Source organism: Pseudomonas sp. F8002 (genome assembly GCF_013385495.1).
GTDB lineage: Bacteria > Pseudomonadota > Gammaproteobacteria > Pseudomonadales > Pseudomonadaceae > Aquipseudomonas.
On record NZ_JACAPW010000012.1, the window covers coordinates 1 to 57467 of the forward strand.

General features: G+C 61.6%; 49 protein-coding genes and 3 pseudogenes (1 of these 52 running past the window's edge). 21 read left to right on the forward strand and 31 right to left on the reverse strand.

From position 1 onward, the window contains the following. Nucleotides 1–112: 112 nt before the first annotated feature. From HX811_RS10540 to HX811_RS10550, 3 genes are read right to left on the reverse strand one after another with little or no spacing between them, the layout of a single operon-like run. A complete protein-coding gene (locus HX811_RS10540; RefSeq protein WP_087694475.1) occupies nucleotides 113–1210 on the reverse strand; it encodes a DUF1513 domain-containing protein in 1098 nt (365 codons plus the stop codon). Nucleotides 1211–1212: 2 nt separating this feature from the next. Continuing rightward, complete coding sequence (locus tag HX811_RS10545; RefSeq protein ID WP_102606236.1) at nucleotides 1213–2277, reverse strand: imelysin family protein; 1065 nt, start codon at nucleotides 2275–2277, stop codon at nucleotides 1213–1215. A gap of 31 nt (nucleotides 2278–2308) precedes the next feature. Beyond that, nucleotides 2309–3736: a di-heme oxidoredictase family protein gene (locus HX811_RS10550; protein ID WP_177045866.1), complete on the reverse strand. Its 1428-nt coding sequence runs from the start codon at nucleotides 3734–3736 to the stop codon at nucleotides 2309–2311. Between the two features lie 139 nt (nucleotides 3737–3875). On the opposite strand from HX811_RS10550, the gene HX811_RS10555 reads away from it, so the two are divergent. Next, on the forward strand, nucleotides 3876–4439 hold the full coding sequence (locus HX811_RS10555) for an NAD(P)H nitroreductase (RefSeq protein WP_003214103.1): 564 nt from the start codon (nucleotides 3876–3878) through the stop codon (nucleotides 4437–4439). A 149-nt stretch (nucleotides 4440–4588) separates the two neighbouring features. Here HX811_RS10555 and HX811_RS32195 read toward each other — a convergent pair whose 3' ends face one another. The 8 genes and pseudogenes from HX811_RS32195 to gap all read right to left on the reverse strand — a co-directional run bounded on the left by HX811_RS32195 (nucleotide 4589) and on the right by gap (nucleotide 13607). Beyond that, nucleotides 4589–5344: a methyl-accepting chemotaxis protein gene (locus HX811_RS32195; RefSeq protein WP_371132407.1), complete on the reverse strand. Its 756-nt coding sequence runs from the start codon at nucleotides 5342–5344 to the stop codon at nucleotides 4589–4591. Between the two features lie 102 nt (nucleotides 5345–5446). Continuing rightward, nucleotides 5447–6727: pseudogene (locus HX811_RS32200) on the reverse strand (HAMP domain-containing protein); the annotation flags it as partial. A gap of 123 nt (nucleotides 6728–6850) precedes the next feature. Beyond that, complete coding sequence (locus HX811_RS10565) at nucleotides 6851–7252, reverse strand: YbaN family protein (RefSeq protein ID WP_008435511.1); 402 nt, start codon at nucleotides 7250–7252, stop codon at nucleotides 6851–6853. A gap of 170 nt (nucleotides 7253–7422) precedes the next feature. Next, nucleotides 7423–8031: a biliverdin-producing heme oxygenase gene (locus HX811_RS10570; protein WP_003214109.1), complete on the reverse strand. Its 609-nt coding sequence runs from the start codon at nucleotides 8029–8031 to the stop codon at nucleotides 7423–7425. Nucleotides 8032–8162: 131 nt separating this feature from the next. Next, nucleotides 8163–10742 (reverse strand): TonB-dependent receptor, encoded by a 2580-nt coding sequence (locus HX811_RS10575; protein WP_177045870.1) that lies wholly within the window; start codon nucleotides 10740–10742, stop codon nucleotides 8163–8165. Between the two features lie 117 nt (nucleotides 10743–10859). Next, nucleotides 10860–11828 (reverse strand): FecR domain-containing protein, encoded by a 969-nt coding sequence (locus HX811_RS10580; protein WP_177045872.1) that lies wholly within the window; start codon nucleotides 11826–11828, stop codon nucleotides 10860–10862. Nucleotides 11829–11889: 61 nt separating this feature from the next. After that, nucleotides 11890–12408 (reverse strand): RNA polymerase sigma factor, encoded by a 519-nt coding sequence (locus HX811_RS10585; protein WP_003214115.1) that lies wholly within the window; start codon nucleotides 12406–12408, stop codon nucleotides 11890–11892. Nucleotides 12409–12605: 197 nt separating this feature from the next. Continuing rightward, the gene (gene gap, locus HX811_RS10590; protein ID WP_003214117.1) at nucleotides 12606–13607 is read right to left on the reverse strand and encodes a type I glyceraldehyde-3-phosphate dehydrogenase; all 1002 of its coding nucleotides are present in this window, start codon (nucleotides 13605–13607) and stop codon (nucleotides 12606–12608) included. 221 nt (nucleotides 13608–13828) lie between these two features. On the opposite strand from gap, the gene edd reads away from it, so the two are divergent. The 5 genes and pseudogenes from edd to HX811_RS32205 form a co-directional block, all read left to right on the forward strand. Then, nucleotides 13829–15655: a phosphogluconate dehydratase gene (edd, locus tag HX811_RS10595; protein ID WP_003214119.1), complete on the forward strand. Its 1827-nt coding sequence runs from the start codon at nucleotides 13829–13831 to the stop codon at nucleotides 15653–15655. Beyond that, on the forward strand, nucleotides 15652–16608 hold the full coding sequence (locus HX811_RS10600; protein WP_008435504.1) for a glucokinase: 957 nt from the start codon (nucleotides 15652–15654) through the stop codon (nucleotides 16606–16608). Before edd ends, HX811_RS10600 begins: the two co-directional genes overlap by 4 nt. A 154-nt stretch (nucleotides 16609–16762) precedes the next feature. Then, entirely contained in the window at nucleotides 16763–17494 is a 732-nt protein-coding gene (locus HX811_RS10605) for a response regulator (protein ID WP_003214124.1), read from the forward strand. Next, entirely contained in the window at nucleotides 17484–18953 is a 1470-nt protein-coding gene (locus tag HX811_RS10610) for an ATP-binding protein (protein ID WP_177045874.1), read from the forward strand. Before HX811_RS10605 ends, HX811_RS10610 begins: the two co-directional genes overlap by 11 nt. 21 nt (nucleotides 18954–18974) lie before the next feature. After that, nucleotides 18975–19076, forward strand: a pseudogene (locus HX811_RS32205) (N-acetyltransferase); the annotation flags it as partial. A 29-nt stretch (nucleotides 19077–19105) separates the two neighbouring features. Here the strand turns inward: HX811_RS32205 and HX811_RS10615 are convergent. Further along, on the reverse strand, nucleotides 19106–20035 hold the full coding sequence (locus HX811_RS10615; RefSeq protein ID WP_177045876.1) for an AraC family transcriptional regulator: 930 nt from the start codon (nucleotides 20033–20035) through the stop codon (nucleotides 19106–19108). 326 nt (nucleotides 20036–20361) lie between these two features. Between HX811_RS10615 and HX811_RS10620 the strand changes: the two genes are divergently transcribed. Together HX811_RS10620 and HX811_RS10625 are read left to right on the forward strand one after the other, a co-directional pair. Beyond that, on the forward strand, nucleotides 20362–20703 hold the full coding sequence (locus tag HX811_RS10620; protein ID WP_003214130.1) for an antibiotic biosynthesis monooxygenase family protein: 342 nt from the start codon (nucleotides 20362–20364) through the stop codon (nucleotides 20701–20703). 43 nt (nucleotides 20704–20746) lie between these two features. Beyond that, nucleotides 20747–20995, forward strand: a complete 249-nt coding sequence (locus HX811_RS10625; protein ID WP_003214132.1) for a hypothetical protein — start codon at nucleotides 20747–20749, stop codon at nucleotides 20993–20995. A 141-nt stretch (nucleotides 20996–21136) separates the two neighbouring features. Here the strand turns inward: HX811_RS10625 and HX811_RS10630 are convergent, their stop codons facing one another. From HX811_RS10630 to HX811_RS10650, 5 genes are all read right to left on the reverse strand, one after another. Next, nucleotides 21137–21769, reverse strand: a complete 633-nt coding sequence (locus HX811_RS10630) for a flavin reductase family protein (RefSeq protein ID WP_102605692.1) — start codon at nucleotides 21767–21769, stop codon at nucleotides 21137–21139. Between the two features lie 124 nt (nucleotides 21770–21893). Next, nucleotides 21894–23213 (reverse strand): MFS transporter, encoded by a 1320-nt coding sequence (locus HX811_RS10635; protein WP_177045878.1) that lies wholly within the window; start codon nucleotides 23211–23213, stop codon nucleotides 21894–21896. Nucleotides 23214–23502: 289 nt separating this feature from the next. Next, a complete protein-coding gene (locus HX811_RS10640) occupies nucleotides 23503–24828 on the reverse strand; it encodes a sigma-54 dependent transcriptional regulator (protein WP_177045880.1) in 1326 nt (441 codons plus the stop codon). Next, a complete protein-coding gene (locus HX811_RS10645; protein WP_177045881.1) occupies nucleotides 24822–26588 on the reverse strand; it encodes an ATP-binding protein in 1767 nt (588 codons plus the stop codon). The genes HX811_RS10640 and HX811_RS10645 overlap by 7 nt, the downstream gene beginning before the upstream one ends. A gap of 217 nt (nucleotides 26589–26805) precedes the next feature. Next, the gene (locus HX811_RS10650; RefSeq protein ID WP_003214142.1) at nucleotides 26806–28329 is read right to left on the reverse strand and encodes a fumarate hydratase; all 1524 of its coding nucleotides are present in this window, start codon (nucleotides 28327–28329) and stop codon (nucleotides 26806–26808) included. 216 nt (nucleotides 28330–28545) lie between these two features. On the opposite strand from HX811_RS10650, the gene HX811_RS10655 reads away from it, so the two are divergent. Together HX811_RS10655 and HX811_RS10660 are read left to right on the forward strand one after the other, a co-directional pair. After that, a complete protein-coding gene (locus HX811_RS10655) occupies nucleotides 28546–29478 on the forward strand; it encodes an iron-sulfur-binding ferredoxin reductase (protein WP_102369795.1) in 933 nt (310 codons plus the stop codon). A 30-nt stretch (nucleotides 29479–29508) separates the two neighbouring features. Further along, on the forward strand, nucleotides 29509–30258 hold the full coding sequence (locus HX811_RS10660; RefSeq protein ID WP_177045882.1) for an enoyl-CoA hydratase-related protein: 750 nt from the start codon (nucleotides 29509–29511) through the stop codon (nucleotides 30256–30258). 199 nt (nucleotides 30259–30457) lie between these two features. Here HX811_RS10660 and pyk read toward each other — a convergent pair whose 3' ends face one another. Further along, the gene (gene pyk / locus HX811_RS10665) at nucleotides 30458–31909 is read right to left on the reverse strand and encodes a pyruvate kinase (protein WP_003214149.1); all 1452 of its coding nucleotides are present in this window, start codon (nucleotides 31907–31909) and stop codon (nucleotides 30458–30460) included. Nucleotides 31910–32084: 175 nt separating this feature from the next. Between pyk and HX811_RS10670 the strand changes: the two genes are divergently transcribed. Next, complete coding sequence (locus HX811_RS10670; protein WP_003214151.1) at nucleotides 32085–32459, forward strand: tol-pal system YbgF family protein; 375 nt, start codon at nucleotides 32085–32087, stop codon at nucleotides 32457–32459. Between the two features lie 226 nt (nucleotides 32460–32685). Beyond that, the gene (locus HX811_RS10675) at nucleotides 32686–33045 is read left to right on the forward strand and encodes a PilZ domain-containing protein (protein ID WP_177045883.1); all 360 of its coding nucleotides are present in this window, start codon (nucleotides 32686–32688) and stop codon (nucleotides 33043–33045) included. Nucleotides 33046–33061: 16 nt separating this feature from the next. Here the strand turns inward: HX811_RS10675 and HX811_RS10680 are convergent, their stop codons facing one another. The 6 genes from HX811_RS10680 to HX811_RS10705 are packed head-to-tail and all read right to left on the reverse strand — an operon-like array spanning nucleotide 33062 to nucleotide 39717. After that, on the reverse strand, nucleotides 33062–34393 hold the full coding sequence (locus tag HX811_RS10680) for a DUF58 domain-containing protein (protein WP_177045884.1): 1332 nt from the start codon (nucleotides 34391–34393) through the stop codon (nucleotides 33062–33064). Nucleotides 34394–34400: 7 nt separating this feature from the next. Beyond that, nucleotides 34401–35381 (reverse strand): MoxR family ATPase, encoded by a 981-nt coding sequence (locus HX811_RS10685; protein ID WP_008432346.1) that lies wholly within the window; start codon nucleotides 35379–35381, stop codon nucleotides 34401–34403. Beyond that, a complete protein-coding gene (locus tag HX811_RS10690) occupies nucleotides 35378–36535 on the reverse strand; it encodes a DUF4350 domain-containing protein (RefSeq protein WP_102369791.1) in 1158 nt (385 codons plus the stop codon). The genes HX811_RS10685 and HX811_RS10690 overlap by 4 nt, the downstream gene beginning before the upstream one ends. After that, the gene (locus tag HX811_RS10695; protein WP_177045885.1) at nucleotides 36532–38061 is read right to left on the reverse strand and encodes a DUF4129 domain-containing protein; all 1530 of its coding nucleotides are present in this window, start codon (nucleotides 38059–38061) and stop codon (nucleotides 36532–36534) included. Before HX811_RS10695 ends, HX811_RS10690 begins: the two co-directional genes overlap by 4 nt. Beyond that, nucleotides 38048–39028, reverse strand: coding sequence for a stage II sporulation protein M (locus HX811_RS10700; RefSeq protein WP_003214164.1), 981 nt, complete (start codon nucleotides 39026–39028; stop codon nucleotides 38048–38050). The genes HX811_RS10695 and HX811_RS10700 overlap by 14 nt, the downstream gene beginning before the upstream one ends. Beyond that, a complete protein-coding gene (locus tag HX811_RS10705) occupies nucleotides 39025–39717 on the reverse strand; it encodes an RDD family protein (protein ID WP_003214165.1) in 693 nt (230 codons plus the stop codon). The genes HX811_RS10700 and HX811_RS10705 overlap by 4 nt, the downstream gene beginning before the upstream one ends. Before the next feature lie 189 nt (nucleotides 39718–39906). Here HX811_RS10705 and sbcB point away from each other — a divergent pair, with 189 nt between their 5' ends. Then, the gene (gene sbcB, locus HX811_RS10710; protein ID WP_177045886.1) at nucleotides 39907–41334 is read left to right on the forward strand and encodes an exodeoxyribonuclease I; all 1428 of its coding nucleotides are present in this window, start codon (nucleotides 39907–39909) and stop codon (nucleotides 41332–41334) included. 91 nt (nucleotides 41335–41425) lie between these two features. Here the strand turns inward: sbcB and mvaT are convergent, their stop codons facing one another. Beyond that, on the reverse strand, nucleotides 41426–41800 hold the full coding sequence (mvaT, locus tag HX811_RS10715) for a histone-like nucleoid-structuring protein MvaT (RefSeq protein WP_008432352.1): 375 nt from the start codon (nucleotides 41798–41800) through the stop codon (nucleotides 41426–41428). Nucleotides 41801–42149: 349 nt separating this feature from the next. On the opposite strand from mvaT, the gene purU reads away from it, so the two are divergent. Next, nucleotides 42150–42998, forward strand: coding sequence for a formyltetrahydrofolate deformylase (purU, locus tag HX811_RS10720; protein WP_003209762.1), 849 nt, complete (start codon nucleotides 42150–42152; stop codon nucleotides 42996–42998). 85 nt (nucleotides 42999–43083) lie between these two features. Next, nucleotides 43084–43284 (forward strand): hypothetical protein, encoded by a 201-nt coding sequence (locus HX811_RS10725; RefSeq protein WP_023659227.1) that lies wholly within the window; start codon nucleotides 43084–43086, stop codon nucleotides 43282–43284. Between the two features lie 10 nt (nucleotides 43285–43294). On the opposite strand, the gene HX811_RS32210 is transcribed toward HX811_RS10725, so the two are convergent. Both HX811_RS32210 and HX811_RS32215 read right to left on the reverse strand, forming a co-directional pair. Continuing rightward, nucleotides 43295–44059, reverse strand: a complete 765-nt coding sequence (locus HX811_RS32210) for a methyl-accepting chemotaxis protein (protein ID WP_371132408.1) — start codon at nucleotides 44057–44059, stop codon at nucleotides 43295–43297. A 93-nt stretch (nucleotides 44060–44152) separates the two neighbouring features. Then, a pseudogene (locus tag HX811_RS32215) lies at nucleotides 44153–45184 on the reverse strand (cache domain-containing protein); the annotation flags it as partial. 196 nt (nucleotides 45185–45380) lie between these two features. Between HX811_RS32215 and HX811_RS10735 the strand changes: the two are divergent. Continuing rightward, nucleotides 45381–46859 carry a helicase HerA-like domain-containing protein gene (locus HX811_RS10735; protein WP_177045902.1) on the forward strand — a complete coding sequence of 493 codons (1479 nt, stop codon included), beginning with the start codon at nucleotides 45381–45383 and terminating at the stop codon, nucleotides 46857–46859. 121 nt (nucleotides 46860–46980) lie between these two features. On the opposite strand, the gene HX811_RS10740 is transcribed toward HX811_RS10735, so the two are convergent. Next, nucleotides 46981–47436: a DUF721 domain-containing protein gene (locus tag HX811_RS10740; RefSeq protein ID WP_008432358.1), complete on the reverse strand. Its 456-nt coding sequence runs from the start codon at nucleotides 47434–47436 to the stop codon at nucleotides 46981–46983. Between the two features lie 305 nt (nucleotides 47437–47741). Here HX811_RS10740 and secA point away from each other — a divergent pair, with 305 nt between their 5' ends. From secA to HX811_RS10755, 3 genes are all read left to right on the forward strand, one after another. Next, entirely contained in the window at nucleotides 47742–50477 is a 2736-nt protein-coding gene (secA, locus tag HX811_RS10745) for a preprotein translocase subunit SecA (protein ID WP_003209775.1), read from the forward strand. Between the two features lie 122 nt (nucleotides 50478–50599). Beyond that, nucleotides 50600–51817 carry a bifunctional glutamate N-acetyltransferase/amino-acid acetyltransferase ArgJ gene (argJ, locus tag HX811_RS10750; RefSeq protein WP_177041498.1) on the forward strand — a complete coding sequence of 406 codons (1218 nt, stop codon included), beginning with the start codon at nucleotides 50600–50602 and terminating at the stop codon, nucleotides 51815–51817. A gap of 41 nt (nucleotides 51818–51858) precedes the next feature. Continuing rightward, nucleotides 51859–52803 carry a Nudix family hydrolase gene (locus HX811_RS10755; RefSeq protein ID WP_003209779.1) on the forward strand — a complete coding sequence of 315 codons (945 nt, stop codon included), beginning with the start codon at nucleotides 51859–51861 and terminating at the stop codon, nucleotides 52801–52803. A gap of 148 nt (nucleotides 52804–52951) precedes the next feature. Here HX811_RS10755 and HX811_RS10760 read toward each other — a convergent pair whose 3' ends face one another. From HX811_RS10760 to HX811_RS10770, 3 genes are read right to left on the reverse strand one after another with little or no spacing between them, the layout of a single operon-like run. Continuing rightward, complete coding sequence (locus HX811_RS10760) at nucleotides 52952–53530, reverse strand: cob(I)yrinic acid a,c-diamide adenosyltransferase (RefSeq protein ID WP_008432363.1); 579 nt, start codon at nucleotides 53528–53530, stop codon at nucleotides 52952–52954. 2 nt (nucleotides 53531–53532) lie between these two features. Further along, entirely contained in the window at nucleotides 53533–55569 is a 2037-nt protein-coding gene (locus HX811_RS10765) for an ATP-binding protein (RefSeq protein ID WP_003209782.1), read from the reverse strand. Nucleotides 55570–55615: 46 nt separating this feature from the next. Further along, entirely contained in the window at nucleotides 55616–56533 is a 918-nt protein-coding gene (locus HX811_RS10770) for a putative 2-dehydropantoate 2-reductase (RefSeq protein ID WP_177045887.1), read from the reverse strand. A 126-nt stretch (nucleotides 56534–56659) separates the two neighbouring features. Here HX811_RS10770 and HX811_RS10775 point away from each other — a divergent pair, with 126 nt between their 5' ends. Continuing rightward, nucleotides 56660–57145, forward strand: coding sequence for a YajQ family cyclic di-GMP-binding protein (locus HX811_RS10775; protein WP_003209785.1), 486 nt, complete (start codon nucleotides 56660–56662; stop codon nucleotides 57143–57145). Between the two features lie 134 nt (nucleotides 57146–57279). Then, on the forward strand, nucleotides 57280–57467 hold the 5' end (the start) of the coding sequence (locus HX811_RS10780; RefSeq protein WP_003209787.1) for a mechanosensitive ion channel family protein. 655 nt of this gene lie beyond the right edge of the window; the window shows 188 of its 843 coding nt (coding positions 1–188); the start codon lies at nucleotides 57280–57282; its stop codon lies beyond the right edge, outside the window.

Genomic DNA, 57467 nt, shown 5'->3' on the forward strand with positions numbered 1-57467 from the left:
GCCGAGTGGTGGGGCAAGAGCGTTTTGCTTACTTTTGCGCTCTTCAAAAGTGAGCCGCTGTAAGAGCGGAACCATAAGCCGCCGTTACCGCAGCAACGGATATGCCCCCCAATCAAACCAGATGCAGATGGTTATCCCAAAGCCCCGCCGGCAACTCCAGCGGCTTGCCCACCAACGGCACCTGCCGACAATCATAAAACCGGCAACGCCCCTGCCCGGAAGTCACCACAAACCCGTCAGCCACCGCACCCACCCCGGCACAATCCGGCAACGGCCCGTCCAGCAGCAACTGCGCGCTGTCCATGTTCCAGATAAAGAATCGATTCCCCCGTGGCGCCGTCAACGCCACCAGCCGCAACTCGCTGTGCACCGCCACACTGGCCGTGTAGTGCCCCATGGCCTGCAACTGCTCATCCGCCACCGGAAACGCCACAAACGCCTGCCCGGGCCGCTTGATCGCCAGCAACTCCGAACGCTCATGGGAAGGCCCCATGAATTGCTGCCCCGCGAGGATCGTCCCGTCGCTGGCAATCCCCATATGCCGCACACTGTTCATCTGCTGGCCCAGGGTCTCCTTGCTCAACAGCGTCCCGTCACGCTTCATCAGGACCAGGCTCGGCTCCATGGCATTCAGGTTCATCTCCACCCGGCTCTCCGCCTCGGTACGAATCCCGCCGTTAGCCACCACCAGCGTCTCGCCATCAGGCATCCACGACACCTGGTGCGGCCCGATCCCATGGGTGGAAATCTCCCCGGTGTGCACCAGCCGCTCACCCTCGAACCGGTATACACCCAGCAAACCGCGACCCGGGTCAGACGTGTCGTTCTCTGTGGCATACAACCACTCGCCATCCTTGTGCACCACCGCATGCCCGTAAAAGTGGCGATTGGCCTTGGAGGTGATGGTTTGCAGCAGCGCCCCGTCCCGCAAGTCGATCAGGTAACTCTCGGTGCCCGGCCGGCGGGCGACAAACAGCGCAATCGGCAGCGTCGGGTGGTTGATGATGTCGTGGCAGCGCTGGCCGACCTCGGTGGCAAATACCTGCTTGCCGTCCAGGCGAAAGCCGACGGCGTAGTGCCTGCCATCACTGTCATCCCGCGCCGAGAGCAGCAGCGGGCTTTTGCCCTTCTGCTTGAACAGCGTCCAGCCGCCCAAAGTGATCGCACTGAGCAGCACGCTGCCGAGGGCCAAAGCCTGTCGCCTGAGCATCATCAGTCACCGTCGTTGGCGTTAAAGCCCAGTTGGATGCCCAGCGCCTTGGCCAGCTCGCCTTCGTGCAGGCGGTGGACCACGTTGAGGCTGTCGTAGATATCGTTGAGTTGCTGGCGCCCGGCATCGTCGGCCAGCATTTCATTCAGCGTACGCTGGTTGCTGGCGAAGAGTTTCAGGGAGGCGGCATACGCGGCGTCGATCTTGTCAGCCAGGGGCTTTTGATCGGCAGGCAACAGGCCGCGCAGGCCTTTGTTGTCGACGCCGACCCAGACGGTCTGGGCGGCAGCCAGGCTGGCTTCCAGGCTTTGCAGGGACGACTGGCTGCGCCACGCATCGGCCTGGAACGGTTGCGGGATGCCCTTGGTCTGGCGGCCCATCGGGGTGCCGAGTTTTTTCTTCAGGGTGTCCAGCGCAGTCACTTGAACCCGCAGCAGGTCGGCGATGGCTTCGTGGGAATCGGCGTAGCGCTGGTTAGGAAACTTGGTCATCTGTGCCAGCATGCCGTCGGTGCTGTTCCAGCTCGACAGGATCTCTTCGGCCAGCAGTTTCTGGCGCTCGCCGATGGCTACCAGCAACGGGCAGTAGCGGGCTTTTTGCGTCTCGTCCGCCAGATCGGTCTTGGCGTCGTAGAGGATGTATTCGTAGGCCGACAGGCCCTGCACTACGACGCTGGACTTGGCCAGGGCGGCGGCGTCGATCTGTGGTTGGGCGGTCACCAGTTGCTCGACTTGACGACCCACCAGGTTTTTCTTGTCCGGCCAGAACTGCACCTGCCACGAGCGGTTGCCCTCGGCCAGCGGGCCGATCAGCAGCGGTTGCAACTCGGCCCAGGCCTTTTGCGCGTGCAGGAAGTCGGCGCGGGCGGTCTCCAGGCTTTCCTTGCCCTGGCAGTAGGCCAGGGCGCTGACGGCCAGTTGGCGGTCGGCTTCAACCCAGCGGCTGTAGGTCGGCAGGATCACTTGCTTGGCGATGGCCGCCGAGGTCACCGCTTGCGGGTCCTGGGGCGAGCACGCACCGAGGGCGAGGGCGGCCAGGCTGGTGAACAACAACTTGGGACGGAACATGTCGAGCTCCCTTCTGTAATTAGGACAAAGCTTATAAAGAATTCAGAAATGCCAGCAACGCGGCGCGCTGCTCGGCATTGAACGACAACACATGCTGCTGCGCCGCCTGGGCTTCACCGCCGTGCCACAGCACGGCCTCCATCAGGTTGCGGGCGCGGCCGTCATGCAAGAACTGGGTGTGGCCACTGACGGCTTGCGTCAGGCCAATGCCCCACAACGGCGGCGTGCGCCAGTCGCGGCCACTGGCTTTGAATTCGCTGCGGTTGTCGGCCAGGCCGTCGCCCATGTCGTGCAGCAGCAAGTCGCTGTAGGGGCGAATCACCTGGTTGGCCAATTCAGGTTCGGCGGCGGTGGGCGCCGTGGTGAATTGCGGGGTGTGGCAGCCCTGGCAACCGGCCTGGTAGAACAGGTTTTTCCCGGCCAGCACTTGCGGTGCGTTGACGTCGCGGCGGGCGGGGACGGCCAGGTTGCGGGTGTAGAACAGCACCAGGCGCAGGATATTGTCGCTGACCTCAGGCTCGCCATCCGGGCCATTGCCGTTGGGCGCCTGTTTGCAGGCCACTTGTGCATCGGTGCAGTCATCGAACGGTCTCAGGGAGGTGGTCAGGCCCATATCACCAGAGAACGCGTGAACATTTTGTTGATTGAGGTTCGGTTGCCCGGCTTTCCAGCCAAATCGACCGAGCACGGTCTTGTGTTGCGCGTCGTCCCAGACCCAATTCGCCCGCCCGACAATGGCTTCCTTGTCGGCGGTTTTCGGGTCGGTGTTGCGCAGGATGTCGGCGTCGGGGATCGCTTCGAGCAGCCCCAGGCCGATCATCGGCGGTGCAACCCGCGCCGAGAAGCGCGTGTCGGGGTGCATCGGCCCATAACCGAGCTGGGTGATTTGCAGGGCCGGCTTGCGCAGTTCGACCACGGTGCCGTCCTTGAAGCGGACGTTGACCGGCGTGTAGTCGACCCGCACCTTGCCCTCCGGGGCGACGCCGGGCACGGCCATGTCCTGCAATTGCCCACCGTAGACCGGCTCGGGGACTACACCCAGTTGCTCGATGACCTTCGCATAGGGCGGCGCATCGGGAATCGACAGGCGTACCAGCATCGACACCGCGTTGGGCGCATCGGGCAATGGCGGATGCCCACGGCCATCCTTGATATGGCAGTTCTGGCAGGCATTGGTATTGAACAGCGGGCCCAGCCCGTCGCGGGCAGTGGTGGTGGACGGGGCAATCACCCAGGGGCTGCGAAAGAAACTGTTGCCGACGCTGAAGTCCAGGCGCCGGGTGGGCGACAGGTTGGCCGAGGGCAGGGAGAAGGCGTTCTGGTCGGTCTTCCTCACCGTGGTCGCGCCACCGGCACGCGCTTCACCAGGCTCGGCCTTGGTGAAGCGCGGGGCGTCATCGCAGGCACTCAGGCTCAAGGCCATCAACAGTGCAGGCAGGCGAAGGGGCGAACGGGACATCAGTCTTCCTGAACGTAGGCTGAAAATAAGGCCGCAAAGTCTAACAGGGCAGGGCGGATTGAATAAGAGCAATTATCGTTTGGTGGTATCCGATTCATTCCCGCTAGAATGACCGCACATTTTTCTCTGGAGGTGGCCAATGCAGGCTCTCGACGCTTTGCTCAACCGTGTTTCCGTGCCGCGACTGCTGGACCCGGCACCGACCCAGGAGCAGCGCGACCTGCTGTTCGCCGCTGCCATGCGCGCGCCCGACCACGGCCAGCTGCGGCCTTGGCGCTTCCTGACGGTGGAAGGCGCGGCACGTGAGCGCATGGGCACCCTGCTGGCCGAAGCCGCCCGCCTGCAGGACGCCGACGCGCCCCAGGCCGCGATCGACAAGGCGCAGAACGGCCCGCTGCGTGCGCCGTTGGTGGTGGTGGTGATTGCCCGCCTGCAGGAACATTTCAAAGTGCCAAAATCCGAGCAGCTGCTGGCGGCGGCTTGTGCGGCCCACGGGATTCTGCTGGCGGCGTACGCCCAGGGGATCGGCGCGGTGTGGCGCACCGGTGAGTTGTCGTACTCGGCCCATGTCGCCAAAGGCCTTGGGCTGAAGGCGGATGAGGAAGTGATTGGCTTCCTCTACCTGGGCACCCCACAAAACCCGCCGCGTACGGCCCCGAAAGAAGACCTGGCGCCGTTTGTGGCAGCCTGGACGGGTCAATAAGGCACCGCGATTCTAAATGTGGACGGGCTTGTGTGGGAGCGGGCTTGCTCGCGAATGCGGTATGTCAGTCAATACATGTACCGACTGATCCACCGCGTTCGCGAGCAAGCCCGCTCCCACATTGGGTGTTCACTGGTTTCAAGCTCGGGTCAAACCCGAAACTGATCCATCAGCTTCATCTGCTGGCTGGCCAGGGCGTTGAGCTGGCTGCTGATGGCCGCCGATTCGGTGGCCTGGCCGGTCAGGGTTTCGGTCACTGTGCGGATTGCCGAGACATTGCGGTTGACCTCTTCGGCCACCGCACTCTGTTGCTCGGCAGCGCTGGCGATTTGCAGATTCATGTCGCTGATCACCGTTACCGCATCGCTGATCTTGCCCAGAGCCTGCACCGCCTGATGAATCTGCCCGGCGTTGTTCTGCGCCTGGGTCTGGCTCGAATGCATGGTCGCCACCACTCCACGGGTGCCGGTCTGGATGCGTTCGATCACCAGGCGAATCTCCTCCACCGAGTCCTGGGTACGCTTGGCCAGGTTGCGCACCTCGTCGGCCACCACCGCAAAACCGCGCCCGCTTTCCCCGGCTCGCGCCGCTTCAATCGCAGCGTTCAGGGCCAGCAGGTTGGTCTGTTCGGCAATGCTGCGGATCACTTCCAGTACCGAGCCGATCTGCTCGCTGTTCACCGCCAGGGCTTCGACTTCGGTCACGGCCTTGCTGACTTCTTCGGCCAGGGTGGTGATGTCGCGGGTGCTGCGTTCAATAATCTGCATGCCTTCACGGGCTGACTGGTCGGCACCGCGAGCGGCGTTGGCGGCGTTGGAGGCGCTGTTGGCCACGTCGTGGGCGGTGGCGCTCATTTCATTCGAGGCGGTGGCCACCTGGTCGATTTCCCGGAACTGCACCTGCATGCCTTCGCTGGTCTGGCGCGCGATTGCCGAGGACTGGTCGGCGGTGCCACGGGCTTCGGTGATGCTTTGCTTGATCTGCGCGATGGTCGGCTGCAGCTTGTCGAGGAAGCGGTTGAACCAGTTCACCAGTTCCCCCAGTTCATCTTTTTTACCGTAGGCCAGGCGCTGGGTGAGGTCACCGTCGCCGCTGGCGATTTCCTTGAGCATGGCGGCTACGCTGTTGATTGGCCGGGTCACGCCGGTGGCAGCCAGCCAGATCAGCAACAGTCCCAGCAGGCCGGCGGCTGCGCCTACCAGCAACGCCTTGAAAGTGTCGCTGGCCTGGGCGTTGTCGAGCACGGCCTGGAGTTTGTGGGCGTCTGCTAACAGCACCTGTTTGGGCAGCTTGATTACGATGCCCCAGGATTTGGCGTCGGCAATCGGCTTGACCGGGTACACCGCGCGGATTGTGTTGTCTTCCTCGCGGATCTTGCGGGTATCGCTGGCCAACAGCTGCACGATTTCCTTGCCTTCGGCGCCAAGGGTGTCGATCAGGTTTTTGCCGACTTTGGCGGGTTCACCGCTGTAGCCGGCGATCAGCCCGGTGCTGGAGATGATCTCCAGGTGCCCGGCGCCGTCGAACAGCTCTTTCTGCACCGCGTCGGTCGCGGCTTGCAGGGTGTTGAGGGCGAGGTCGACACCCACCACGCCGATCACTTTGCCGTCGACCAGCAGCGGCAGGGAAATGGTGGTCATCAACACCGGCTTGCCGGCTACGGTGTCTTCATACGGGTCCAGCAGGCAGGTGTTTTTTGTGTCTCGTGGGCAGGTGTACCAGATGTTGTAGGGCGTGCCGCTGAGGTTGAGGCTGGTCTTGGTCAGGTCATCCTCGACCATCACGGTGTTCAGGCCTTCACCGCCAGCGCGGCTCCAGTAGCTGGAAAAGCGGCCTTTTTCGTTGGACACACGGGCGGCATCATTGACGAATTCACTGTCTTTGCCATCGAGGGCGTTGGGCTCGAATGACAGCCAGATGCCGAGCACCTTGGTGTTGCGGTCGAAGGCGGTTTTCAGGCTGTGGTTGAGTTCTTCACGCAAGGCCCCGGCATCCAGCGAGCGCTTGCCGGCCAGAGTGCGCAGGTCCTTGATCTGGTCGGCCAGGGCCGTCACCACCAACAGGCTTTCACCGAAGGTTTTTTGCAGTTGTACTGCTTGTTCGGCGGCCTTGGCCTGCAGCAGGTTCTGCACACTGTCGGTGAGCATTCGCGAGCTTGAATCGCTGATGAGTTCGTCGTTCTGGTTGGTCTGGTACAGGTTCATGCCGACCACCAGGGCGATCACCCCCAGCAGGCACAGACCGGACAACAGCACGATTTTCAAGCGAATGGAGAGGGTGTCGAACATAGAAGTACCCGCGAATGGACTTATTAGTATGCAAGCTCACGCGAGTCCATTCGGCGCTATGCCCGGAACATCGGCTTGGGCCGGCAGTTCATGAGCGGGAGCCGATGAGCGGTAGTCGGGGTGTCAGGTGGGTTGCGGGAGACGTTCCGGTCGCGACCAGATCCACAGGTTGCCCATGCTCATTCCGGCGATGGCCAGGTAGATCGGCCAGCCGTGGTCGAGCATCACCAGCATCAGGCCGGCGCACAGCAGCATGCTCACGGTGGCGCTGACTTTGGCCCGGCGGGCGATGATCTTGCCATTGCGCCAATTGAACAGGATCGGCCCGAACAGCCGGTGGTTTTCCAGCCAGGCACTCAGGCGCGGCGAGCTTTTGGTGGCGGCCCAGGCGGCCAGCAGGATGAACTCGGTGGTGGGCAAGCCCGGTACCACAATCGCAATCAAGCCGATGCCCAGGCTGACGTAGGCCAGCAGGCCGAACAGGACACGGGCGATTTTGGATGAGGATTGGGTTTTGCCGGTCATTTTAGTGGGGCTTGCAGGGTGGAGTGGGTTGCAGATTATAGGGACTGAAACCCGATCATATGTGGGAGCTGGCTTGCCTGCGATGCAGGCAACTCGGTGCATCAGGTACACCCAGTTGATGCTATCGCAGGCAAGCCAGCTCCCACATTGATTGGGTTTCTACAGAAGAATCAGGCCAGCTCAGGGGCGCTAGCGTACGCCTGTTCCAGCAACACGGTGAAGCGCACGAACGCATCAATCGCGCCTTTCTCCACTTCGGCTTCTTCTTCAGCGGTGAATTCCAGTGCGTCGAGGGTGCGGGTGAAGCGCTTCCAGCCTTCAGCGCGACCACCTGCCGGCTCGCCCAGGTGACGGGCACCGAAGGTTTCGCTCAGGCCCAGACCCACGGCGCGCTTGATCAGGAACGCGGCGCCCAGCTTGGAACCTTCGGACACGAACAGCCACCCCAGGGCTTCGGCCTTGCTCGGGTTTTTCACGGCGCCGGCCACCGGTGCCGGTACTTCGGTGTCCAGGTCGCCCAGGTCCAGCTTGGCCGCTTCGGCACGGCAGCGTTCGGCGAGGTCAGGGACGATCTTGATCAACTCGGCATCGTTGTACAGCGCCACCAGCTCCGACTGGAACAGGTATTGCGCGACCACGAAGCGGGCGAAGTTGGCCTGGGTTTCAAACGGTGCATGGGCCTTCACCAACGCATCGAGCTTGGTGTGCGGTTCGTTGGTGATCTGGTTCAGGCGCTGGGAGCGCAGGGCTGCACGTTCTGCGGTAGGGGAGGCGGTCATCGGGGAGTCCTTGAGAAGAGAAAGCGTCTGGTTGCCAGGCTGTTATGAACTAGACGAACCAGAAGACGCGTCACAGTAAAAAATCCTCACCCCGGCGTAGATTAAATCGCGCCGGGATGAGGCTCCATGGATCAGATGTCCCAGATCAGGTTGATCGCAAAGTTGCGGCCAGGCTGGGTCAGGCGGTCGAGGTTGGCCGGGCCGGTCACACCGGCTTCGCCGACGCTGTCGTAGCTGCGCACGTCATCCCAGTTCCAGTATTTCTTGTCCGTCAGGTTGTACAGGCCGCCGTTGATGGTCACGTCGTTGGTGACCTTGTAGAAGCCGGTCAGGTCGACGATGCCGAAACCCGGGGTCTTGAACGGGCCGTTGGCGCTGTTGCCGTCAGGGGCGAAGAAGGTGGTGCTGTCGACGCGGTCCTGTTTCTTGACCAGGGTCCAGCTGACCAGGGCACCGTAGTTCTGCTGGTCATAGCCCAGGCCGAACACGCCCTTGAGCGGGTTGACGCTGTTCAACGGTTCGCCGTTGTCGTCATTGCGCCCGTAGGTGTAGGCAATCGAGCCTTGGGTATACAGGCCCTGCGGTGCGCCGAATGCGTCGAGGCTCAAGCGGCCCTTGGCCTCCACGCCCTTGATGGTGGCGTGCTTGATGTTGTTGGCTTCGAACTGCTGGACGGTGCCACCGGCAACCGAGGCATCTTCGTCGATGAAATCACGGTACTTGTTGTAGTACACCGCCACATCAAACGAGCCCGAGTCGAAGTTGCCGCGAATCCCGGTTTCGACGCCCCGGCTGCTTTCCGGCTTGAGGTCCGGGTTGGGCTCGACGGTGTAGCCCTGCTGCAGGTTTTCAAAGCGGCCATACAAGGCCTTGGCCGACGGGGTGCGATAGCCTTCGGCGTATTGGCCGAACCAGGTGTATTGCTCGGTCAGGGCATAAGTGATGCCGAATTTTGGCGTTACACGGTGCCAGTTCTTTTCCGAATCGCTGTGGTCGTAGATGCGTGTCGGGTCAACGGTATTGAGGAATTCCTGGGTCAGCTTGGGTTTGAGCTGGATGTAGTCGTACCGTACGCTGGGCAGGAAGGTCCACTTGTCCCAGGCAATCTGGTCCTGGGCAAACAGCGCGTAGGAGTTGATGGTCGGATCCGGGAAGTCGCTGGCTTTTTTCACGCTGTCGGCGGCCGACGGGCTTGGTGCACCGATGGCGGTGCAGCCTGCGCCGACCGCCAGGCAGGTCGCGGCGCCTTCACGGGAACCAGTGACTTTCTGCTGTTTGAGGGTGGTGCCGTAGGTCACGACATGGTCGGTTTCGCCGATGCTGAAAGCCTTGTCCAACTGCGCGTCGAATACCCACTGCTTCTCTTCGTACAGGGTCTCGCGGGTGCGCAATACCTTGCGCGATGGCTGGTAGATTTCTGCGGTGGTCTGGTCGGTCTTGGCGATCTGGTAGTTGAGGCTGGTCTTGATGTGATCGGCAATCGGCGAGTCGAGGGCGAACCTGTTTTCGATGCCGAAGCGTTCGCGGGTGATGGTGTCGTTGCCCGTGCGGCCGCGGTAGAAGTTGAAGCCCTGGCCACCGACAAACGGGCCACCCACTGCGTTTTTCAGGTTGGTGTCGCGATCGTCCTTGAACTTCTCGTAGGTCAGGCCCAGGCGGTTGTCTTCGCCGTAGTTCCAACCCAGTTTGGCCAGCACGTTGGTGGTGCGCGCATCTTCCGGGTTGGCGCCGGTGCGGGCCAGGCCAGTGGCGTTATTGCCGTCGTAGGATTCCATCTCGTGACCGTTGCGCTGGCTCAGGTGCAGCAAGCCGTCGAAGTCCTGCACGCGACCGGCGACGGTGCCGGAGGTCAGCCAGCTCTCATCGGCGGAGCTGTAGCCGGTCTTCAGGCGCGCGCCGTAGTCCTGGCCGGGCTTGATGATGTCGTTGGGGTCGAGGGTGAAATAGCTCACCGCGCCGCCGATGGCGCTGCTGCCGTACAAGGCCGAGGCCGGGCCGCGCAGGATTTCCACGCGCTTGACGATTTCCGGGTCGACGTAGTTGCGGCGGGTCTTGGCATAGGGGCCGTTGAAGAAGTTGTCCGGCACCTCGACGCCGTCCACCTGGGTGAGGATGCGGTCGCCGTCGATCCCGCGAATGTTGTAGCCGGCATTGCCGGAGCGGGTGCCGGCACCGCCCACCGAAACACCTGGCTCATAACGCACCAGTTCGCGGATGGTGTTGACGTTCTGGCGGTCCAGTTCTTCGCGGTCGTGCACGGTCACGGTGCTGGGCACGCTGTCCACGGCCTGTTCCTGGCGGGTGGCACTGATGGTCATCTGTTGCAAGGTGATGGCGCCGACGGCGACGCGTTTTTCCAGCACGATGTTGTTGTTGCCCAGTTTGCGATAACCCAGGTTGGTCCCCACCAACAGCCGGTCCAGGGCTTTATCCGCCGGCAATGAGCCGCGCACGCCAGGGGACGACACACCCTGGCCCAGTTCTGCCGGCAGGCCGACTTGCCAGCCGGTCACCGCGGTGAAGGCGTTCAGCGCCGAGACCAGGGATTGCTGCTCGATGCTGAAGCTGTAATTGCCCTGGCTGCGGCTGGCAGGCTCGGCGGCGGTGGCGGCCATGACGGGCGCACCGGCCAACAGGATTGCAGCCGTCAGCAGCGACAAGCCGTGGCGGCGAACGGGCGAAGAGGACCGGCGGTTGAAACGAGACGACATCGAGAGCGCTCCGGAAGGTACGAATCTTATAGTTGCGCACTGAATCAAATAGGAATCAGTTGCATTGGCTATAACGAGACGTATCGTCGCTGGCTATCGAGTAAAAATAATTCTCATTTAGTTCAGGATCACCAGCGCCGGGTATTCCGAGAGCTTGGCCGAGGTGATGTGGGCCAGGGAGCGCACCACGTCGAGCGGCTGGTCGAGCCGGTAATTGCCGGTGACGGCCACGCTGGCCAGCCTGTCGTTGTTGTTGACGATCCAGCCGGGGTAGTAGCGACGCAATTCGGCCAGCACTTCGCTCATCGGGCAGTTTTCGAAGATCAGCCGGCCGTCGACCCAGGCCAGGTCCTTGGTGGTGTCGAGCTTGGCCGGTTGGCCGAAGCCCTTGGGCCCGATGCGGATACTTTCACCGGCGCTCAGGCGCACCCGCGCGTCGTCAAACGTGTTGCTCAGGTCGACATCACCGCGCTGTACCTGAACCTGGGCTTCACCGTTCAAGTAGCGCACCGCGAAAGAGGTGTCCCTCACGCTGGCGCGCACCGGGCCGGCGTCGATTTCCAGGGGCGGGCCACGGCTGGGCAGTACTTCGAAAAACGCCTCGCCCTGATACAGGCGGGCGATGCGCTGGTGGTCCTTGATGCTGCTGGAGAAGGCTGAATTGGTGTTGAGCAACACTTTCGAACCATCGTCCAGCTGCAGGCGCTGGCGCTCGCCCACTACGGTCAGATGGTCGGCCTGCAGGCGCATAGGCAGGTTGCTGAAGCTGAACAGGCCCAGCAGCAACACAGCGGCAGTGGCCAGGGGCTTCCAGTGCGGTTTGATACGGCGCCAGGCGCTGGGTTTGCGTGGCGCATTCAGGGCGACGGCAGCGCTGTGAACGGGCGCTCCGCTCCAGGCAGTCTGGGCCTTGATGAAGGCTTCGGCGTTTAACGGGTCGTTGGCGAGCCAGGCTTCAAATTCCGCTTGCTGCCCAGGTTGCGGGCACTGCAAGGCGATCAGCCAGTCGAGGGCTTGGTCCATGGCCGCGTCTTGCAACACCTCATGAGCCAGCTCATGGGGGTGCCGTTGATTCGGTTCCGTCACGGTGTTCCTCGGGTCTTCGCCACGTTTTAATCAATAGTCCTACAGACTGTGCCGACAAAGCTTAAGGGCGATCCAGTCTTTCGGCCACACCTATGCAGATGGCCATGATCAGTTTCAGTTCCTTCTGCACGGTGCTCAGGGACACGTCGAGCTTGTCGGCGATCTCCTGATAGCTGCAACCGTGCAGGCGGCTGAGGATGAATATCTGCTGCTGGCGGGCGCTCAACTGGCCGAGGCTGACACTCAGGTGCTCGAGCAATTGCTCGGCCTGTGTCGCGTCTTCGGGGGTGCTGACGGGGGAGGCGACGCTTTGCAGGACGTCCAGCGGGACATCTTCCTGCAGGGTGCGGGCCTGAATCCTGCGGGCGCGCAGGTGGTCCAGCGCCAGGTTGCGCGCCGTCTGGTAGACAAAGGGTTCAAGGTGGTCGATCGGCCGTTCGCTCAGGGCCCGGGTAACGCGCAGGTAGGTTTCCTGCAACAGGTCCTCGGCGGTGCTGTGGTTATTCACCATCCGCTGCAAGGTGCGCAGCAAAATCACCCGCTGGGTGAGGAAGACTTGGTTGAAACGAGATTGGCTCACAGTGATACCAGACCGATTTGCAGCGAATGATAATGCTTATCATCAACGCAAATGGCAAGTGGCTATTTTGGAGCATGAAGCAAGGCCGTGTGGGAGCCGGGCTTGCCCGCGATGCGTTCCGCGCTGTCTGTCAGGTGGACCGCGGTGATGCCATCGCAGGCAAACCAGCTCCTGCAGGAGAGGTCAGTACCGCTGGTTTATTCGGCGTTGCACAGCGCCAGGCAGTTATCCAGCATCCGGTTCGAGAAGCCCCACTCATTATCGTACCAGGCCAGCACTTTCAGCAGTTTGCCGCTCACTTTGGTGTGATTGGCGTCGAAGATCGACGAAAGCGGGTTATGGTTGAAGTCGCTGGAAACCAGCGGCAGGGTGTTATAGCCGAGGATTTTCGAGTGCTGGCTGGCTTCTTTCAGCAGCGCGTTGACCTGCTCGGCACTGGCTTCTTTTTTCAGTTGCACGGTGAGGTCCACCAGCGACACGTTGATCACCGGTACACGCACGGCCATGCCGGTCAGCTTGCCTGCCAGTTCCGGCAGCACCAGGCCCACGGCTTCGGCAGCGCCGGTCTTGCTCGGGATCATGTTCTGGGTGGCCGAGCGCGCGCGGTACGGGTCGGTGTGGTAGACGTCGGTCAGGTTCTGGTCGTTGGTGTAGGCGTGGATGGTGGTCATCAGGCCGCTTTCGATGCCCAGCTCGCGGTGCAGCACCTGGGCCACTGGCGCCAGGCAGTTGGTGGTGCAGGAAGCGTTGGAGATGATCTGGTGGGATTGACGCAAAATGTCATGGTTTACCCCATACACCACGGTGGCATCGGCGCCCTTGGCCGGGGCCGAGATGATTACCTTGCGCGCGCCGGCGGTAATATGGGCGGCGGCCTTGTCACGGTCGGTGAACAGACCGGTGCATTCGAACACCACGTCCACCTTGTGCGCAGCCCACGGCAGGTCGGCCGGGTTGCGAATGGCACTCACGGCAATCCGGTCACCATTCACGGTCAGGCTTTCCTGATCATGAGCGACCTCTGCATCGAAAGTACCGTGGACGGTGTCGTATTTAAGCAGGTGGGCATTGATCGAGCTGTCGCCGAGATCGTTGATGGCGACGATCTGCAAATCCTGACGGTAGCCTTGGGTATAAAGTGCGCGCAGGACATTACGGCCAATACGGCCAAAACCATTGATAGCGATACGTAGAGTCATTGGAAGGTGCCTGTCGTCGATTTGTTGTAAGAATTACAAGATTATTCGCATAAAAATAGAAAACAAGCCTTTTTAGTGGCAATATTTTGTTCAATCTACAACGAGTGACCTGAATCAACTGGTCCGATTGGTCAAGCAACACCCTGCCAACCTCTTCGCGGCGGGCTTTTGACCAGCATAGACACTCAGGTCGCCACATCCGTTAGCCTGGAGTTCTATACATGCATCCCCGCGTACTTGAGGTCACCGAACGGCTTATCGCCCGCAGCCGTGCAACCCGTGAGGCATACCTTGCGCTCATTCGCGGCGCTGCCAGCGACGGCCCGATGCGCGGCAAGCTGCAATGCGCCAACTTTGCCCACGGCGTGGCCGGGTGCGGCACCGAAGACAAAAACAGCCTGCGCATGATGAACGCCGCCAACGTGGCAATTGTTTCGTCATATAACGACATGCTGTCGGCCCACCAGCCATACGAACATTTCCCCGAGCAAATCAAAAAGGCCCTGCGTGAAGTCGGCTCTGTTGGCCAGTTCGCCGGCGGTACCCCCGCCATGTGCGACGGCGTGACCCAGGGCGAGCCAGGCATGGAGCTCAGCCTGCTGAGCCGCGAAGTGATTGCCATGTCCACGGCGGTAGCGCTGTCCCACAACATGTTCGACGCCGCGCTGATGCTGGGTATCTGCGACAAGATCGTCCCCGGCCTGATGATGGGCGCCCTGCGCTACGGCCACCTGCCGATGATCTTCGTACCGGGCGGCCCGATGCCGTCGGGTATCTCCAACAAACAGAAAGCCGACGTGCGCCAGCGCTACGCCGAAGGCAAGGCCACCCGCGAAGAGCTGCTGGAATCGGAGATGAAGTCCTACCACAGCCCGGGCACCTGCACCTTCTACGGCACCGCCAACACCAACCAGTTGCTGATGGAAGTCATGGGCCTGCACCTGCCGGGCGCCTCGTTCGTCAACCCGTACACGCCGCTGCGTGACGCCCTGACCCGCGAAGCTGCGCACCAGGTCACGCGCCTGACCAAGGCCAACGGCAGCTTCACGCCGATCGGCGAGATCGTCGACGAGAAATCCATCGTCAACTCCATCATCGCCCTCAACGCCACGGGTGGGTCCACCAACCACACCCTGCACATGCCGGCCATCGCCATGTCGGCGGGCATCATCCTCACTTGGGATGACATGGCCGACCTCTCCGAAGTGGTGCCGACCCTGTCCCACGTGTATCCAAACGGCAAGGCCGACATCAACCACTTCCAGGCGGCGGGAGGCATGTCGTTCCTGATCCGCGAACTGCTGGAAGCCGGCCTGCTGCACAACGACGTCAATACCGTGGCCGGTCATGGCCTGAGCCGCTACACCCAGGAACCGTTCCTGGTGGACGGCGAGCTGGTATGGCGTGAAGGCCCGATCGAAAGCCTCGACGAAACCATCCTGCGTCCCGTGGCCCGTGCGTTTTCTCCGGAAGGCGGCCTGCGGGTAATGGAAGGCAACCTCGGCCGGGGTGTGATGAAGGTCTCCGCCGTGGCCCTCGAACATCAAATCGTCGAAGCCCCGGCCGTGGTGTTCCAGGACCAGCAAGACCTGGCCGACGCGTTCAAGGCCGGTGAGTTGGAAAAAGACTTCGTTGCAGTGATGCGTTTCCAGGGCCCGCGCTCCAACGGCATGCCGGAATTGCACAAGATGACCCCGTTCCTCGGCGTGTTGCAGGATCGTGGCTTCAAAGTGGCGTTGGTAACAGACGGGCGCATGTCCGGCGCGTCGGGTAAGATTCCCGCCGCGATTCACGTCAACCCCGAAGCCCAGAGCGGCGGGCCACTGGCACGTGTGCGCGATGGCGATATCATTCGCGTGGATGGCGTCAAAGGCACCTTGGAGCTTAAGGTGGACGCCGAAGAATTCGCCGCGCGCGCGCCTGCCACGGGCCTTCTGGGCAATAACGTGGGGGCCGGTCGCGAGTTGTTTGCGTTCATGCGTTTGGCTGCAAGCTCCGCAGAGCAGGGCGCCAGCGCCTTTACCTCTGCCTTGGAGACACTTAAGTGAAGCTAGCGCTGGTCGGTGATATCGGTGGTACCAACGCCCGTTTTGCGTTGTGGCGGGATCAGGAGCTGCATTCGATCCGCGTCCATGCGACGGCGGATCATGCCAGCCCGGAAGAGGCGATCCAGGTCTATCTGAAGGAAGAAGGCCTGGCCATCGGCTCGATTGGCGCGGTGTGCCTGTCGGTCGCGGGGCCGGTGAGTGGAGATGAATTTAAATTCACCAACAATCACTGGCGCCTGAGCAAGACTGCGTTCTGCAAGACCTTGCAGGTGGACGAGCTGCTGCTGGTGAATGATTTCTCGGCCATGGCCCTGGGCATGACCCGCCTGAAGCCCGACGAATTCCGCGTGGTGTGCGAAGGCACGCCGGAGCCGTTGCGCCCTGCGGTGGTGATCGGCCCGGGCACCGGCCTGGGTGTCGGCACCTTGCTCGACCTCGGCAATGGCCGTTGGGCGGCATTGCCGGGGGAGGGCGGCCATGTCGACCTGCCCGTGAGCAGCCCGCGTGAAGCCCAGCTGTGGCAGCACATCTACAATGAGATCGGCCATGTCAGCGCTGAAACTGCCTTGAGCGGTGGCGGTTTGCCCAGGTTGTACCGGGCGATCTGCGCGGTGGACGGTCACGAGGCGGTTCTGGAAACCCCCGAGGCCATCACTGCCGCTGGCCTGGCGGGCGACCCGATTGCCCTGGAAGTGCTGGACCAGTTCAGTATCTGGCTGGGCCGGGTCGCCGGTAACAACGTGCTGACCACCGGCGGTCGTGGTGGCGTGTACATCGTGGGTGGGGTGATCCCGCGCTTTGCCGATTTCTTTATCAAGAGTGGTTTTGCCAGGAGTTTTGGCGACAAGGGCTGCATGAGCGACTACTTCAAAGGCATTCCGGTGTGGCTGGTGACGGCACCGTATTCAGGGTTGACAGGTGCTGGTGTGGCGCTTGAGCAGGCATTTGCGTAGGCAGTGATGGCCTCTTCGCGAGCAAGCCCGCTCCCACATTCAATCCCATTCCAACTGGATGAATGAGGTCGAATGTGGGAGCGGGCTTGCTCGCGAAGGCGGCCTCAAGGGCAACAAATGACTTAAGCTTGGCCATAACAACAAGGAGGACCCCGTGAGCGTAATCAGTAAATCCATTCTCCTGGTCGACGACGACCAGGAAATCCGCGAGTTGCTGCAAACCTACCTCAGCCGCGCCGGTTTCCAGGTGCGTGGCGTGCCGGATGGCGCGGGGTTCCGCCAGGCGATGAACGAAGCGCCGTGCGACCTGGTGATCCTTGATGTGATGCTGCCGGACGAAGACGGTTTCAGCCTCTGCCGCTGGATCCGCCAGCACCCGCGCCAGGCCCAGGTGCCGATCATCATGCTCACCGCCAGTTCCGACGAAGCCGACCGCGTCATCGGCCTGGAGCTGGGTGCCGACGATTACATCGGCAAACCCTTCAGCCCCCGTGAGTTGCAGGCCCGTATCAAGGCCTTGTTGCGGCGCTGCCAGTTTGGCCAGGAGCGCAGCGGCGGCGAGGTGCTGGTGTTTGGCGAGTGGCGCCTGGACATGGTCAGCCACCGGCTGTTCCACGTCGACGGCGAGGAAGTGATTCTTTCCGGCGCCGATTTTGCCCTGCTCAAACTGTTCCTCGACCACCCCCAGCAAATCCTCGACCGCGACACCATCGGCAACGCCACCCGTGGCCGCGACCTGATGCCGCTGGACCGGATTGTCGACATGGCCGTCAGCCGTCTGCGCCAACGCCTGCGCGACACCGAAAAACCACCCCGGCTGATCCGCACCGTGCGCGGCAGTGGCTATCAATTGGCAGCCAGCGTGGTTGCCGGCAATGCTCACTGAGCGCCTGCGTGAACTGCGCCGGCGCATCCCGGTACCGCGTTCGCTGCTGGGGCGGATGTTACTGCTGACCCTGTTGGCGGTGCTGTTTGCCCAGGCGTTGTCCAGCGTGATCTGGGTCTCGCAATTGCGCGCTACCCAGCTTGAAGGCCTGGTAACCGCCGCCCGCAGCCTGGCGCATTCGATGACCGCCAGCGTCAGTTATTTCCGCTCGTTGCCGGTGGCCTTCCGGCCGTTGGTACTGGACCAGTTGCGCAGCATGGGCGGTACCCGGTTTGTGGTGACGCTCAACGACAAGCCCCTGGACATGGCGGTATTGCCGGAAACCCCGCGCAAGCATGCAGTGCTCGGTGCTGTCGAAGAAGTGTTGCGCCAGACCCTGGGCAGCGACGTGCATGTTTCGGTGGAGTTCGTCAGCGCCGAAGACCTGCGCATCTTCAATGCCGGTTTGAAACTCGATGAATTGCCGCGCTCCTGGGCGCATTACGCGCTGACCCTGGAACCGGTGAATCCGCCGGTGTTGGTCACCCAGATCCAGCTGGCCCAGGGCGAATGGCTCTACATCGCCTCCTTGCTGCCCGAACCCTACACCAGCCTCGAAGAACAAGGCCTGCCCTACCAGCAGGTGTGGTTTATCGTGCTCACCAGCGGCTTCCTGCTGCTGTTTATCGGCCTGTTGGTGCACTGGCAAAGCCGCCCACTCAAGCGCCTGGCGAGGGCGGCGCGGGACATGTCCCTGGGCGCCGACGTGGAGCCGGTGGCCGAAGGCGGCGGCAGCGAAGTGGTGGAAGTAGGCCGCGCGTTCAATGCCATGCGCGAACGCATCAGCCGTTACCTGACCGAACGCAGCCAGCTGTTCAGCGCCATTTCCCACGACCTGCGCACACCCATCACACGCCTGCGGTTGCGGGTGGAATTGCTTGAAGACGAGAACCTGCAAACCAAGTTCGGCCGCGACCTGGATGAACTGGAGTTGCTGGTCAAAGGCGCGCTGCAGTGTGTGAAAGACACCGATATCCACGAAAACATCGAACCGGTGGACCTCAACCACGTACTCGACTGCCTTGTGGAGCCGTACCTGGCGCCCAACGGCAATGGCCGCGTGACCCAACATGGTCGGGCACTTACGACGTACCCGGGCAAGCCGCTGGCGCTCAAGCGCTGCATCGGCAACCTGATCGACAACGCGTTGAAGTACGGGCAGAACGCCCATTTGCATATCGAAGACGATGGCGCGGAGTTCATCCTCCACGTCGACGACGAAGGCCCGGGCGTGCCGGAACAGCGCCTGGAGCAGGTCTTCGAGCCGCACTTCCGCCTGGCCGGGCAGCAACAGGGTTACGGCCTGGGCCTGGGCATCGCCCGCAACATTGCCCACAGCCATGGCGGTGAAGTGAGTTTGCAGAATCTGCGGGAGGGCGGTTTGCGGGTGACCTTGCAACTGCCTCGTGGCCTGGATTGAACGCCACCAATACCGCAGCTGATTGAGTACTTGTGGCGAGGGAGCTTGCTCCCGTTGGGGCGCGAAGCGGCCCCAAAAGATGGGACTGCTGCGCAGTCCAACGGGAGCAAGCTCCCTCGCCACATTATTAGTATCCGGCGTTATAACCGTGGTTAGACGCTCTGGCGCAACCTGGCCAGATCCCGCAACGGCGGCGCACCAAACAGCCGGCTGTATTCGCGGCTGAACTGCGAGGCGCTCTCATAGCCCACCCGATACCCCGCCGCCGAGGCTTCCAGGCCCTCGGCGATCATCAACCGCCGAGCCTCCTGCAAACGCAGTTGCTTCTGGTACTGCAGCGGGCTCATGGCGGTCATCGCCTTGAAGCGGTGGTGCAAGGTCGAGACGCTGAGGTTCACTTCCTTGGCCAGGTCATCAATGCGCAGGGGCTGTTCGTAGTTGCCGTTCAACCAGGTGATCGCCTGGCTCACCCGATGGCTCTGACTGTTGGCGACGGCAATTTCATACAGCCGATAACCCTGTGGACCACGCAACAGGCGATAGAGAATTTCCCGATTGATCAGCGGCGCGAGCATTGCGATGTCTTTCGGTGTGTCGAGCAATCGGGTCAGGCGCAGCACGGCGTCCAGTAGCTGGCTGTCCAGGCGGTCGACATACATCCCTCGGGAGGTCGGGCGCGGGGGCACGCCCATCGGCCCGGCTTCGGCAATCAGTGCGGTGATCTGTGCCGGGTCGATATTCACCCGAATCGACAGGTTGGGGTCTTCCGGCGTGGCATCAAGGATGCGCCCGGCCACCGGCATCGCTACCGAAAACACCAGGTAATTGAGCGGGTCATAGGCGAAGACTTCATCCGCCAGGCGCACTTCCTTGCTGCCCTGGGCGAGGATGCACAGCGCGGGCTCAACCAGCACCGGCGTGAATTCACGCGGTGAGTTATGGCGGTTGAGATACAGCGACGTGATCGCCGTGCCGTAGGAACCATCCTCCCAGGTATGCCGGCGAACGATGCCGGCGAGTTCTGCGCGCTGCTTTTCCATATCGGCGTCGAGGGGGGTGGAGCGAAGTTCGGGCGACGACATGGGACATCCTCTGGTGCTTTGACGATGGGCACAGCTTAAAGGCGGCTTTGCAAAAAGCGGTACTTCGATTCTGCACAATCCTTGCCTGATCCTGCGAAAAATCGTGAATCAGGCAAGCCGGGGCCTGTCATACCCCTGAAATACGGCAGTCATGCCGGGAATAAACTTCGCAGGCCGATTGCTATATCTACGCATCTCGCAGGATTGTGCAATAAGCCAGCAGGAATTGACTAACCGCATCCACCCCCGCGCCCGTATCTTTGATCCTGTGGCAACACGCCCTCACAGTGCTTGCCGAGCATCACTTCTCAACGGGAGAGTCGAACATGTCCACCCCCATTCCCGCGAGCCATATGGCCTTTATCCGTGCCCGTACCGGGTACAGCACCGAACTGGGTGCACGCTTGAGCAGTTTGATCGAACCGGGCCGCCAGGCTCAGGGTTGCCTGCAATTCTCGTTGCAGCACTCGCTGGCCGACCCGGATGTGTGGTTGGTGTCGGGCTTCTGGAGCAGCGAGCAGGCGATGAGTGCCTACTTCAGCTCGCCAGCGCTGATGGTCTTCACCGAGTTGTTGAATGACATGGTGGTTCGCAGCATGGACTTCCAGACCTTCACCGACGCCTCGGCGGCCAATGCCTATGGCGAGTACCTGCAACTGGCGGGCTAGTGCTTTAGAATGGCCGCCTTTCCCATTGGCCAGGACCTGCAACATGGCACGTAAAGAGTTTGCCCACCACGAAGCCGTTTCCGCCTTGGTGCGTGAAGAAGAGGGTGGCTATAGCGCCGCCATCGCCGTCAAGGCGCTGGATGGCATGGGCGCACCGCGCTTTCACAAGATCCTCGATGGACAGACGTTCAAGACTGCCTCCGACGCCGACGATGCCGCAGCTCTGCAACTGGAGCGCTTGGTCGATGTAGATGAAGACGGTCAGCTCTCTTGGGCAACTTCCGCCAACTGAAAACACCGCTGATCCAAATCTGGGAGCGGGCTTGTGTGGGAGCGGGCTTGCTCGCGAATGCGGTGGATCAGTTGGCATATGCATGGACTGACACGCCTCCTTCGCGAGCAAGCCCGCTCCCACATTTTTATCCCGTTCCAATCAGCGTTTCGCGGCGCCTGGGCGGTACATTTTGAACAGCGCTTCCGGCCCCAACTGAAAATAATCCGCCGGGCCACCTCCACGCAGGATCGGCTGGGCGGCAGCCGTGTCGTACACCCCGTCTTTCAGCAGCCATTTGGCGATATGCACCGCGACCACCTCGCCGAGCACCAACCAGCTTGGCACCAGCTCCTTGTCGGCGCGCTGCAGCTGAATGATCTGCGTCACCTTGCACTCGAACGACACCGGGCTTTCGCCCACGCGAGGCACGGCGATCACCTTTGAAGCCACCGGCGTCAGGCCCGACAATTCAAACTCGTTGACCTCGGGTGATACCGGCGCGCAACTCTGGTTCATCTGCTCGGCCAGCGGGCGGGTGGCCAGGTTCCACACGAACTCACCGGTCTGTTCGATGTTGTTCAGGCTGTCTTTGCGCCCGACACTGGAAAACCCAATGATCGGCGGAATGTAGTTGAACGCGTTAAAGAAACTGTAGGGCGCCAGGTTCAGGCGGCCCTGGCTGTCGTGTGACGAAATCCAGCCAATCGGGCGCGGGCCGACGATCGCATTGAACGGGTCATGGGGCAGGCCGTGGCCGTTGGCGGGTTCGTAGAAATGAATATCGTCGGACATGGGCCGGGGTTCCTGCTGGTGGTTCGGGGAAGGGCATCATAGTGCACTCAGGTGGCGTGTTCGCCAATGAAAAAGGGGCTGTGTCATACACTGACACAGCCCCTTTTTTATCCTGGCAGAACCCTTAGTCCGTAGTAATCCGCGAATGCTTGCGGGTGTCCTTCATGGTCACATACACCAAAAGCGACACCGCAATACACGCGGTGACGTACCAGTAGTAACCGGTTTCCATGCCGATGCTCTTGAACCACAGCGCGATGTATTCAGCGGTGCCGCCGAAGATCGACACGGTCAGCGCATAGGGCAAGCCAACGCCCAGGGCGCGGATTTCGGTGGGGAACAATTCGGCCTTCACCACGGCGTTGATCGAGGTGTAGCCGCTGACGATGATCAGCGCCGCCATGATCAGGAAGAACGCGCCCCACCAGGTCTGGATGGTGTGCAGGGTGGTGAGGATCGGCACGGTGAACAGGGTGCCGAGGACGCCGAAGGCGATCAGGATCGGCCGGCGGCCAACCTTGTCCGACAGCCCGCCGATGATGGGTTGCAGGCACATGAACAGGAACAGCGTGGCTGCCGAAATCGTGGTGGAGTCGGAGATGCTCATGCCGACGGTGTTCACCAGGTATTTCTGCATGTAGGTGGTGTAGGTGTAGAACGCCAGGGTGCCGCCCATGGTCAGGCCAACCACGGTCATCAGTTCCTTGGGGTGGCGCATCAAGGTGCGCATCGCGCTTTCCTTGGCCTTTTCTTTCTTGGTGAACGACTCGGTTTCTTCCATGCCACGACGCAGGTATAGCGCCACTACCGCGCACAGGGCGCCGATGGCGAACGGGATACGCCAGCCCCAGTCGTACAGCTGTTCGGTGGTCAGCAATTGTTGCAGCACGATCAATACCGCTAGGGCGATGAGCTGGCCGGAGATCAGGGTCACGTACTGGAAGCTGGAGTAGAAGCCCCGACGTTCCTTGGTCGCCATTTCGCTGAGGTAAGTGGCGGAGGTGCCGTATTCACCGCCGACCGACAGCCCCTGCAGTAAGCGGGCGAATACCAGCAGGATCGGCGCACCGATACCAATGACTTCATAACCCGGGCTCAGGGCAATCAGCAAAGAGCCGAAGCACATCAGGTACACCGAGGCCATCAAGGCCTTTTTACGCCCGACTTTGTCGGCGTACAGGCCCATCAGCCAGCCACCGATCGGACGCATCAGGAACCCCACGGCGAAGATCGCGGCGGTGTTCAAGAGCTGGGCGGTGGTGTCGCCTTTCGGGAAAAAGGTCTTGGCGAAATACAGGGAGAAAGCCGCGTAGACGTACCAGTCGTACCACTCGACCATGTTGCCGACCGATCCGCTGAAGATCGACTTGATACGGCTGGAGGTGGTGCGTCCTTTTGCCGGCGCAGTCGCCGACCCCAGAGGCAGGGAGTTGGAGTTATCCATTTAAGGATCCTTCATCGAATTGTTTTTATGGAGCGCGCGGTAGCGCAGCCTGGCTGGGCTATAGCAGGAGCTGTGCCAAGCCGATGAAGGCCCGGTCTAGAGAGGTTGCTGAGTTTTTTTGAGCGGAAAATTGCTGATGAATCAAGGGGGATGAGCGGAAATCCGCCGACGAAGATCGCTCCCACGCTCTGCGTGGGCGCGCATCCTGTGACGCTCCGCGTCACGATTTTAAGGGCGGACGCGGAGCGTCCAGAGCTGCATTCCCACGCGGAGCGTGGGAACGATCGGGTTAGAGGAACGTATCCCGCGCCAGGCCATGGCGCTGCATTTTTTCATTGAAGGTGCGCCGGGGCAGCTGCAGCTCGGCCAGCACCGCCTTGATATCGCCTTTGTGCCGGGTCAGCGCGGCTTTCAGGCAATGGGCTTCAAATGCTTCCTGCTGCGCCGCCAACGACTGCCCGGCTTCGATGCCTTCCGGCTCCGGTTCACCCAGCCCCAGCACCTGGCGTTCAGCGGCATTGGCCAGCTCCCGCACATTCCCCGGCCAGTCATGGCTGAGCAGGCGCCCCAGCGCGGGTCCGCTCAGCGGCGCGAAGTTGCGGCCCAGGCGCTCGGCGGCGCTTTGTGCAAAGTGCTCGAATAGCAGGGGAATGTCTTCCCGGCGTTCACGCAGCGGCGGCAGGCGCAGTTGTGCGACGGTCAGGCGATAGGCCAAGTCCTCGCGAAAACGCCCGGCGCGAGCTTCGTCCAGCAGGTCGGGTTTGGTGGCGGCGATGATCCGCAAGTCCACCTTGATGCTTTGATTGGAACCGAGCCGTTCGAGTTTTTGCTCCTGCAACACCCGCAGCAATTTCACCTGCTGGGCCAGCGGCATGCTTTCGATCTCATCGAGAAACAGCGTGCCGCCATTGGCGTATTCCAGCTTGCCGATGCGCTTGCCCTGGGCGCCGGTGAACGCACCACTTTCATGGCCGAACAGCTCGGCTTCAAACAGCTGCTCGGGAATCGCCGCGCAGTTCAGCGCCACAAACGGCTTCTTCGCCCGGGGGCCGAAATCATGTAGGCAACGGGCGACCAGCTCCTTGCCGCTGCCGGTTTCGCCGCGAATCAACACATTGACCGGCAAGCCGGCCAGGTCCAGGACTTGCCGGCGCAGGTTCTGCAAACCCCGGGACACCCCCAGCAGGCTCGATTCCAGTTGGGCCCGGTGATCGGCCTGCTGATGCAAGCGGCGGTTTTCCAGCACCAGCCCGCGCTTGTCCAGCGCCCGGCGCAGGCTGCTGAGCAGGGCCTCGGGGCTGAAGGGTTTTTCGAGGAAGTCGTAGGCGCCATCACGCATGGCCTCGACGGCCATCGGCACATCGCCGTGACCGGTGAGCAAAATCAGCGGCAGGTCGGCATCGCGCCGCTGCACTTCGGCCAGCAACTCCAGGCCACTGAGGCCGGGCATGCGCACGTCACTCAGGATCACCCCGGGAAAGTCCCGGGGCAATTGCGCCAGGCATTCCTCGGCGCGGCTGAACAACTGCACCTCAAAGCCGGACAGGCTCAGCCATTGCTCGACGGCCGTGCGAATGCTGGCTTCGTCGTCGACCACAATCACCGCATTCAACATAGGTCTGGCGTCTCCAGCGCGATGGGCAAGGTCAGGGTAAAGATCGCCCCGTCACCTTGATTGCCGGCGCTCAGGCGCCCGCCAAGTTCGTGGACGATAGCGTACGACACGGCGAGCCCCAAGCCGAGCCCGTCGCCTACCGGCTTGGTGGTGAAGAACGGGTCGAACACGCTGTTGAGGTTTTCCTCGGCGATCCCGCCGCCGCTGTCGCTGACGGTCAGGTGCCATAGCTGCTGATCGGCGTGCAGACGGATCTCCAGGCGCTTGCGTGGCTTGTCGGCCATGGCGTCGAGGGCGTTGCGCAGCAGGTTGATCAGCACCTGTTCGAGGCGGATCGCGTCGCCGCGTACCCAGGCGGGGCGGGTCAGGTCCAGTACGGTGCCGATGGCTTCGTCCCGCAGGCGCGCATCGAGCAAGTGCAGGGACTGGTCCACCACCGTCGCCAGGTCGAGGCGTTCGCGCAGGCCGCTGGGGCTCTTGCGGGCGAAGGTCTTGAGGTGGCCGGTGAGCGCGGCCATGCGCGTGAGCATGTCGTCCAGCGGGGTCAGGGCCTGGTAGGCGTCGTCCACCCGGCCATGGTCCAGCAGCAGCCGCAGAGTCGCCAACTGCATGCGCTGGGCGGTCAATGGCTGGTTGATTTCGTGAGCGAGGGCAGCAGACATCTGCCCCAGCGCTGCCAGTTTGGCGGATTGCACCAGGCCATCCTGGGCAGTACGCAGGGCGCGGGTGCGTTCTTCCACCAGTTGTTCAAGTTCTTCGCGGCTGCGCTGGCGCAGGCGGGCGAGGCGCCAGCGCTGGGTCAGGAACAGCACCAGGAACACCAGCGCCAGCCATGAACCGGCGGCGGCGAGGCCGGCGTTGCGTTGGTCTTCAAAGGCCACCTGTGGTTTGCGCAACAGGTGCAAGGTCCAGCCTTCGGCCTTCAGCGGCAGGGACTCCCAAATGTAATTGGCCTTGCCATCGGGGCCGTCGACGCGCATCAGGTGGCTGTTTTCGTCAAACCGCTGCAAGGCTTCGGTGTCCAGCGGCAGCAATTGTTTCTTGTCGTATTGGCGGGTGGCCTTGAGTTCGGCGTGGTCGCTGTCCGACAACGGACGCAGCGCGCGGTAGCGCCATCCCGGCTGATTGGCGATAAACACAATGCCCCGGGCATCGCTGACCAGCAGCAAGTCATTGCCCTGGGCCCACTCGCGCTCCAGTTCCGGGAACTCCAGCTTGACCACCATGGCACCGAGGAACTGCTCGTTCTCGCCGACCACCGCGCTGGAGAGGAAATACCCCGGAATCCCGGTGGTCACCCCCACTGCATAAAAACGCCCGGTGCCCTGGCTCAAGGTCTGACTGAAGTACGGGCGAAACGCGTAGTTGTGCCCCACATAACTGCTGGGCAGGTTCCAGTTGCTGGCGGCCACGGCCAGGCCGTTGCGGTCCATCAGTTCCAGGGTGGAAGACTGGGCGGCACCGTTGATGCGCTCCAGCTTGCGGTTGAGCAAATCCTGGGTGGTGGTGTCCAGCGGGCCCTTCAAGGCGCTGATCATTTCCGAGTCCAGGGCCAGCACGGCGGGCAGGGCGCGGTAGCGTTCGATCAGGGTGTGCAGGGAGTTGCCATAAAGCATGAGCTGCTGATTGGCGCGGGCGGCGTCATCCACCAGGGCCAGGCGTTCGGCGTGGCGGGTAGCCAGGGCGGCAGCCAGTACCGCGCCGGCGATGATCAGCAAGGAGTAGAGGGTCAAACGCAGCGGGCGGGGAATCGCAATCATACGAAGATGAACAGTGCAATTAGGGGCGAGCACCATAGCATGAGGCGCATGGCTGTTGTGGCGAGGGAGCTTGCTCCCGCTGGGGCGCGTAGCGGCCCCAAAAAAATGGGAGCGCTGCGCACTGGAGCGGGAGCAAGCTCCCTCGCCACAGTGAGAGGTGCATGAAACAAAAAAAGGCGACCGTAGTGGTCGCCTTTTATCCTTGCAGGGGAAATGCTTACTGCACTTCAACCGCCAGGCTTTCACTGATCTTTTTCTGCCAGATGGCAGGACCGGTGATGTGTACCGACTCACCCTTGCTATCAACGGCAACGGTGACCGGCATGTCTTTCACGTCGAACTCGTAGATCGCTTCCATGCCCAGCTCGGCGAACGCCACGACGCGGGATTTCTTGATGGCCTGGGCCACCAGGTAAGCCGCGCCGCCCACTGCCATCAGGTAAACCGCCTTGTGGTCCTTGATCGCTTCGATAGCGGTCGGGCCGCGCTCGGATTTGCCGATCATGCCCAACAGGCCGGTTTGCTCGAGGATCTGGCGGGTGAACTTGTCCATCCGCGTGGCGGTGGTCGGACCGGCAGGCCCCACCACTTCTTCGCGCACCGGATCAACCGGGCCGACGTAGTAGATGAAGCGACCCTTGAGGTCCACCGGCAGGGTTTCGCCCTTGTTCAGCATCTCGACCATGCGCTTGTGCGCGGCGTCGCGACCGGTGAGCATCTTGCCGTTGAGCAGCACGGTTTCGCCCGGCTTCCAGCTCTGCACGTCTTCCGGGGTCAGGGTATCGAGGTTGACGCGACGGGCCGACGGGCCGGCTTCCCAGACGATTTCCGGGTAGGCGTCCAGCGGTGGCGCTTCGAGCGATGCAGGGCCCGAACCGTCGAGCACGAAGTGCGCGTGACGGGTGGCGGCGCAGTTGGGGATCATGCACACCGGCAGCGAGGCCGCGTGGGTCGGGTAGTCCATGATTTTCACGTCGAGCACGGTGGTCAGGCCACCCAGGCCCTGGGCGCCGATGCCCAGTTGGTTGACCTTCTCGAACAGCTCCAGGCGCATCTCTTCGATACGGTTGGACGGGCCGCGCTTCTTCAGCTCGTGGATGTCGATGGATTCCATCAACACTTCCTTGGCCATTACCGCGGCTTTCTCGGCGGTGCCGCCGATGCCGATGCCAAGCATGCCCGGTGGGCACCAGCCGGCGCCCATGGTCGGAACGGTCTTGAGCACCCAGTCGACGATCGAGTCGGACGGGTTGAGCATGGCCATTTTCGACTTGTTCTCGGAACCACCGCCCTTGGCGGCCACGTCCACTTCCACGGTGTTACCCGGGACGATGGAGTAGTGGATCACGGCAGGGGTGTTGTCCTTGGTGTTTTTACGCGCACCGGCCGGGTCGGCGAGGATCGAAGCCCGCAGGACGTTTTCCGGCAGGTTGTAGGCCTGGCGCACGCCTTGGTTGATCATGTCGTCCAGGCTCATGGTGGCGCCATCCCAGCGCACGTCCATGCCTACACGTACAAATACGGTGACAATCCCGGTGTCCTGGCAGATCGGGCGGTGGCCGGTGGCACACATGCGCGAGTTGATCAGGATCTGAGCCATGGAGTCACGGGCCGCTGGCGATTCTTCGCGCAGGTAGGCCTCGTGCATCGCCTGGATGAAGTCAACGGGATGGTAGTAGGAAATGAATTGCAGGGCGTCGGCAACGCTCTGAATCAGGTCGTCTTGCTTGATCACGGTCATGAGTCGCGCTCCTCTATAAGGGAACATTCAATAAAGGTGGCGTCAGTGTTGCATCGGTCGGCTGAAGCCACCTTTCCAAGGCACGCCAAAGTGGTGCAGGCGCGACGCTAAAAAGGCGCGGCAGTATAACCCGCCACGGTGGCCGATACACCCGACTATGGTCAAACTCTACCGGGCGTGATTCCCTGTAGACGCCTTTTTGATCCGAGACCCTTGATGCCTGAACTTCACGTCGGTGAACGCCACTGGTCGGTAGCCGCCGGCAGCAACCTGCTGGATGCCCTGAACCAGGCGGGCGTGGCCGTGCCTTATAGTTGCCGCGCCGGCAGCTGCCATGCCTGCCTGGTGCGTTGCCAGGGTGATATCCAGGACAACCAGCCGGATGCCCTGAGCCCGGCGCAGCGCCAGGATGGCTGGCGCCTGGCGTGCCAGTGCCAGGTCGCAGGTGACTTGCAGGTCGAAGCCTTCGACCCGCTGCGTGACGGGTTGCCGGCGACGGTGTTGAGCGTCGATTGGTTGAACCCGAGTGTACTGCGCCTGCGGCTGCAACCCGAACGCGGCTTGCGCTACCGGGCGGGGCAGCATCTGGTGTTGTGGGCCGGCAGCGTTGCGCGGCCTTATTCATTGGCCAGCCTGCCCCAGGAAGATCCGTTTCTCGAATTTCACATCGATTGCCGCCTGCCCGGCGAATTCAGCGACGCCGCCCGCCAATTCAAGGCCGGTGACAGCCTGCGCCTGGGCGAATTGCGGGGCGGCGCCTTGCAGTACGACCCCGACTGGCAATCGCGGCCGCTCTGGCTGCTGGCCTCGGGCACCGGACTCGGCCCGCTATGGGGCGTGTTGCGCGAGGCCTTGCGCCAGGATCACCAGGGCGCCATCCGGGTCATTCACCTGGCCCATGACGCGGGCGGTCATTACCTCGCCGGGCCATTGGCCCAGCTGGCTGGTGCGCATCCGAACGTGACCGTTGAGCTATGGACAGCGGCTGAGGTGACGCAGGCGTTGGCGCAACTGCGGCTTGTTTCCCGGCAAACTCTGGCTTTACTCTGCGGGCACCCGGCCAGTGTCGAGGCATTTTCCAAGCGCCTGTTCCTGGCCGGACTGCCGCGCAATCAACTGCTGGCCGATGTGTTCCTGCCCCGTGGTTGAGCGCTGAATTTCCCAGCCGCGAGATTTGTCATGACCGATGCCATCCTGCAGCAACGCGAACGCGGGTTGCTGATTTTGCAGCTCAATCGCCCGGACAAGAAAAATGCCCTGACCCGCGCCATGTACAGCCAATTGGCCGAAGCACTGGAGCAGGCGGATGCCGATGCCAGCGTGAATGCCGTGCTGATCCAGGGCAGCAGCGAGTGCTTCACCGCCGGTAACGATATTGGCGACTTCCTCGAACAACCGCCGGCGGATCTCGACAGCCCGGTCTTCAATTTCATGCGCAGCTTGCTCAACTGCCGCAAGCCGGTGATTGCGGCAGTGGCGGGCGTGGCGGTGGGAATTGGCACGACGCTGCTGCTGCATTGTGACCTGGTGTATGTCAGCCGGGATGCACGGTTGCGCATGCCGTTCGTCAACCTGGGGCTGTGTCCGGAGTTTGGGTCCAGCTTGATCCTCCCGCGCTTGCTGGGGCATGCCAAGGCGGCGGAGTTGTTGCTGCTGGGTGAAGGGTTTACCGGCGAACAGGCTGCCGCCTGGGGCATTGCCACCGAGGCATTGGGCAGCGGTGAATCGGCCCTGGCCAAGGCACGGGAAATTGCTGGACGGTTTGAGACCCTGGCGCCGGGCGCGGTGCAAGTCAGCAAGCATCTGATGAAAAGCGTTGATCGCGAGCAGTTGCGCAAGGTGATCGAGGAGGAGGGGGCGTTGTTTACCCAGAGGTTGAAGTCGCCGGAGGCGATTGCGGCGTTGTCGGGGTTTATCACTCGGAGATGAATGAGCGTTGACTGGTCGGCCGTCTTCGCGAGCAAGCCCGCTCCCACATTCGACCGTGTTTCTTCAGGATGTACGCGATCAAATGTGGGAGCGGGCTTGCTCGCGAATAGGCCAGTAAAGCCAACACACAAGCCAATTTGCAATGCAAAAAGCCCCGCCATTCACATGGCGGGGCTTTTGTTTTTCAGCGAGCGGTCAATCAGACCATTGGGTCGCCAACGTGCAGGATCTTCATGCCGTTGGTGCCGCCGATGGTGTGGTAGCTGTCGCCCTTGGTCAGGATGACCCAGTCGCCTTTCTCCACGACGCCGCGCTTGAGCAACTCGTCGATCGCGGCCTGGCTGACTTGCTCAGGCGGCAGCGATGCCGGGTCGAACGGTACGGTGTAGACGCCGCGGAACATGGCCGCACGGGCCTGGGTTTCGCGGTGCGGGGAGAACGCGTAGATCGGGATCGAGGAACGGATGCGCGACATGATCAACGGCGTGTAGCCACTTTCGGTCAGGGCGATGATCGCTTTCACACCCGGGAAGTGGTTGGCGGTGTACATGGCCGCCAGGGCGATGCTCTGGTCGCAGCTTTCGAAGACCTTGCCGATACGGTGGCTGGAGGTCTTGCTGGTCGGGTGCTTTTCAGCGCCGACGCAGATGCGTGCCATGGCCTGCACGGCTTCCAGCGGGTACGGGCCAGCCGCACTTTCAGCCGAAAGCATCACGGCGTCGGTGTAGTCGAGCACGGCGTTGGCCACGTCGGACACTTCGGCACGGGTTGGCATCGGGTTCTGGATCATCGACTCCATCATCTGGGTCGCAACGATCACCGCCTTGTTGTGGCGACGTGCGTGCAGGATGATTTTCTTCTGGATACCGATCAGCTCGGCGTCACCGATTTCCACACCCAGGTCGCCACGGGCAACCATCACGGCGTCGGAAGCCTTGATCAGGCCGTCGAGGGTTTCGTCATCGGCTACGGCTTCGGCGCGTTCGATCTTCGCCACCAGCCAGGCAGTGCCGCCGGCTTCGTCGCGCAGTTTACGGGCGTATTCCATGTCGGCGGCGTCGCGCGGGAAGGATACCGCGAGGTAGTCCACTTCCATTTCGGCGGCGAGCTTGATGTCGGCCTTGTCTTTTTCAGTCAGGGCCGGGGCAGTCAGGCCACCGCCGCGACGGTTGATGCCTTTGTGGTCCGACAGCGGGCCGCCGATGATCACGGTGCAATTCAGTTCGGTCGGGGTGGCGGTGTCGACGCGCATTACCACACGGCCGTCGTCCAGCAGCAGTTCGTCGCCCACGCCGCAGTCTTTCACCAGGTCCGGGTAGTCGATACCCACGACTTGCTGGTTGCCTTCGGTCAGGGGATGGCTGGTGGAGAAAGTGAACTGGTCACCGATCTTCAGCTCGATCCGCTTGTTGGCAAATTTGGCGATACGGATTTTCGGGCCTTGCAGGTCACCCAGCAACGCCACGAAGCGGCCATGCTTGGCGGCCAGGTCACGCACCAGCTTGGCGCGAGCCTTGTGCTCGTCCGGGGTGCCGTGGGAGAAGTTCAGACGGGCAACGTCCAGGCCAGCCAGAATCAGCTGTTCGAGGACTTCCGGCGAGTTACTGGCCGGGCCAAGGGTGGCGACGATTTTGGTACGACGGACGGACATGCACGGACTCCTGAGTTCAAGCGCTGGGGAAGGCTACTATGCTCTTTGGTTGTAGTCATTGTTCGTTTGCACTACTTATCGATGATTCGCTTGTTTTCACTCTGCATGAACAGATGAACAACCTTGAAGATTTTCGATGAAGGGTCGATACACTGCACAAGACAGGAGAACCCCCATGCGAATCGTGATCATTGCTGCCCTGGCCGTCAGTGTTGTCGGCTGCACCCGTTGGTCGATGGACCATCATTTGAACAATGCGTACCGCGCCTACGGTGTGGGCGATTGCCAGCGGGTCACCCTTGAGTTGTCCCAGGTCGACCGTGAAAGCCGTTCCCGGCGCTACGTGCAACCGGAAGTCTCTATGTTGCGCGGGCAGTGCCTGGAGCGCGAGAAGCTGTTTGTCGATGCGGCGCAAACCTATCAGTTCATCATCAGCCAGTACCCGGCGAGCGAGTACGCATTCCGTGCCCGTGCCCGTTTGGATACCCTGCAGCAACTGGGGCATTACCCCGGCGCGAGCGTTGCCCAGCCGCGGCCGGCGTCGTTGTGATGATATTTGTCATGCCATAGCTGGCTCGTTGCCAGTCTTGGGCTAATCTTTGAATGTCAGTTTGTATAAGTTTCTATTCAAACGGATGGCGTTCCCGGATTTGGCAGCTGTAAAAGTGGCAACCCGTTTGCGGTTGTCGCACCGATATCCGGGGAGAGCGGGCCTTCAGGCTCGTTTCGAATCACTGGAGCGGCCACATATATGGCCATTGGATGGCGACCTCATCATGTTTACTCACCGACGGATCGAGCGGCATCAGTTACCTTGCTTCCTTCAAGTGTTCAACCGCCTGACGGACAAGCCAATCGGCTATCTGGGCAATGTTTCCGAGCAGGGCCTGATGTTGATCAGCCAGTTACCCATGATGGTCAATGTGGAGTTCGAGCTGCGCTTGAAGATCCCCGGGCCTGAGGGTGAGGTGCAGGCGGTAGACCTCACGGCCACCTGTCTGTGGTGTCATGAGGATATAAACCCCCAGCATTACGATTCCGGGTTCAGCATATCCCAGGCCCCTGCCGAATATGGGGAGGTGATCAGCGCGCTGCTGGATTACTTCAGCTTTGATCCGTTGCAGGCCTCTGCCTAGGTGCTGCATCCGGCGTTCATAGCGCGCCGGCTTTTTTCCAGCCCAGGTAGCGGGTCACCAGGGCGGCACCCAGGTCCGAAGGCAGTGTGTCCAGTACCGACAGCCCGTGGGCGTTCAAGCGGTCGTGGAGTTCGTCCCGGGTATTGAGATAGTTGATCGTGCCGCAATAGGCCAGGGCTTCGGGCAGGGTTTGCACGGGAGCCTGGCGTAACTGGTCAAGGACCTCCTCCCGCAGGCTTGCGACCATTACCCGGTGCTGGCGGCTGATGCGCTTTACGGCGCTGAGTAACTCTTCATCTTCCTCATCCCGCAAATTGGTCACTACGATCACCAGCGAGCGACGTTTCTGCCGGGCCAGCAGTTGGCTGGCGGCCGCCTGGTAATCGGCCGTACGCCGTGACGTGTCCAGGTCATACACCGCATTCAGCAACAGGTTGAGCTGGCCACTGCCCTTGACCGGCGCCAGGTAGCGCGGCTGGTCGCAGGCAAAGGTGCACAGCCCTACGGCATCGCCCTGACGCAAGGCTACATAACTGAGCAGCAGGCAGGCGTTGAGCGCGTGGTCGAAGTGCGACAGTTCGGCGTCCTGGCTGCGCATACGGCGGCCACAATCGAGCATGAACATGATCTGCTGGTCGCGCTCGTCCTGGTACTCCCTGGCAATGGGCGTGCGTTGCCGGGCGGTGGCTTTCCAGTCGATCTGGCGCAGGCTGTCACCTTCGCGAAACTCACGCAGCTGGTGAAACTCCAGGCCCAGCCCACGCCGTTGCCGCTGGCGTACGCCCAGCTGGTTGAGCCAGTTGTCCACCGCCAGCAACTGCGCGCCATACAGGCGTGCGAAGTCCGGGTAGACCCGGGTGGCGTCGCTGACGTCGATCAGGCGCCGGGCCGACCATAGCCCCAGGGCGCTGGGCAGATGCACTTCACAGCGGGTAAAGCTGAAATGCCCGCGCCTTTGGGGCCTTAGCCGATAACCCAGTTCACTGTGCTCGCCGGGCCGCAGTTCGATGGATTGCGGCAGGTCCTCCACCGCCAGGCCGTCAGGCACATGATCGAATACCTGGACCGCCAACGGCTGGGGATAATCGTGCTCCAGGGTTACCCGCACTTCCCCCCAGCGCCCCAGTGCCAGGCTGCCGGGCATCTGCCGTCGCACGCGCGGGGACGGCCGGCGGCGCAGGCGGCTGGCATCCAGCAGGGCCAGCAGCAACAGGGCCAGCAGCAGGCCCCACGTCACTGAGTGCAGGGCGTCTGGTACCTTGACCTGTAGCGCCACCAGTGCGCCGAGCAGGATACTCAGGCCCAGCAGTACACCGAGCCAGGTCAACAGCAGGCGGGTTGGTCTCATGGGCGTCTCATTGGCGTGGCGCCGGGACTTGGTCCAGCAATTGCCGGAGCACCTGGTCGACTTCCAACCCGTCGATATCCAGCTCCGGGGCAATACGCACCCGATGGCGCAACACTGCCAGGGCGCAGCCCTTGATGTCGTCCGGGGTCACGAACTCGCCCCCGCGCAGCAAGGCCCGCGCCCGTGCACCGCGAACCAGGGCGATGGAGGCCCGGGGCCCGGCGCCGATGGTCAGGCCCGGCCAACTGCGCGTAGTGCGGGCCAGGCGCACGGCGTAGTCGAGCACCTGCTCATCCAGCGCCAACTCGCTGGCAATCTGTTGCAACAGCAGCACGTCTTCGGCTTGCAGCACCGTGCGCAGCGGCTGTACGTCGAGCATGTCGGCTCGGGACGAGCGGGTGACTTCGCGCACCATGTCCAGTTCCTGCTGTGCCTCGGGATAGTCCATGCGCACCTTGAGCATGAAACGGTCCAGTTCGGCTTCGGGCAACGGGTAAGTACCTTCCTGCTCGATGGGGTTCTGGGTGGCCAGTACCATGAACGGCTGGCCGATGGGCAGCGCCTCGCCTTCAAGGGTTACCTGGCGTTCCTGCATGGCTTCCAGCAACGCTGCCTGGGTTTTCGCCGGGGCACGGTTGATCTCGTCAGCCAACAGCAGGTTGGTGAACAACGGTCCCTTGCGCAGCTTGAACTGTTCGGTATGCAGGTCGTATACGGCATGGCCGGTCACGTCGCTGGGCATCAGGTCCGGGGTGAACTGGATGCGCGCGAACTCGCCTCCAAAACAGCGTGCCAGCGCGCGTACCAGCAAGGTCTTGCCCAGGCCGGGAACCCCTTCAAGCAACACATGGCCGCCCGCGATCAACGCCGTGAGCACGTCATCGATCACCGGGTCCTGACCGATAACCGCCTTGCGCAGTTCGACGCGCAAGGCCTGGGCCAGTTGGCTGGCGCGCTGAATCGGGTCAGTGGCGGGAAATTCGCTCATAGGGCATTCCTGAGGGTTTGCAGGCAGGCCACCTGGCGGCTGAAATCGGCGCTGGAGAGCCGTTTCGTCGCAGGTGGGCCAAGGGCCTGACTGATAACAAGGGAGGGTTGGCGGGTCAGGCGTTCAAGCACCCGCAATTGTTCGGCTGTATCGAGGTGTTCGAACCCGGGATGACGGCGCCGAGCGGTGCGCTGGATGTCGCGCTGCAAAGCTTGCAGCAAGCTGTCTTGCCCGCTGCGGCGCAACAGGAAGTCGGCACTGGCGTTCAAGTGTTCCTGCAATTGCCGCCGTGCCTTGGGCGCCGGTTGCCGGATCGGACCCTGGCGCAGGCTGGCGTGCCAGAGGCCCAGGGCGATCAGTGCGGCAAGTGCCACCAGTGCCTGGGGGAAGTAGCGCAACAACAGGCTGAACAGGTCCTCGACATCCGTGTTGAACAGCAGTGTGACCTGGGTGCCCTGGCTCAGGTACCAGAGCAGCCACGCGTTATCGTGCAGGCCGATGCCGGGGTTTTTCCACAGGTCGCTGTCGGTGACCACGGTCACACGCCCTTGCCCGAGGTTGACCTGCATCAGGTGCGTCGACCGGGCGCTGTTGGCCGAGAATTGTGCCAGGTGCCTGGGGTCGGTGAGGTTGAAGTCGGTGTCGAAGCTGAAATAGGCCGGCGCTGTTTCGTTGTCCACATAGAGTTTGGTCAGGTCCGGCGTTTTCTTTTTACGCGCGGGTGCCGGAGCGTCGAATTCTTCACTGAAGGATTGGTGTATCTGCACACGATCCAGCAACAGGTCGCCACTTTCACCGGTGTCCTCATCCCACAGCGCTTCGGCTACCAGCAGCAGATGGCCGCCAGCCCGGGTCCACTGCAGCAATTGATCAACCTGGGGCGGGCTCATGTTGCTGCGCTCGCCCAGCAACAGCAGGCTGTTGCCCTTGGGCGAAAGGCTGGCCAGCCGTTCGAGGCTGTTGGCATGTTCCACCACCAGGCCCTGCTGGCGCAGAAAGTGTTCAGCCGCCAGGTAAGGGTTGGCCAGGGCTTCGGGTGAAGGGCCGCGATCGACCACTTCCTGATAAGGAATCGCCTTGTGCCAGGCATAAAAACCGCCTGCTGCCAGCAAGCCCGCGACCAGCAGCCCGACCCACAGCAACGGCCGGTTCATTGCGCCGCTCCCGAGCCGAACAGGGTTCGCCAATGGCTGCATAGCTGTTGTTGCACCAAGGCAGGCGGCAGGCGATGGCCATAGGCAAGGTTTTGCCAGTAACGGGTGAGCTCATCGCTGAATGCCAGCAGCTGCGGTTGTTGCAACTGGCGGATACGCTCCAGGACTTCACCTTCCGTGTCGGCGCTTTTCAGCGGCAGGTTGAAGTCGTGCAGCAAGCGGCTGAGCAACCCACGGTAGAGCAGGCTGAGGGCTTCCCGGGGCTGTGCTGCCCATAGCTGTTCGGCGGCGTCTGCGATGTCTTCGGGCAAGGTGTCAGCCCCCAGTTCAAGGCCGAACAGCTGCGAAGGCACGGGTTTGGCAGCCTTGGGTTTGCGCGGGCTGCGGCGGCTGACAAAGGCATGCAGCCAGTCGCGGTAGCGCCAGATAACCAGTGCCAGGCCACCTGCCAGCAATCCCCAGAGCAGTACTTCAAGGCCCTTGGCGATGTGCTTGAACGAATCACTGTTGAGGTTTTTCAGCAATGCTTCCAGCCAGGCTGGCAGCTTGGCATCACCTGCCGCTTTGTTTTTGTCGGCTGCTTTATCCTCGCCGAAGCGGTAGCGAGTGAGCGTTTCCGGGTTCTTGAACGGTGGCTGCTCCAGCAGCGTCTTGATCGAGTGACTGGCCGATTGTGTAGTCAGCGGCGTTTGGGGAACCGGTTCATCAGCCCATGCCGATGGGATCGGCGGAATCAGCGTCAGCCCGGCCACCAGCAACAGCAGCGACGCCACACCGCTCAGGCGCTGGCGCATTCGGCGGAACACCAGTTCCAGGTCCCAGGCTTCCAGCACCGTGCGGCGGTTCAGGTAAAGGCTGAAGCCACAGGCGACATAGATCGGCTCCCAGAACACCAGGATCAAGGCGTAGAACATGTTGGTCAGGTGCTCCAGCCAACGCCAGTCGTGGCCGGCGGTGAGCACCAGTTGCTGCCAATCCCAGTCGCGTTCGACCTCTTGCGGCAGGAAGAAATAGAACACGGCCATCAACCCGAACCACAGGGCGATTTCCAGGTGCACCCCGATCAGGGTCAGCCAGCGCGCGGCGCCTGCGTTGCGCTGCTGCAACACCCCGAGACGTTGTTGGCGCGCCTGGCCTTGCAGCCCTTCGAGCTGGACCACCGGCATCTCGAAGCTACGGCTAAGGCTGAAGCGCCGCCAGGTCAGGCTGGCCAGCAGTTGGCCCTTGAGCAGCCGCGGCGATTGGCGCAGCGCTTGTTTCAGGCTGGGTGTTTCGCCGAACAGGGCCTTGGACAGGATATACAGTGGCAGGCGGTCGAATGCCGGTTTCAACCACCAGAACAGCAACAGCGCGGTGGTGGGGTGATTCCACAGCAGCACGCTGAACAGGGCGAAGACCGGCAAGGTCACGATGGCCCAACTGCTCATCAACAGCAGCCGATGTTCCCGGGCCAGCAGGATGCCGAGGTCCATGGCCTCCCAGGAGGTACGCGGGCGGATCACGACACTGGCATCACTCAGGCGCATGGCGATTCCGTCCGGCAAACAGCAGGTAGGCCGCCATCAGCAACCACAGGGCGGTGCCGACCAGGTACTTGACCCACGGCGCCACGGCATTGGTGGACGACCAGTACGCCTCGATAAACGCGGCGATCAGCAGGAACACCATCACACCACAAATCATTTGCACACTTTTGCGCGCGGCCAGGCGCAGGGATTCGCCTCTGGTGAGGGGCCCCGGTGCAATCAGCGCCCAGCCCAGTTGCAGGCCAGCCGCGCCAGCCAGGGCAATTGCGCTGAGCTCGAAGGCGCCATGGCCGATGACAAATGACCAGAACGTTTGCCCGTAGCCGATTTGCGTCAGGTGCCCGGCAACGGCGCCAATGATCAGGCCATTGAAGAACAGGAAAAATACGCTGCCCAGGCCGAACAGCAACCCGGCGGCAAAGGTCTGGAAGGCGATGCCGATGTTGTGCATCACGTAGTAGCCGAACATCATCCAGTCTTCGCTGGAAGCGCGTTCGGCTGCCCGGCCCAGGCGGCTGGCATCGGGGTTGTACATGGCCTGCATCTCGGCCACCTGCCGGGGGCTGACGATGCTGTAGATCAAGTCCGGAAACAGGTACACCAGCAAGGCAATGCCGAGCAGGCTGCCAAAGAACAGCAGGCCGGCAGCCAGCACAAATGGCCATTGCGCGCGAACCAGCCTGGGGAAATCGGCCAGCAGGAAGCTCAGCACGTTTGCCCCCATCCGGCTGCGATGACGATACAACTGTTGATGGCCGCGCAAGGCAAGCTGCTGCAACGGGTCCACCAGGTAGCTGCTGTAGCCGCGCTCCTGGGCCAGGGCCAGGTGCTGGCACAACTGCCGGTATTGATGAGGGAAGTCGACGAAGTCGGCGCCTTTGGCTTTGCCTTTCTCCAACTGCGTCAATTGCTCGGCAAAGGCTTGCCATTGTGGCTGATGGCGGCTTTCGAAAAGACTCTGTTTCATGCTGGCCCCAACAACCCGCGGGCCACACCGTTGAGTTCTGCCACGGCGCGGGCAGGGGAGACCTGCAGGGGCGTGGCCAGGATAGCGGCCAGTTCGTTGACCCGTTCGGCCGACAGTTCGCCCTGGCGTTCGGCGAAGCTGAGAATCGCCCGTTGTTCGTTCAGCTCAAGGGCGAACGGCAGGCGCAGCGCCGGGGCCTGGGGCACTTGCGGGCGGGAAAGCGGTTGTTCGCGGTAGATCACCAGGGTCCCGGCCGCCAGGTCGCCCAGGCGCTTGAAGTTGGGGTGTTGCAGGCAACTGATGGCGCCGAGGAAATAGCCGAAGGGCAGCATGTCGACAAAGCGCAGCAGGTTACGGATCAGCGAGGCGGACCAGCCGATGGGCGTGCCATCGTCCTGTACCACCCGCAGGCCCATGACCTGTTTGCCGGGCGAGCAGCCCTGGTTGAGCACTTCGAAAAGCACCATGTACCACCAACTGACGAGGAACAGCAGCAGCGAACCCAGGCCAATGCCCAGGTTGCCGAGAAAGGCCAATGCGATAAACAGGATGCCGAGAATCAGGCCGCGCAAACCCAGGTCGAAGGCAAAGGCCAGTGAGCGTACCAGCAGGCCGGCCGGGCGCAGGGGCAGGTCGATACCCTCCGGGGTCTCGATCTGGTAGCGGGTATCCAGTGGCGCAGGTGGCATCGCGGTCCTTGGCAGTGCGGCGCTGGCGCCTGGGCGGCAGCGGCGGGGTTGGAAAGACCGATGCTAGCAGTGTCGACGGTGGAAGCAACCACTCAACGATTTACTGAATGTTTGTACAGGGAACACAGCGCTGGCCCCCGATGCCTGCAAGCGCCTAGACTTTGCCGGTCTTCAGCACAGGAATAGCCCGTGACCACCATTTTCTGGTACGACTATGAAACCACCGGCATCAATCCGCGTACCGACCGCCCGCTGCAGGTAGCCGGTATTCGCACCGACCTCGAGCTTAACGAGGTCGGGCCGCCGGTCAATCTCTACTGCCACCCCAGCGACGATATCCTGCCGCATCCGGCAGCGTGCGCGATCACTGGCATCACTCCCGGCGTGCTGGCGGAAAAAGGCCTGGCCGAAGCCGACTTCATGACCCGGGTGCACGCCGAGCTGGCCACCCCGGGCACTTGCGGGGCCGGCTACAACACCTTGCGTTTTGACGATGAGATGACGCGCTACAGCTTGTACCGCAATTTCTTCGATCCCTATGCCCGGGAATGGCAAGGCGGCAACAGCCGCTGGGACCTGATCGACGTGGTGCGCACTGCCTACGCCCTGCGCCCTGACGGGATCGTCTGGCCGGAACAGGACGGGCGCGTCACCCTCAAGCTTGAGCGGTTGACGGCCGCCAACGGCATCGACCACGGCCAGGCCCACGACGCCTTGTCCGATGTGCGCGCCACCATAGCCCTGGCCCGGTTGATCCGCGAGAAGCAACCCAAGCTCTATGACTGGCTGTTTCAACTGCGCAGCAAACAACGGGTCATGGACCAGGTGCGGTTGTTGCAGCCGATGGTGCATATTTCCGGTCGTTTTTCTGTCGAGCGTCATTACCTGGGGGTGGTGCTGCCGCTGGCGTGGCACCCGCGCAATCGCAATGCATTGATCGTCTGCGACCTGGGGCTCGATCCGCAAGGGCTGTTGGACGAGGACGCCGATGCCTTGCGCCGGCGCTTATATACCCGCCGCGACGAGCTGGCCGAAGGTGAGTTGCCGGTACCGCTCAAGTTGCTGCACATCAATCGTTGCCCGGTGGTCGCACCGTTGAGCGTGCTTCGGCCGCAAGACCGCGAGCGTTTGCAGCTGGATATGGATGAGTGTGATGCGCGGGCCCTGCGGCTAAGCGACGCACAGGAACTATGGCGCGATAAACTGGCGGCGATTTACGCCGAGGAAGATTTTGCGCCAAGCGCCGATCCCGAGCAGCAGCTATACGATGGTTTTATCGGGGATCGTGATCGACGTTTATGTGAGCAAGTGAGAGTCGCCGAGCCTGCGCAACTAGCGCGCCAGCAATGGCCTTTCGATGATGAACGTTTGCCTGAATTATTATTTCGCTATCGTGCACGCAACTTCCCGGACACCTTGAATAGTGAAGAGCAACAACGCTGGAGAGTTTTCTGTCAGCAACGTTTGTCAGACCCTCAATGGGGCGCGCCAAACACCCTTGAGGGTTTTAAGCAGGCGTGTCTTGAGTTGGCTGTTAGTGCCACACCGTTTCAGCGCCAGGTGCTTGATGAATGGCAGGAGTATGTTGATGCCTTAGCGACTCGAATGAGTCTGTAATCAGCTTCCCGGTAAAATACGGACAATAAAAAAACGCCAGCAAGCTGGCGTTTTTTATTGCGTTGCGTATCACGCAGCGTCCTGGCGAGGCTTAGCCCAGCAGGGTAGCCCAGCCTTCAACCACGTCGCCGCCCCACTTGGCTTTCCACTCTTTCAGAGTCTTGTGGTTGCCACCTTTGGTTTCAATCACTTCGCCGTTGTGCGGGTTTTTGTATTGTTTAACCTTGCGTGCACGCTTGGTGCCGGTAGTTTTTACGGCGCCACGTGGAGCCTTAACTTTCGAATCCGGATCCAGCAGCGCGATGATGTCACGCAGGGATTTGGAGTATTCGCCCATCAGGGTGCGCAATTTGCCTTCGAATTCCAGCTCGGTTTGCAGTTTGTCGTCTTGGGACAGGTTCTTCAAACGGGCTTGCAGCTCTTTGATAGCTTCTTCGGTGGCGCGATATTCGTTGATCAGGGACATGGGGACTACCTTATGCAGGGCGCTGGGTGAAAGGGGATAGTGGCTCAATAATAGTCAGACAGTTTGCCCAAGTAAACATTTAAGGCCGCATTTATGTAATTTACTTTGGTTGTTTGTGGCAAAAGCGTGGAATTGAGTTAATTAGTAAGGGGGATGGCCTAAAGATACTCTGGTTAAGTCTTGGCGTACTGCCGGAGTCCACGCGTTTGCACACATAGTGGGGAAAAACCTTACGCTATTAAGGGGCAGGGTTGACGCAGCCGATCAGAATAAGCGTTGAGGAATACTGCAGTTTTTCTGCGCAATCGCTAGAATGGCGGCCTTTGCGAAGTTCTGGAGTTTCCCCCTAATGCGCACTTTTCGGCTGGTGATTGCTTGCCCGGACCGGGTTGGCATCGTTGCCAAGGTCAGTAACTTTCTGGCTTCCCACAACGGTTGGATCACCGAAGCGAGCCATCACTCGGACAATCTCAGCGGCTGGTTTTTCATGCGTCACGAAATTCGTGCCGATACGCTGCCCTTTGGTCTAGAGGCATTTCGCGAGGCATTTGCGCCGATCGCTGAAGAGTTCTCGATGACCTGGCGCATCACCGACACGGAACAGAAAAAACGCGTGGTCCTGATGGCCAGTCGTGAGTCCCACTGCCTGGCAGACCTGCTGCACCGCTGGCACAGCGATGAACTGGACTGCGAAATCTCCTGCGTGATTTCCAACCATGACGACCTGCGCAGCATGGTCGAGTGGCATGGCATTCCGTACTACCACGTCCCGGTCAACCCGCAGGACAAGGAGCCGGCCTTTGCCGAGGTCTCGCGCCTGGTCAAGCAGCACGATGCGGACGTCGTGGTACTGGCGCGCTACATGCAGATTCTGCCGCCGGAGTTGTGCAGTGAATACGCTGGCAAGGTGATCAATATTCACCACAGTTTCCTGCCATCGTTTGTGGGTGCCAAGCCGTATCACCAGGCATCCCTGCGTGGCGTGAAGCTGATCGGTGCAACGTGCCACTACGTCACCGAAGAGTTGGACGCCGGTCCCATCATCGAGCAGGACGTGGTGCGTGTCAGCCATAGCGACAGCATCGAAGACATGGTCCGTTTTGGCCGTGACGTCGAGAAGATGGTGCTGGCTCGCGGCCTGCGCTATCACCTGGAAGACCGGGTACTGGTGCACGGCAACAAGACTGTCGTGTTCTGATTGAAGTGTTTTGATTGAAGAATGAAGGGCCTGGGCGTTAAATCGCTACAGGCTCTTTTTTTTGAGCGCGGGTGAGGACTGGAGCATGAGCGATCCACTGGACAAGGCGACTTCCAAAGCCCCCGCGACGCTGGGAGAGGGTTGTTTGAGTCGATATGACCCGGATGACCTGAGCAGTGAGGACGGCACCGAGTTTCCAGGCGCCGCCGAGTTGTGGGAACAATTGCAGGACACATCCGAATTGCCTGAAGAAAAGGCGTCAGCGGCTGTGCAAGGCAGCCGCTGACCCGGCGGGATCAAATCCGGAAACTACCCACCAGTTGTTTCAAGCGCGCCGCTTGCTGTTCCAGGTCGGAACAGGCCCGCAAGGTTGATTGCAGGTTTTCCACACCTTCCTGATTGAGGGTGTTGATCTCGGTGATGTCCATGTTGATTGACTCCACCACCGAGGTCTGTTCCTCGGTAGCGGTGGCTACCGACTGGTTCATCCCGTCAATTTCGCCGATACGCTGGGTCACGCTGTTCAGACGCTCGCCCGCCAGGTTGGCGATTTCCACACTGTCCTGGCTGTGCCGCTGGCTTTCGCTCATGGTGCTGACCGAATCCCGGGCGCCGACTTGCAGCTCCTCGATCATCTTCTGCACCTGCTGCGCCGACTCCTGGGTGCGGTGCGCCAGGTTGCGCACTTCATCGGCCACCACCGCAAAGCCGCGCCCGGCTTCCCCGGCCCGTGCGGCTTCAATCGCCGCGTTGAGGGCCAGCAGGTTGGTTTGCTGGGAAATGCTGGTGATCACTTCCAGAATCTGCCCGATGTTCACTGTCTTGCTGTTAAGCGCTTCGATATTGGTGCTGGAGGCGCTGATCATCTGCGACAACTGGTTCATCGCCTTGATATTGCGTTCCACCACCTGCTGACCGTCTTCGGCCAAGTGCCGGGCGTCGCTGGCCTGGTTGGAGGCTTGTGCGGCGTTGCGGGCGATTTCCTGGGCGGCGGCCCCCAGCTCGTTGATCGCGGCCGCGACGCTGTTGGTCCGGTTGGCCTGCTCGTCGGAATTGACCATCGAGGAATTGGAGGCGCTGACCACCCGCAGGGCCACTTCATTGACCTGCTCGGTGGCCGAGGAAACTTCGCGAATCGAGGTGTGAATCCGCTCCACGAAGCGATTGAAAGCGCTGCCAAGCACGCCGAATTCGTCGTGGTTCTGGATGGTCAGGCGGCGGGTCAGGTCGCCTTCACCGTCGGCGATGTCTTCCATGGCGCGGGTCATGACGTGTAGTGGCTGCAGGAGGATGCGAATCAGCATGCCCAGCAGGGCGATGATGATGACCACGGCGATGATCGTGGCGATGATCGCCGAGGTGCGGAATTCGCTGAGCATGGCGAAGGATTTATCTTTATCCACCGACAGGCCGAGGTACCAGTTCACCGAGGGCAGGCCCTTAATCGGGGTAAAGGTGACGATACGTGTCTTGCCGTTTACCTCGACTTCACTGAAGTCGCTGCTGATTCGGGGGGTGTTGTTCGGATACACGTCGGCCAGGGTTTTCATCACCAGGCTCTTGTCCGGGTGTACCAGCACTTTGCCGTCGGCACTGACCAGGAAGGCATAACCCATGCCGCCGAAGTTCAGGGCACCGATGTTGTCTACCAGGGTTTGCAGGCTCAGGTCGCCGCCCACCACGCCGACACTCTGGCCGGCCTTGCTGCTGGGGGTGGCGATGGAGATGATCAACTGGCCGGTGGCCGCGTCAATGTAGGGTTCGGTCAGGGTTGAGCCGTTGCTGCCCTGCGCGCCCTTGTACCAGGGGCGTACCCGTGGGTCGAAGCCGTCGGGCATCTTGGTATCGGGGCGGATGACGAAGCCGCCCTTGCTGTCGCCAAGGTACGTGGCCATGAACGAGGACGTCAGGGCCTTCTGTTCCAGGAGGCTGGCGACGCTGGTTGAATCCGGGTTGATGGCGATGTTCTGTGCGGCGCTTTCTATCAGCACAATGCGCCCGGTAAGCCAGGTCTGGATGTTGCTGGCAGTGACATCGCCCATTTCATGCAGGTAGTTGTTCAGGTCGTCGCGAATCGCATTACGCTGCAAGTAGTCGTTGTAGAGGGTAAACAACGCAAAGGCGGCAATGACGACAAGAGCGGCGGCAAGCAGGATTTTATGGCTGAAACGCAGATTTTTATTCATGGCTTGTGGGGTCCGCTATGGTCTTAATATCCGATGCACGTCCTTCTGGGACGCGCGGAATGGCTGCGTCAAAAAAAGTGTGATATTTCCATCTGCTCCTGCAGGAATTATCCGGCCTGTTTTTCCAAGACTTTTTGGGTCTCTCGCTTTATCTGTATCGACCATTCAGCGCCAAAGATTAACCATGGGTGACAAAATGCCTGACTCCTCGCAACTCATTATTGGTGCAGATCTTCAGGGCCAGCCGATTGCCCAGTCGATGCGCCTGGCCAACCGCCACGGCCTGATCGCAGGCGCCACCGGCACCGGCAAGACCGTGACCTTGCAGCGCCTGGCGGAAGCTTTCAGCGACGCCGGCGTCGCGGTATTTGCCGCCGATATCAAGGGTGACCTGTGTGGCCTGGGCGCTGCGGCCAACCCTCAGGGCAAGGTCGCCGAGCGCATAGCCGGCATGCCTTTCCTTAATTACACGCCCAAGGCGTATCCGGTGACGTTGTGGGATATCCACGGCCAGTCCGGTCATCCGTTGCGCACCACCATGAGTGAAATGGGCCCGCTGTTGCTCGGCAGCCTGTTGGAGCTCACCGACAGCCAGCAATCGGCCCTCTACGCAGCCTTCAAGGTGGCCGATCGTGAAGGCCTGTTGTTGCTGGACCTCAAGGACCTCAAGGCGCTGCTGAACCATTTGCGCTATCACCCGGAGTTGCTCGGGGAAGACGCGGCCTTGATGACCACCGGTTCCAGCCAGGCGCTGTTGCGGCGCCTGGCGGTGCTGGAGCAGCAGGGTGCCGAAGCGTTGTTCGGCGAGCCGGCGCTGCAACTCGAAGACATCCTGCAACCGGCCAGTGACGGCCGCGGGCGTATTCATCTATTGGACGCCAGCCGGCTGGTGCATGAGGCGCCGAAGGTCTACGCGACCTTCCTGCTTTGGCTGTTGGCCGAACTGTTCGAGCAACTGCCGGAACGTGGCGATGCCGACAAGCCGCTGCTGGCGCTGTTTTTCGACGAAGCGCATCTGTTGTTTGCCGACACCCCCAAGGCCCTGCAGGATCGCCTGGAGCAGGTGGTGCGGCTGATTCGCTCGAAAGGCGTCGGTGTGTATTTCGTCACCCAGTCTCCCGGGGACTTGCCGGACACCGTGCTGGCGCAACTCGGCTTGCGCGTCCAGCACGGGCTGCGGGCGTTCACCACCAAGGAGCAGAAGTCCCTGCGGGCGGTGGCCGATGGTTTCCGGCCCAATCCGGCATTTGATGCGCTGGCGGTGCTGACCGAGTTGGGTACAGGTGAGGCATTGGTGGGAACCTTGCAGGAAAAGGGGACGCCTGCAGTAGTCCAACGCGTACTGGTAGCACCGCCGCAATCGCGGATCGGGCCACTGAGCGAAGCTGAGCGGGCAGCACTGATTGCCAGTTCGCCATTGCAGGGGCGTTATGACAAGCCGATTGACCGTGAGTCGGCGTACGAAGTGTTGATGGCGCGCAAGGACTTGGGCCCGCAAGAGGATTCGACGCCCGCCGCTGAAGAGCCAAGCTTTACCGACAAGGCCGGTGCTTTCCTCGGTACTACGGCAGGCAAGGCACTGAAATCGGCGATGCAACAGGCGGCCAATCAGATGGGCCGGCAGTTGGTGCGCGGGTTACTGGGGTCTTTGTTAGGCGGCAGCAAACGTAAATAACGATGGGATCAAATGTGGGAGCGGGCTTGCTCGCGAAAGCGGTGGATCAGTCAATATATCCAGTGACTGACACGCCACCGTCGCGAGCAAACCCGCTCCCACACTGGGTTCTGCGCCGGTCTCAGGTTTTGGGTTTGGCGTGAGCGGCCAGCCGCTCCAGCGCAGCGCGCAAGTTCGGATCGGTAATCCCGTCTGCCGTGGCCTGAATGGTTTCGGCGGCGATTTCCGACAAATCCATCGTATGCCCCACCGCACCTTGCGGCACGGTCGGCGGTTGCACCTTGAACTGGATGCGCGTCAGGCTGGCGAATTCGTCGAAGGCCATCAATTGGCGCTGCAAACGTTTCTGCTGGTAGCGCAGGCGCGTCGCCCAATGGCCGTCGGTGACGATCAGCAGCAGATTGCCTTCGCGCCACGAGGCCACATGGCAGTGTTCGCGAGCGGCGGGCTGCAGTTGGCTTTCTACCAGGCGTTGCAGATGACCAAGGCGTTGCGCATGGCCGAAGATGGCTTTTAAAGGCTTGGCTTCGCGAAGCAACACGGCGGGAGCTCGGGCCGTAAGAGGGCGAAATGCCATGACTAGACACCTTAAGTAACAGAGAGGCCATGGTAGCAGAAAGCGTCTGCGACACCGCCGCCATTGCATTACCGGCAGTTTATCCATTAAATCAACGAGTAACTTATTGCCCGAATGGGTTGAAGTTCAGCAAAAAGCCCTTATTTTAAACAAGCCCTCTGAGAGCGCCGTGCCTGCATCGTGGAATAACGCCACTTTCCTCACCCACGTTTCCGGGTAGAATGCTCGTTCGCATGCGGCCGTGAGGGCTGCTCGGGCGACTCACGGGGCGCCCTCCATCCCTATGTGTGGAAGAACCTGCCGATATGTTTGCGCCTTTGTTAAAGAAACTTTTTGGAAGCAAGAATGAGCGCGAAGTCAAACGCATGCTCAAGACGGTGCAGCTGGTCAATGCCTTCGAAGAGCAGATGGTTGCCCTTTCGGACGAGCAATTGCGCGCCAAGACCGAAGAGTTCAAGGCCCGCATAGCCAAAGGTGAAACCCTCGACAAGCTGCTTCCCGAAGCCTTTGCGGTCGCCCGCGAAGCCGGTAAGCGTGTCATGGGCATGCGCCACTTCGACGTCCAGTTGATCGGCGGCATGACCTTGCATGAAGGCATGATTGCCGAAATGCGTACCGGTGAAGGCAAGACCCTGGTAGCTACCCTGGGCGTTTACCTCAACGCATTGTCCGGCAAGGGCGTGCACGTTGTGACGGTGAACGACTACCTGGCCCGCCGGGATGCCAACTGGATGCGTCCGCTGTACGAATTCCTCGGCCTGACGGTCGGCGTTGTCACGCCGTTCCAGCCGCCGGAAGAGAAGCGCGCCGCCTACGCTGCCGACATCACCTACGGTACCAACAACGAATTCGGTTTCGACTACCTGCGCGACAACATGGCGTTCAGCATGGAAGAAAAATTCCAGCGCGAACTCAATTTTGCCGTGATCGACGAAGTCGACTCCATCCTGATCGACGAAGCCCGTACCCCGCTGATCATTTCCGGCCAGGCCGAGGACAGCTCGCGCCTGTACACCGAGATCAACAAGCTGATCCCGCGCCTTGAGCAACACATCGAGGAAGTGGAAGGCGTGGTGACCAAAGAAGGTCACTTCACCATCGACGAGAAGACCCGCCAGGTCGAGCTCAACGAAGCCGGTCACCAGTTCGTCGAAGACATGCTGACCCAGATCGGCCTGCTGGCCGAAGGCGAAAGCCTGTACTCGGCGCACAACCTGGGCCTGTTGACCCACGTGTATGCCGGGCTGCGCGCTCACAAGCTGTTCCATCGCAACGTTGAATACATCGTGCAGGACGGCCAGGTCGTACTGGTCGACGAACACACCGGTCGTACCATGCCGGGTCGCCGTTTGTCGGAAGGCCTGCACCAGGCGATCGAAGCCAAGGAAGCCCTGAACATCCAGGCTGAAAGCCAGACCCTGGCCTCGACCACCTTCCAGAACTACTTCCGTCTGTACAACAAACTGTCCGGCATGACCGGTACAGCCGACACCGAAGCGTTCGAATTCCACCAGATCTACGGTCTGTCGGTGATGGTTATCCCGCCGAACAAGCCGCTGGCGCGTAAAGACTTCAACGACCTGGTGTTCCTGACCGCCGACGAGAAATACGCTGCAATCGTCGCCGACATCAAGGAATGCATGGCCCAGGGCCGTCCAGTGCTGGTGGGTACTGCCACCATCGAAACTTCCGAGCACATGTCCAGCTTGCTGGCCAAGGAAGGCATCGAGCACAAGGTCCTCAACGCCAAGTTCCACGAAAAAGAAGCCGAGATCATTGCCCAGGCCGGTCGCCCGGGCGCACTGACCATCGCCACCAACATGGCCGGTCGTGGTACCGACATCCTGTTGGGCGGTAACTGGGAAGTGGAAGTTGCGTCCCTGGACAACCCGACCCCTGAGCAGATCGCGCAGATCAAGGCCGACTGGCAGAAGCGTCACCAGCAAGTGCTGGAGTCCGGCGGCTTGCAGGTGATCGCGTCCGAGCGTCACGAATCGCGTCGTATCGACAACCAGTTGCGTGGTCGTGCCGGTCGTCAGGGTGACGCCGGTTCCAGCCGTTTCTACCTGTCCCTGGAAGACAGCCTGATGCGCATCTTCGCCTCGGATCGGGTGAAGAACTTCATGAAAGCCCTGGGCATGCAGTCCGGTGAGGCGATTGAACACCGCATGGTGACCAACGCCATCGAGAAGGCCCAGCGCAAGGTAGAAGGCCGTAACTTCGACATTCGTAAGCAACTGCTCGAGTTCGATGACGTCAACAACGAACAGCGTAAAGTGATTTATCACATGCGTAACAGTTTGTTGGCTGCCACCAACATCGGCGAGACCATTGCCGATTTCCGCCAGGACGTGCTCAACGCCACCGTCAGCGCCCATATCCCGCCACAGTCCCTGCCTGAGCAGTGGGATGTTGCCGGCCTGGAAGCTGCGTTGAAGAGCGACTTCGGTGTCGACTTGCCGGTCCAGCAATGGCTCGACGAAGACGACCACCTGTACGAAGAAACCCTGCGCGAGAAGCTCATGACCGAGCTGCTGGCCGCGTACAACGAGAAAGAAGAGCAGGCGAGTGCCGAAGCACTGCGCACCTTCGAGAAGCAAATCGTACTGCGCGTGCTGGACGATCTGTGGAAAGACCACCTGTCGACCATGGACCACCTGCGTCATGGCATCCACTTGCGTGGCTACGCCCAGAAGAACCCGAAGCAGGAGTACAAGCGCGAGTCGTTCACGCTGTTCTCCGAACTGCTGGATTCGATCAAGCGCGATTCGATTCGTGTGCTGTCCCACGTTCAGGTGCGTCGCGAAGACCCGATCGAGGAAGAAGCCCGCCTGCGTCAGGAAGCCGAGGCACTGGCTGCGCGCATGCAGTTCCAGCACGACGAAGCGCCTGGTCTTGAGGCTCCGGAAGTATTGGGTGAAGAGGTCGATGTGGCCCTGGCCCAGGCCCCGGTGCGCAACGAACAGAAGCTGGGCCGCAACGAACTGTGCTGGTGCGGTTCGGGCAAGAAGTTCAAACACTGCCACGGCGAAATCAACTAAGATTTTCGCCTGACGCTGCAACACCCCCGCGCCGCGACCGGCATCAGCCGTCGCGGCGTTTTGCCATTTCGTCACCGTCGATAGCGACGGGGTACACACCCAATATTTTTAGGAGCGCATTCATGGCTGTTGGTCTTGGTCCTTTGCCCACGTTGCACCCGGTTGCCGGTTTTGAACTCGGTATCGCTTCGGCGGGCATCAAGCGCCCGGGGCGCAAGGATGTGGTGGTGATGCGCTGTGCCGAAGGCTCGACCGTCGCGGGTGTGTTCACCCTGAACGCGTTTTGCGCCGCTCCCGTGATTCTGGCCAGGCAGCGTGTCGAAGGCCCGGTGCGTTACCTGTTGACCAACACCGGCAATGCCAACGCCGGGACCGGCGAGCCTGGCCTGGCCGCCGCTGCCCGCACCTGCGCCAAGCTGGCGGAGCTGACCGGCGTAGACGCCAGCCAGGTGCTGCCGTACTCCACCGGTGTGATCGGTGAGCCGCTGCCGGTAGAGAAAATCGAAGGCGCGCTGCAAGCAGCGCTGGATGACCTGTCGGTGGATAACTGGGCGGCTGCGGCTACCGGGATCATGACCACCGACACCCTGCCAAAAGGCGCCAGCCGTCAGTTTGTGCACGAAGGCGTGACCGTTACCGTCACGGGCATCAGCAAAGGCGCCGGCATGATTCGCCCGAACATGGCGACCATGCTGGGCTATATCGCCACCGACGCCAAAGTCTCCCGTGACGTGCTGCAAAACCTGATGCTCGACGGCGCCAACAAGTCCTTCAACCGCATCACCATCGACGGCGACACCTCGACCAACGATTGCTGCATGTTGATCGCCACCGGCCAGGCTGACCTGCCGGAAATCACCTCGTCCAACGGCGCGTATTTCGCCGCGTTGAAGCAGGCGGTGTTCGAAGTGTGCATGGACGTGGCCCAGGCCATCGTGCGCGACGGCGAAGGCGCCACCAAGTTTGTGACGGTTGAAGTCAACGGCGGCGGTAACCACCAGGAATGCCTGGATGTCGGTTACACCGTGGCTCACTCGCCGCTGATCAAGACCGCACTGTTTGCCTCCGACCCGAACTGGGGCCGTATCCTGGCCGCTGTGGGCCGTGCCGGTGTGCCGAACCTGGACGTGAGCAAGATCGACGTGTTCCTCGGCGAAGTGTGCATCGCCAGCCGTGGCGCCCGGGCCGAGACGTACACCGAAGCCCAGGGTTCTGCGGTGATGCAGCAGGAAGAAATCACCATCCGTATCGAATTGGGTCGCGGTGAGTGCAGCGAAACCATCTGGACCACCGACCTGTCCCACGAGTACGTGAAGATCAACGCGGAATACCGCACCTGATACCAGGCAGGTCTTCAAACCGATTCAGAGGAAATAGTGCGGTGAAACGAGTTCATGTAGCAGCAGCGGTCATCCGGGGTGTCGACGGCAGGATTCTGCTGGCGCGCCGCGCCGATACCCAGCATCAGGGCGGCCTCTGGGAGTTTCCCGGTGGCAAGGTGGAGGCCGATGAGTCGGTCGCTACCGCGCTGTCCCGTGAATTGCAGGAGGAGCTGGGCATCCAGGTCACGGCGGCTCGCCCGTTGATCAAGGTGCAGCATGATTACCCGGACAAACAGGTGTTGCTGGATGTCTGGGAAGTCTCGGCCTTTACCGGCGAGCCTCACGGTGCCGAAGGCCAACCCCTTGAGTGGGTGGCCCAGCGGGACCTGCCGAACTATGAGTTTCCGGCAGCCAATGCGCCGATCGTTGCGGCGGCGCGTTTACCGGCTGACTACTTGATCACTCCGGGCGAGCTGGAGACACCCGTCCTGCTGCGCGGTATTCAAAAAGCCATCGCTGGTGGCATCAAGCTGGTTCAGCTGCGTGCCCCCAACGGTTACGACCCCAAGTACCGTGACCTGGCGGTGGACGCCGTGGGCCTGTGTGCGGGCAAGGCGCAACTGATGCTCAAGGGGCCGTTTGAATGGCTGGGGGATTTTCCCGCGGCCGGCTGGCATATGACCTCGGCGCAACTGCGCAAGTACGCCAGCAAGGGACGTCCTTTGCCGAAGGATCGCTGGTTGGCGGCGTCTTGCCACAATGCTGAGGAATTAGCCTTGGCGGAGTTGATGGACGTGGATTTCGTCACCTTGTCGCCGGTGCAGCCCACCCTGACTCATCCTGATGCCGAGCCGTTGGGCTGGGAGCAGGCGCAGCAGTTGATCAGTGGGTTCAGCAAACCGGTGTTCTTGCTCGGTGGGGTGGGTCCTGCTGAGCGGGAAAAGGCCTGGGAGGCTGGTGCTCAAGGTGTGGCGGGGATTCGGGCGTTCTGGCCTGAGGTTTAGGCATAACCCTGGCGAGTGGCCAGGGGAGCTGTTGTGGCGAGGGAGCTTGCTCCCGCTGGAGTGCGCAGCGCTCCCGCTTTTTTGGGGCCGCTACGCAGCCCAGCGGGAGCAAGCTCCCTCGCCACAGGTTGCAATCGGTCAGTAAGCGTCAGTGCGGCTTTGCCGCCGCCTGCCACAAGATCTCTGCAACGCCCTGGCGCTTGGCAATTACCCTGGCTGCCACAAAGAGCAAGTCCGACAGCCGGTTGATGTACGCCAACCCGACGCCTTCCAGCGGTTCCTCTGCATTCAGGTGCTGACACCGGCGCTCCGCACTGCGAGCCAGGCTTCGGCATACATGGGCCTGGGCAATCAACGCCGAACCACCCGGCAGAATGAAGTTCTCCAGCGGCCCGACCTCTTCATTCCAGCGATCGATCGCCGCCTCAAGGCGGTCGACTTCCGCCGCGTTCAGCGCCTTGTACACCGGCATCGCCAATTCGCCGCCCAGGTCAAACAGACGATGCTGGCAAGGTGTCAGCACCTCGATCACATCCTTCAACGCTGGATGCTGCCCGCTTTGTTCCTCCAATCCCGCCAGCAACAAACCCAACTGGCTGTTCAGCGCATCCACCTCGCCAATCGCCTCCACCCGTGGATGGTCCTTGGGCACGCGGCGGCCGTCGCCCAGGCCGGTTTCGCCCTTGTCGCCGGTACGGGTGTAAATTTTCGACAGGCGAAAGCCCATGGTTAGCGCTCCAGTTGAGTGAGTTCGTTGGGTGGCAATTGGCTGCCCGCCAGGGGCAGGCGCAAGGTGAAGCAGGTACCCTGGCCAAGGGTCGAATGCACTTCCATCTGCCCCTTGTGATTGTTGGTGATGATGAAATACGAAACCGACAACCCAAGCCCGGTGCCCTGGCCGATTTCCTTGGTGGTGAAGAATGGCTCAAACGTGCGTTTGCGCACGTTCTCGCTCATGCCGATGCCGTTGTCTTCCACCTGGATTTCTGCCCACGGCGGGTTGAGCCGGGTGCGCAGGATGATCCGGCCGGGCTCGCTGCCGTCTTCGCGCTGGTGAATCGCCTGGGCGGCGTTTTTCAGCAGGTTGAGCAGTACTTGCTCCAGTTCGTTGGCGGTGCCGGGGACCGGGCCCAGTTGCGGGTCGAACTGGCGGATGATCGCCTGGCCCTTGAAGTCGAAGCCGACGGTGAGGTCGAAGTCGTTGCCGGCAATTTCCACGGCCTGGTCGATCAAGGCCGGCAAGTCGCACGGCGCCATCTGCCGGTTGCTGCGGCGGCTGAAGCTGAGCATGTGGGTGACGATTTTCGCCGCCCGGGCGCCAGCCTGCTGGATGCCGTCGAGCAACTGCGGCACTTCGCGGCTTTGCAGGTAGCGGTTGACCGAGTCCAGGTCGATGCCCGCCTGTTCGGCGTGCTCGAGGTTTTTCGGCAGTTCGTTGGACAACCGGCGGCGAATGTTCTGCACGTTATGCAGGATCGCTCCCAGCGGGTTGTTGATTTCGTGCGCCATGCCGGCGGCCAGGCCACCGACCGAGAGCATTTTCTCTGACTGCACCATCATTTCTTCCAGGGACAGGCGCTGGGTGATGTCGTCGATCCGGATCACCACGCCGCGTCCGGCACCGCCCATCAACGGGTAGAAGGTCAGGGCGTAGTGCTTGGGTTCGTCATCCTTGACCCAGGTAACGCGCTCGATCCGCTCTACGGTGTGTTGCTCTACCGTGGCCTTGATCTGCGGCAGGAACGGCTTGAGCGGCTGGAAGGCGAGGAAGATCGGCTGGTTCAGCGCTTCGTCCAGGCGGGTCCCGGAAAGTGCGCTGGCTTCCTGGTTCCACTGGGTGACGTAGAGTTGTTCGTCGAGGGCGATCAGCGCCGAGGGCATCGAGTCGATGATGCTGTTGAGGTAGTTCTGGAAGCCGGTGAGCTTTTTCTCGATCTTGCTGCGCACCTGCACTTCCAGTTCCAGCTTGCGGTTGGTGTGGCGGGTTTCTTCCGCCAGGCCCTGGGCTTGATCGTAGGCGGCCTGGGAATCGTCTCGCGCGCGCTTGAGTTGCTGCTCACGGGCTTCAATGCGCGAAAGCATGGTGTTGAAAGCTTCGGCGAGGCTGCCGATTTCATCATGATTGCCGCGACCGGCGCGCAGGGCGTAGTTCTCTTCCCGAGTGACCTGGCGCGACAATTCTTCCAATTCATGGATCGGCCGGGTAATCAGGCGCTTGATCTGCCGGGCGATCACGAGCCACAGCAGCACGCTGAAGATCAGGATACCCAGGCTGGCAGTGAAGGTCCCGGTATAGAAAGCCACCGGCAGTTCGCTGCTGGCCACCAACAGCAAGTGCCCGGACGGTTTGCCGGCACGGGGCAGGGTGATCACCTGGTTGCTGCGAAATTCGGTGGTACGCCAGGTTTCAATGTCCCGGAAATTATCTGGCAGGTGCAGGCGATTGGCATGTTGCAGCTGGGCCAGGCGCGTGCCGTCTCCGTCGTATAAGGCCGCGGCCCGCAATGGCGAGTAGCTGGTCAGTTCATCCAGCAGGGTTTGCGCCTTGAGCGGTGAGTCCAGTGACTCGGCGGCGAGCGACGGGTTGGACACCAGCCGACCGATGGCCTGCAAGGCCTGGGGCGCCATGCTTTCCTGGGAGATCCAGTAGGCGGCGCTGATAAAGGTCAGGTTGGCCACCAGCAAGACGGTGGTCAACAAAACCAGCAGGGCCGCCAGCAGTTTCTGCCCAACCGGTAGATTTTCGAGACGCTGGCGCAGTGGCATCAAGGTTTTCGCTGCAAAGGAACAAGCAGGCAGGGTAGCGCGTGCTTCAGTCGCTGGGCAATCCGCGTGCAGACAGTTGCCGTACCAGGCGCGCCTGGAGTTGTTGCAGGTGCGGCAAGTTCAGTTGGTGGCGGGCGGCCGCCTGGCAGGCGTAGCCCAGCAAATAGCTGATTTCGGTGCGTCGGGCACTGGCCACGTCCTGGTACATCGAGGAGTAATTGGCCGCCGTGGCCTGGATTACCCGTTCCACTTCGCTGTGCAAATCCTCTGCGGCAGCGGGTTGGCCGCAGCATTCCAGCAGGTCGGCGAGTTCGGCGCACAGGGTGGCCACTTCGCACTGATGGGCTTGCAGCTCGCCATTGCGACATTGGTAAAGCACGGTCAGCGGGTTGATGGCGCAGTTCAGGGCCAGTTTGCGCCACAGGCGGGTGAGGATGTCGGTGCTCCACTCATGGGGAATGCCGGCGGCTTGCAGGTCATCCAGCCACAGCGGCGGAGTAGGGTGCCGAGCATCTCCCAGCCAGGTGTAGCCATGGCCGGCAAACACTACTCGCCAGTCACTCTCGCGAAACGCGCCTTCGGTGCTGGAGGCGAAGATGCAGCGTGCCTGGGGCAGTTGGGCGGCGACTGCGTCCTGGCTGCCCAGCCCGTTTTGCAACAGGATCAGTTCGGCGTCCGGCACCAGTCGATGTTCCAGCTGTGCGACGGCTTCCTGGGCGTCGTAGGCCTTGCATGCCACCAGCAGGCGATGAATTGGCCCAGGGCTGTCGGAGGTTTCGCCGACGACCGGGTAGGTGTGAGCCACGCCTTGCTCGACCAGGGTCAGGCCATTGGCCGTCTGATAGCTCGCCAACCGCCTGTGATCCCGCAGGATCAGGCGCACGGGCAGCCCGGCGCGGGCCAGGCGGGCGGCCCACAATGTTCCGAGGCTGCCGGCGCCGAGGACGTGCCAGGTGGTCGACATCAGTTTTTACTCCGTAAGGCTGCCCGCAGTGAACGAGGCGAAAGAACCGCTATAATGCCCGGGCATTTTAGCCCGGGCGTGCTCCATCTCTACTGAGCCGCGCCCCTTTTTTATTGGAGAAATTACATGCCGTCGTTCGACGTGGTATCCGAACTGGACAAACATGAAGTCACCAACGCCGTCGAGAACGCCGTCAAGGAGCTGGATCGCCGCTATGACTTGAAGGGCAAGGGCAGCTTCGAGTTCAAGGAAAAGGAGCTGACCGTCAACCTGACCGCGGAAGCCGACTTCCAGCTGGAAGCGATGATTGAGATCCTCAAGCTGTCTCTGGTCAAGCGCAAGATCGATGCACAGTGCCTTGAAATCAAGGATGCCTATGCGTCCGGCAAGCTGATGAAGCAGGAAGCCGTGCTCAAGGAAGGCATCGACAAGGAGCTGGCGAAGAAAATCGTCGCTCACGTCAAGGACGCCAAGCTCAAGGTCCAGGCCGCCATCCAGGGCGAGCAGGTGCGTATCACCGGCAAGAAGCGTGACGATTTGCAGGAGGCCATTGCTGCCCTGCGCGCCAAGACCTTCGACATGCCGCTGCAGTTCAATAACTTCCGCGACTGAGTGGACCCCTCGGGAACCTGTGGACGTTTTTGACGTCCCACGCCCAGAACCTGCAGAAACGATTGAGCCCTTCGGGGCTCATTTGTTATGTGGGGATTGATAAGGCCGCACATCCGGCAAACAGGAGAATGTAGATGGACTTGAACGCTGAAGTGGATCACTTGATCAAGACCTCGGAGTCGTGGTTACCGATGATCATGGAATACGGCAGCCGATTTTTGCTGGCAGTGGTCACCCTGGCCATCGGTTGGTGGCTGATCAACGTCTTGACCCACCGGGTAGGGCGTTTGCTGGCATTGCGTAATGCTGACCTGGCGCTGCA

Coding starts and splice junctions, on each gene's coding strand:
- HX811_RS10635 (WP_177045878.1), bottom strand. CDS start 23,213: ATGGATAACTCCAACTCCCTGCCTCTGGGGTCGGCGACTGCGCCGGCA.
- HX811_RS32210 (WP_371132408.1), bottom strand. CDS start 44,059: ATGGTCAATTCCGACGAGCAGGCCAACCGGACCAACAGCGTCGCGGCC.
- HX811_RS10775 (WP_003209785.1), top strand. CDS start 56,660: ATGCCGTCGTTCGACGTGGTATCCGAACTGGACAAACATGAAGTCACC.
- HX811_RS10565 (WP_008435511.1), bottom strand. CDS start 7,252: ATGACCGGCAAAACCCAATCCTCATCCAAAATCGCCCGTGTCCTGTTC.
- HX811_RS10680 (WP_177045884.1), bottom strand. CDS start 34,393: ATGAGACCAACCCGCCTGCTGTTGACCTGGCTCGGTGTACTGCTGGGC.
- HX811_RS10670 (WP_003214151.1), top strand. CDS start 32,085: ATGCGAATCGTGATCATTGCTGCCCTGGCCGTCAGTGTTGTCGGCTGC.
- HX811_RS10640 (WP_177045880.1), bottom strand. CDS start 24,828: ATGTTGAATGCGGTGATTGTGGTCGACGACGAAGCCAGCATTCGCACG.
- HX811_RS32195 (WP_371132407.1), bottom strand. CDS start 5,344: ATGCAGGTGCAGTTCCGGGAAATCGACCAGGTGGCCACCGCCTCGAAT.
- HX811_RS10735 (WP_177045902.1), top strand. CDS start 45,381: ATGCCTGACTCCTCGCAACTCATTATTGGTGCAGATCTTCAGGGCCAG.
- HX811_RS10540 (WP_087694475.1), bottom strand. CDS start 1,210: ATGCTCAGGCGACAGGCTTTGGCCCTCGGCAGCGTGCTGCTCAGTGCG.
- HX811_RS10555 (WP_003214103.1), top strand. CDS start 3,876: ATGCAGGCTCTCGACGCTTTGCTCAACCGTGTTTCCGTGCCGCGACTG.
- HX811_RS10615 (WP_177045876.1), bottom strand. CDS start 20,035: ATGTCGTCGCCCGAACTTCGCTCCACCCCCCTCGACGCCGATATGGAA.
- HX811_RS10770 (WP_177045887.1), bottom strand. CDS start 56,533: ATGTCGACCACCTGGCACGTCCTCGGCGCCGGCAGCCTCGGAACATTG.
- HX811_RS10765 (WP_003209782.1), bottom strand. CDS start 55,569: ATGCCACTGCGCCAGCGTCTCGAAAATCTACCGGTTGGGCAGAAACTG.
- HX811_RS10700 (WP_003214164.1), bottom strand. CDS start 39,028: ATGAAACAGAGTCTTTTCGAAAGCCGCCATCAGCCACAATGGCAAGCC.
- HX811_RS10630 (WP_102605692.1), bottom strand. CDS start 21,769: ATGTCCGACGATATTCATTTCTACGAACCCGCCAACGGCCACGGCCTG.
- HX811_RS10705 (WP_003214165.1), bottom strand. CDS start 39,717: ATGCCACCTGCGCCACTGGATACCCGCTACCAGATCGAGACCCCGGAG.
- HX811_RS10610 (WP_177045874.1), top strand. CDS start 17,484: ATGCTCACTGAGCGCCTGCGTGAACTGCGCCGGCGCATCCCGGTACCG.
- HX811_RS10740 (WP_008432358.1), bottom strand. CDS start 47,436: ATGGCATTTCGCCCTCTTACGGCCCGAGCTCCCGCCGTGTTGCTTCGC.
- gap (WP_003214117.1), bottom strand. CDS start 13,607: ATGACTCTACGTATCGCTATCAATGGTTTTGGCCGTATTGGCCGTAAT.
- HX811_RS10725 (WP_023659227.1), top strand. CDS start 43,084: ATGAGCGATCCACTGGACAAGGCGACTTCCAAAGCCCCCGCGACGCTG.
- HX811_RS10690 (WP_102369791.1), bottom strand. CDS start 36,535: ATGAACCGGCCGTTGCTGTGGGTCGGGCTGCTGGTCGCGGGCTTGCTG.
- HX811_RS10570 (WP_003214109.1), bottom strand. CDS start 8,031: ATGACCGCCTCCCCTACCGCAGAACGTGCAGCCCTGCGCTCCCAGCGC.
- HX811_RS10650 (WP_003214142.1), bottom strand. CDS start 28,329: ATGACCGTGATCAAGCAAGACGACCTGATTCAGAGCGTTGCCGACGCC.
- argJ (WP_177041498.1), top strand. CDS start 50,600: ATGGCTGTTGGTCTTGGTCCTTTGCCCACGTTGCACCCGGTTGCCGGT.
- HX811_RS10675 (WP_177045883.1), top strand. CDS start 32,686: ATGTTTACTCACCGACGGATCGAGCGGCATCAGTTACCTTGCTTCCTT.
- purU (WP_003209762.1), top strand. CDS start 42,150: ATGCGCACTTTTCGGCTGGTGATTGCTTGCCCGGACCGGGTTGGCATC.
- mvaT (WP_008432352.1), bottom strand. CDS start 41,800: ATGTCCCTGATCAACGAATATCGCGCCACCGAAGAAGCTATCAAAGAG.
- pyk (WP_003214149.1), bottom strand. CDS start 31,909: ATGTCCGTCCGTCGTACCAAAATCGTCGCCACCCTTGGCCCGGCCAGT.
- secA (WP_003209775.1), top strand. CDS start 47,742: ATGTTTGCGCCTTTGTTAAAGAAACTTTTTGGAAGCAAGAATGAGCGC.
- HX811_RS10625 (WP_003214132.1), top strand. CDS start 20,747: ATGGCACGTAAAGAGTTTGCCCACCACGAAGCCGTTTCCGCCTTGGTG.
- HX811_RS10550 (WP_177045866.1), bottom strand. CDS start 3,736: ATGTCCCGTTCGCCCCTTCGCCTGCCTGCACTGTTGATGGCCTTGAGC.
- HX811_RS10620 (WP_003214130.1), top strand. CDS start 20,362: ATGTCCACCCCCATTCCCGCGAGCCATATGGCCTTTATCCGTGCCCGT.
- HX811_RS10545 (WP_102606236.1), bottom strand. CDS start 2,277: ATGTTCCGTCCCAAGTTGTTGTTCACCAGCCTGGCCGCCCTCGCCCTC.
- HX811_RS10760 (WP_008432363.1), bottom strand. CDS start 53,530: ATGGGCTTTCGCCTGTCGAAAATTTACACCCGTACCGGCGACAAGGGC.
- HX811_RS10645 (WP_177045881.1), bottom strand. CDS start 26,588: ATGATTGCGATTCCCCGCCCGCTGCGTTTGACCCTCTACTCCTTGCTG.
- HX811_RS10655 (WP_102369795.1), top strand. CDS start 28,546: ATGCCTGAACTTCACGTCGGTGAACGCCACTGGTCGGTAGCCGCCGGC.
- edd (WP_003214119.1), top strand. CDS start 13,829: ATGCATCCCCGCGTACTTGAGGTCACCGAACGGCTTATCGCCCGCAGC.
- HX811_RS10685 (WP_008432346.1), bottom strand. CDS start 35,381: ATGAGCGAATTTCCCGCCACTGACCCGATTCAGCGCGCCAGCCAACTG.
- HX811_RS10575 (WP_177045870.1), bottom strand. CDS start 10,742: ATGTCGTCTCGTTTCAACCGCCGGTCCTCTTCGCCCGTTCGCCGCCAC.
- HX811_RS10695 (WP_177045885.1), bottom strand. CDS start 38,061: ATGCGCCTGAGTGATGCCAGTGTCGTGATCCGCCCGCGTACCTCCTGG.
- HX811_RS10660 (WP_177045882.1), top strand. CDS start 29,509: ATGACCGATGCCATCCTGCAGCAACGCGAACGCGGGTTGCTGATTTTG.